The 54,584-nt window shown below is 68.9% G+C and carries 58 protein-coding genes and 1 pseudogene (2 of these 59 cut by a window edge); 30 read left to right on the top strand and 29 right to left on the bottom strand.

What is annotated here, in order from left to right:
• From helR to ACH4YL_RS13550, 3 genes are all read left to right on the top strand, one after another.
• Positions 1–239: the 3' end of an RNA polymerase recycling motor ATPase HelR gene (gene helR, locus ACH4YL_RS13560; RefSeq protein ID WP_398507459.1), read on the top strand. Its footprint begins 1,912 nt before the window's first position; 239 of the gene's 2,151 nt are visible here — the last part of the coding sequence; its start codon lies off the left edge, out of view; its stop codon occupies positions 237–239.
• 209 nt (positions 240–448) lie between these two features.
• Positions 449–1,513 (top strand): Dyp-type peroxidase, encoded by a 1,065-nt coding sequence (locus ACH4YL_RS13555; RefSeq protein ID WP_398507458.1) that lies wholly within the window; start codon positions 449–451, stop codon positions 1,511–1,513.
• Positions 1,494–2,303, top strand: a complete 810-nt coding sequence (locus ACH4YL_RS13550) for a family 1 encapsulin nanocompartment shell protein (RefSeq protein ID WP_398507457.1) — start codon at positions 1,494–1,496, stop codon at positions 2,301–2,303. Before ACH4YL_RS13555 ends, ACH4YL_RS13550 begins: the two co-directional genes overlap by 20 nt.
• 78 nt (positions 2,304–2,381) lie before the next feature.
• Here ACH4YL_RS13550 and ACH4YL_RS13545 read toward each other — a convergent pair whose 3' ends face one another.
• On the bottom strand, positions 2,382–2,579 hold the full coding sequence (locus ACH4YL_RS13545) for a hypothetical protein (protein ID WP_398507456.1): 198 nt from the start codon (positions 2,577–2,579) through the stop codon (positions 2,382–2,384).
• A gap of 184 nt (positions 2,580–2,763) precedes the next feature.
• Here ACH4YL_RS13545 and ACH4YL_RS13540 point away from each other — a divergent pair, with 184 nt between their 5' ends.
• Positions 2,764–3,306, top strand: coding sequence for a GNAT family N-acetyltransferase (locus ACH4YL_RS13540; RefSeq protein WP_398507455.1), 543 nt, complete (start codon positions 2,764–2,766; stop codon positions 3,304–3,306).
• A 21-nt stretch (positions 3,307–3,327) separates the two neighbouring features.
• Here ACH4YL_RS13540 and ACH4YL_RS13535 read toward each other — a convergent pair whose 3' ends face one another.
• Both ACH4YL_RS13535 and ACH4YL_RS13530 read right to left on the bottom strand, forming a co-directional pair.
• Positions 3,328–3,906 carry a hypothetical protein gene (locus ACH4YL_RS13535; protein ID WP_398507454.1) on the bottom strand — a complete coding sequence of 193 codons (579 nt, stop codon included), beginning with the start codon at positions 3,904–3,906 and terminating at the stop codon, positions 3,328–3,330.
• Positions 3,907–3,962: 56 nt separating this feature from the next.
• A complete protein-coding gene (locus ACH4YL_RS13530; RefSeq protein WP_398507453.1) occupies positions 3,963–4,979 on the bottom strand; it encodes a hypothetical protein in 1,017 nt (338 codons plus the stop codon).
• Positions 4,980–5,068: 89 nt separating this feature from the next.
• Here ACH4YL_RS13530 and ACH4YL_RS13525 point away from each other — a divergent pair, with 89 nt between their 5' ends.
• Positions 5,069–5,653, top strand: a complete 585-nt coding sequence (locus ACH4YL_RS13525) for a GNAT family N-acetyltransferase (RefSeq protein WP_398507452.1) — start codon at positions 5,069–5,071, stop codon at positions 5,651–5,653.
• A gap of 76 nt (positions 5,654–5,729) precedes the next feature.
• Here ACH4YL_RS13525 and ACH4YL_RS13520 read toward each other — a convergent pair whose 3' ends face one another.
• The 3 genes from ACH4YL_RS13520 to rpmG form a co-directional block, all read right to left on the bottom strand.
• On the bottom strand, positions 5,730–5,852 hold the full coding sequence (locus ACH4YL_RS13520; protein WP_398507451.1) for a ribosomal protein bL36: 123 nt from the start codon (positions 5,850–5,852) through the stop codon (positions 5,730–5,732).
• Between the two features lie 81 nt (positions 5,853–5,933).
• Positions 5,934–6,200, bottom strand: coding sequence for a type B 50S ribosomal protein L31 (locus tag ACH4YL_RS13515; protein ID WP_398507450.1), 267 nt, complete (start codon positions 6,198–6,200; stop codon positions 5,934–5,936).
• Positions 6,201–6,247: 47 nt separating this feature from the next.
• Positions 6,248–6,412 carry a 50S ribosomal protein L33 gene (gene rpmG, locus ACH4YL_RS13510; protein ID WP_398507449.1) on the bottom strand — a complete coding sequence of 55 codons (165 nt, stop codon included), beginning with the start codon at positions 6,410–6,412 and terminating at the stop codon, positions 6,248–6,250.
• Positions 6,413–6,606: 194 nt separating this feature from the next.
• Here rpmG and ACH4YL_RS13505 point away from each other — a divergent pair, with 194 nt between their 5' ends.
• Complete coding sequence (locus ACH4YL_RS13505; protein ID WP_398507448.1) at positions 6,607–7,404, top strand: aminotransferase class IV; 798 nt, start codon at positions 6,607–6,609, stop codon at positions 7,402–7,404.
• A gap of 199 nt (positions 7,405–7,603) precedes the next feature.
• A complete protein-coding gene (locus tag ACH4YL_RS13500; RefSeq protein WP_398507447.1) occupies positions 7,604–9,175 on the top strand; it encodes a serine/threonine-protein kinase in 1,572 nt (523 codons plus the stop codon).
• A gap of 172 nt (positions 9,176–9,347) precedes the next feature.
• Here ACH4YL_RS13500 and ACH4YL_RS13495 read toward each other — a convergent pair whose 3' ends face one another.
• Together ACH4YL_RS13495 and ACH4YL_RS13490 are read right to left on the bottom strand one after the other, a co-directional pair.
• Positions 9,348–9,941, bottom strand: a complete 594-nt coding sequence (locus ACH4YL_RS13495) for a uridine kinase (protein ID WP_398507446.1) — start codon at positions 9,939–9,941, stop codon at positions 9,348–9,350.
• A 133-nt stretch (positions 9,942–10,074) separates the two neighbouring features.
• A complete protein-coding gene (locus ACH4YL_RS13490; protein WP_398507445.1) occupies positions 10,075–11,121 on the bottom strand; it encodes an alpha/beta hydrolase family protein in 1,047 nt (348 codons plus the stop codon).
• A gap of 174 nt (positions 11,122–11,295) precedes the next feature.
• Between ACH4YL_RS13490 and ligA the strand changes: the two genes are divergently transcribed.
• Together ligA and ACH4YL_RS13480 are read left to right on the top strand one after the other, a co-directional pair.
• Positions 11,296–13,365 carry an NAD-dependent DNA ligase LigA gene (ligA, locus tag ACH4YL_RS13485; protein ID WP_398507444.1) on the top strand — a complete coding sequence of 690 codons (2,070 nt, stop codon included), beginning with the start codon at positions 11,296–11,298 and terminating at the stop codon, positions 13,363–13,365.
• A 352-nt stretch (positions 13,366–13,717) separates the two neighbouring features.
• The gene (locus tag ACH4YL_RS13480; RefSeq protein ID WP_398507443.1) at positions 13,718–14,071 is read left to right on the top strand and encodes an ankyrin repeat domain-containing protein; all 354 of its coding nucleotides are present in this window, start codon (positions 13,718–13,720) and stop codon (positions 14,069–14,071) included.
• 64 nt (positions 14,072–14,135) lie between these two features.
• Here the strand turns inward: ACH4YL_RS13480 and ACH4YL_RS13475 are convergent, their stop codons facing one another.
• Positions 14,136–14,327 carry a hypothetical protein gene (locus tag ACH4YL_RS13475; protein ID WP_398507442.1) on the bottom strand — a complete coding sequence of 64 codons (192 nt, stop codon included), beginning with the start codon at positions 14,325–14,327 and terminating at the stop codon, positions 14,136–14,138.
• A 272-nt stretch (positions 14,328–14,599) separates the two neighbouring features.
• On the opposite strand from ACH4YL_RS13475, the gene ACH4YL_RS13470 reads away from it, so the two are divergent.
• Complete coding sequence (locus ACH4YL_RS13470) at positions 14,600–15,127, top strand: GNAT family N-acetyltransferase (protein WP_398507441.1); 528 nt, start codon at positions 14,600–14,602, stop codon at positions 15,125–15,127.
• A gap of 78 nt (positions 15,128–15,205) precedes the next feature.
• Here ACH4YL_RS13470 and ACH4YL_RS13465 read toward each other — a convergent pair whose 3' ends face one another.
• From ACH4YL_RS13465 to ACH4YL_RS13455, 3 genes are all read right to left on the bottom strand, one after another.
• Positions 15,206–16,069, bottom strand: coding sequence for a DUF427 domain-containing protein (locus ACH4YL_RS13465; RefSeq protein ID WP_398507440.1), 864 nt, complete (start codon positions 16,067–16,069; stop codon positions 15,206–15,208).
• Positions 16,070–16,229: 160 nt separating this feature from the next.
• Positions 16,230–16,547: an ATP-binding protein gene (locus ACH4YL_RS13460; RefSeq protein WP_398507439.1), complete on the bottom strand. Its 318-nt coding sequence runs from the start codon at positions 16,545–16,547 to the stop codon at positions 16,230–16,232.
• A gap of 76 nt (positions 16,548–16,623) precedes the next feature.
• Positions 16,624–17,493 (bottom strand): alpha/beta fold hydrolase, encoded by an 870-nt coding sequence (locus tag ACH4YL_RS13455; protein WP_398507438.1) that lies wholly within the window; start codon positions 17,491–17,493, stop codon positions 16,624–16,626.
• Positions 17,494–17,714: 221 nt separating this feature from the next.
• On the opposite strand from ACH4YL_RS13455, the gene ACH4YL_RS13450 reads away from it, so the two are divergent.
• Together ACH4YL_RS13450 and ACH4YL_RS13445 are read left to right on the top strand one after the other, a co-directional pair.
• Positions 17,715–18,230: a CGNR zinc finger domain-containing protein gene (locus ACH4YL_RS13450; protein ID WP_398507437.1), complete on the top strand. Its 516-nt coding sequence runs from the start codon at positions 17,715–17,717 to the stop codon at positions 18,228–18,230.
• Between the two features lie 71 nt (positions 18,231–18,301).
• Positions 18,302–20,029, top strand: a complete 1,728-nt coding sequence (locus ACH4YL_RS13445; protein ID WP_398507436.1) for an MOSC domain-containing protein — start codon at positions 18,302–18,304, stop codon at positions 20,027–20,029.
• A 46-nt stretch (positions 20,030–20,075) separates the two neighbouring features.
• Here the strand turns inward: ACH4YL_RS13445 and ACH4YL_RS13440 are convergent, their stop codons facing one another.
• Complete coding sequence (locus ACH4YL_RS13440) at positions 20,076–20,624, bottom strand: dihydrofolate reductase family protein (protein ID WP_398507435.1); 549 nt, start codon at positions 20,622–20,624, stop codon at positions 20,076–20,078.
• Between ACH4YL_RS13440 and ACH4YL_RS13435 the strand changes: the two genes are divergently transcribed.
• Entirely contained in the window at positions 20,611–20,901 is a 291-nt protein-coding gene (locus ACH4YL_RS13435; RefSeq protein ID WP_398507434.1) for a hypothetical protein, read from the top strand. The genes ACH4YL_RS13440 and ACH4YL_RS13435 overlap by 14 nt on opposite strands.
• A 324-nt stretch (positions 20,902–21,225) precedes the next feature.
• Here ACH4YL_RS13435 and ACH4YL_RS13430 read toward each other — a convergent pair whose 3' ends face one another.
• From ACH4YL_RS13430 to ACH4YL_RS13420, 3 genes are all read right to left on the bottom strand, one after another.
• Positions 21,226–22,137: a MerR family transcriptional regulator gene (locus ACH4YL_RS13430; protein WP_398507433.1), complete on the bottom strand. Its 912-nt coding sequence runs from the start codon at positions 22,135–22,137 to the stop codon at positions 21,226–21,228.
• A gap of 551 nt (positions 22,138–22,688) precedes the next feature.
• The gene (locus ACH4YL_RS13425) at positions 22,689–23,561 is read right to left on the bottom strand and encodes a class I SAM-dependent methyltransferase (protein ID WP_398507432.1); all 873 of its coding nucleotides are present in this window, start codon (positions 23,559–23,561) and stop codon (positions 22,689–22,691) included.
• A 129-nt stretch (positions 23,562–23,690) separates the two neighbouring features.
• Complete coding sequence (locus ACH4YL_RS13420; RefSeq protein WP_398507431.1) at positions 23,691–24,296, bottom strand: helix-turn-helix domain-containing protein; 606 nt, start codon at positions 24,294–24,296, stop codon at positions 23,691–23,693.
• A gap of 132 nt (positions 24,297–24,428) precedes the next feature.
• On the opposite strand from ACH4YL_RS13420, the gene ACH4YL_RS13415 reads away from it, so the two are divergent.
• On the top strand, positions 24,429–25,406 hold the full coding sequence (locus ACH4YL_RS13415) for an NAD(P)/FAD-dependent oxidoreductase (protein WP_398507869.1): 978 nt from the start codon (positions 24,429–24,431) through the stop codon (positions 25,404–25,406).
• A 97-nt stretch (positions 25,407–25,503) separates the two neighbouring features.
• Positions 25,504–27,105, top strand: a complete 1,602-nt coding sequence (locus tag ACH4YL_RS13410) for an MFS transporter (protein WP_398507430.1) — start codon at positions 25,504–25,506, stop codon at positions 27,103–27,105.
• Positions 27,106–27,247: 142 nt separating this feature from the next.
• On the opposite strand, the gene ACH4YL_RS13405 is transcribed toward ACH4YL_RS13410, so the two are convergent.
• On the bottom strand, positions 27,248–27,403 hold the full coding sequence (locus ACH4YL_RS13405; protein WP_398507429.1) for a hypothetical protein: 156 nt from the start codon (positions 27,401–27,403) through the stop codon (positions 27,248–27,250).
• 65 nt (positions 27,404–27,468) lie between these two features.
• Here ACH4YL_RS13405 and ACH4YL_RS13400 point away from each other — a divergent pair, with 65 nt between their 5' ends.
• A complete protein-coding gene (locus tag ACH4YL_RS13400) occupies positions 27,469–27,942 on the top strand; it encodes a carboxymuconolactone decarboxylase family protein (RefSeq protein ID WP_398507428.1) in 474 nt (157 codons plus the stop codon).
• 85 nt (positions 27,943–28,027) lie between these two features.
• On the opposite strand, the gene ACH4YL_RS13395 is transcribed toward ACH4YL_RS13400, so the two are convergent.
• Positions 28,028–28,996, bottom strand: a complete 969-nt coding sequence (locus tag ACH4YL_RS13395) for a LysR family transcriptional regulator (RefSeq protein ID WP_398507427.1) — start codon at positions 28,994–28,996, stop codon at positions 28,028–28,030.
• A gap of 46 nt (positions 28,997–29,042) precedes the next feature.
• Between ACH4YL_RS13395 and ACH4YL_RS13390 the strand changes: the two genes are divergently transcribed.
• Together ACH4YL_RS13390 and ACH4YL_RS13385 are read left to right on the top strand one after the other, a co-directional pair.
• Positions 29,043–29,966, top strand: a complete 924-nt coding sequence (locus ACH4YL_RS13390) for a serine hydrolase (protein WP_398507426.1) — start codon at positions 29,043–29,045, stop codon at positions 29,964–29,966.
• Positions 29,967–30,049: 83 nt separating this feature from the next.
• Positions 30,050–31,093 (top strand): MBL fold metallo-hydrolase, encoded by a 1,044-nt coding sequence (locus ACH4YL_RS13385; RefSeq protein WP_398507425.1) that lies wholly within the window; start codon positions 30,050–30,052, stop codon positions 31,091–31,093.
• 132 nt (positions 31,094–31,225) lie between these two features.
• Here ACH4YL_RS13385 and ACH4YL_RS13380 read toward each other — a convergent pair whose 3' ends face one another.
• A complete protein-coding gene (locus tag ACH4YL_RS13380) occupies positions 31,226–31,822 on the bottom strand; it encodes a TetR/AcrR family transcriptional regulator (RefSeq protein ID WP_398507424.1) in 597 nt (198 codons plus the stop codon).
• A 169-nt stretch (positions 31,823–31,991) separates the two neighbouring features.
• Here ACH4YL_RS13380 and ACH4YL_RS13375 point away from each other — a divergent pair, with 169 nt between their 5' ends.
• Complete coding sequence (locus tag ACH4YL_RS13375) at positions 31,992–32,969, top strand: alpha/beta hydrolase family protein (protein WP_398507423.1); 978 nt, start codon at positions 31,992–31,994, stop codon at positions 32,967–32,969.
• Between the two features lie 187 nt (positions 32,970–33,156).
• Here ACH4YL_RS13375 and ACH4YL_RS13370 read toward each other — a convergent pair whose 3' ends face one another.
• Positions 33,157–34,026 carry a GNAT family N-acetyltransferase gene (locus ACH4YL_RS13370; RefSeq protein ID WP_398507422.1) on the bottom strand — a complete coding sequence of 290 codons (870 nt, stop codon included), beginning with the start codon at positions 34,024–34,026 and terminating at the stop codon, positions 33,157–33,159.
• 140 nt (positions 34,027–34,166) lie between these two features.
• Between ACH4YL_RS13370 and ACH4YL_RS13365 the strand changes: the two genes are divergently transcribed.
• Positions 34,167–34,508: a VOC family protein gene (locus ACH4YL_RS13365; protein WP_398507421.1), complete on the top strand. Its 342-nt coding sequence runs from the start codon at positions 34,167–34,169 to the stop codon at positions 34,506–34,508.
• Positions 34,509–34,918: 410 nt separating this feature from the next.
• Positions 34,919–35,215 (top strand): hypothetical protein, encoded by a 297-nt coding sequence (locus ACH4YL_RS13360; protein WP_398507420.1) that lies wholly within the window; start codon positions 34,919–34,921, stop codon positions 35,213–35,215.
• Positions 35,216–35,244: 29 nt separating this feature from the next.
• On the opposite strand, the pseudogene ACH4YL_RS13355 reads toward ACH4YL_RS13360, so the two are convergent.
• The 3 genes and pseudogenes from ACH4YL_RS13355 to ACH4YL_RS13345 form a co-directional block, all read right to left on the bottom strand.
• Positions 35,245–35,831, bottom strand: a pseudogene (locus tag ACH4YL_RS13355) (IS5 family transposase); the annotation flags it as partial.
• A gap of 52 nt (positions 35,832–35,883) precedes the next feature.
• A complete protein-coding gene (locus tag ACH4YL_RS13350; RefSeq protein ID WP_398507419.1) occupies positions 35,884–37,059 on the bottom strand; it encodes a serine hydrolase domain-containing protein in 1,176 nt (391 codons plus the stop codon).
• Positions 37,060–37,372: 313 nt separating this feature from the next.
• Positions 37,373–37,735, bottom strand: a complete 363-nt coding sequence (locus tag ACH4YL_RS13345; protein WP_398507418.1) for a hypothetical protein — start codon at positions 37,733–37,735, stop codon at positions 37,373–37,375.
• A gap of 120 nt (positions 37,736–37,855) precedes the next feature.
• Here ACH4YL_RS13345 and ACH4YL_RS13340 point away from each other — a divergent pair, with 120 nt between their 5' ends.
• From ACH4YL_RS13340 to ACH4YL_RS13305, 8 genes are all read left to right on the top strand, one after another.
• Positions 37,856–38,164 (top strand): trypco2 family protein, encoded by a 309-nt coding sequence (locus ACH4YL_RS13340; protein ID WP_398507417.1) that lies wholly within the window; start codon positions 37,856–37,858, stop codon positions 38,162–38,164.
• Positions 38,165–38,188: 24 nt separating this feature from the next.
• Positions 38,189–42,163, top strand: coding sequence for a tetratricopeptide repeat protein (locus ACH4YL_RS13335; RefSeq protein WP_398507416.1), 3,975 nt, complete (start codon positions 38,189–38,191; stop codon positions 42,161–42,163).
• Between the two features lie 4 nt (positions 42,164–42,167).
• Positions 42,168–42,629 (top strand): DUF4913 domain-containing protein, encoded by a 462-nt coding sequence (locus ACH4YL_RS13330; protein ID WP_398507415.1) that lies wholly within the window; start codon positions 42,168–42,170, stop codon positions 42,627–42,629.
• 115 nt (positions 42,630–42,744) lie between these two features.
• Positions 42,745–43,524 carry a phosphotransferase gene (locus ACH4YL_RS13325; protein WP_398507414.1) on the top strand — a complete coding sequence of 260 codons (780 nt, stop codon included), beginning with the start codon at positions 42,745–42,747 and terminating at the stop codon, positions 43,522–43,524.
• A 67-nt stretch (positions 43,525–43,591) separates the two neighbouring features.
• Positions 43,592–43,978 (top strand): VOC family protein, encoded by a 387-nt coding sequence (locus tag ACH4YL_RS13320; RefSeq protein WP_398507413.1) that lies wholly within the window; start codon positions 43,592–43,594, stop codon positions 43,976–43,978.
• A gap of 144 nt (positions 43,979–44,122) precedes the next feature.
• On the top strand, positions 44,123–44,578 hold the full coding sequence (locus ACH4YL_RS13315) for a GNAT family N-acetyltransferase (RefSeq protein ID WP_398507868.1): 456 nt from the start codon (positions 44,123–44,125) through the stop codon (positions 44,576–44,578).
• A 148-nt stretch (positions 44,579–44,726) separates the two neighbouring features.
• Positions 44,727–45,224: a pyridoxamine 5'-phosphate oxidase family protein gene (locus tag ACH4YL_RS13310; protein WP_398507412.1), complete on the top strand. Its 498-nt coding sequence runs from the start codon at positions 44,727–44,729 to the stop codon at positions 45,222–45,224.
• A 136-nt stretch (positions 45,225–45,360) separates the two neighbouring features.
• Positions 45,361–46,797: an amidase gene (locus ACH4YL_RS13305; protein ID WP_398507411.1), complete on the top strand. Its 1,437-nt coding sequence runs from the start codon at positions 45,361–45,363 to the stop codon at positions 46,795–46,797.
• A 95-nt stretch (positions 46,798–46,892) separates the two neighbouring features.
• Here the strand turns inward: ACH4YL_RS13305 and ACH4YL_RS13300 are convergent, their stop codons facing one another.
• From ACH4YL_RS13300 to ACH4YL_RS13275, 6 genes are all read right to left on the bottom strand, one after another.
• On the bottom strand, positions 46,893–47,168 hold the full coding sequence (locus tag ACH4YL_RS13300; protein ID WP_398507867.1) for an isoamylase early set domain-containing protein: 276 nt from the start codon (positions 47,166–47,168) through the stop codon (positions 46,893–46,895).
• A 348-nt stretch (positions 47,169–47,516) separates the two neighbouring features.
• Positions 47,517–47,717, bottom strand: coding sequence for a DUF6381 family protein (locus ACH4YL_RS13295; RefSeq protein ID WP_398507410.1), 201 nt, complete (start codon positions 47,715–47,717; stop codon positions 47,517–47,519).
• 373 nt (positions 47,718–48,090) lie between these two features.
• Complete coding sequence (locus ACH4YL_RS13290) at positions 48,091–50,730, bottom strand: glycoside hydrolase family 97 catalytic domain-containing protein (protein WP_398507409.1); 2,640 nt, start codon at positions 50,728–50,730, stop codon at positions 48,091–48,093.
• Positions 50,731–50,962: 232 nt separating this feature from the next.
• A complete protein-coding gene (locus ACH4YL_RS13285; RefSeq protein ID WP_398507408.1) occupies positions 50,963–52,192 on the bottom strand; it encodes a PP2C family protein-serine/threonine phosphatase in 1,230 nt (409 codons plus the stop codon).
• A gap of 343 nt (positions 52,193–52,535) precedes the next feature.
• Complete coding sequence (locus ACH4YL_RS13280) at positions 52,536–53,435, bottom strand: aminoglycoside phosphotransferase family protein (RefSeq protein WP_398507407.1); 900 nt, start codon at positions 53,433–53,435, stop codon at positions 52,536–52,538.
• A gap of 204 nt (positions 53,436–53,639) precedes the next feature.
• Positions 53,640–54,065 (bottom strand): DUF6188 family protein, encoded by a 426-nt coding sequence (locus tag ACH4YL_RS13275; RefSeq protein WP_398507406.1) that lies wholly within the window; start codon positions 54,063–54,065, stop codon positions 53,640–53,642.
• Positions 54,066–54,323: 258 nt separating this feature from the next.
• Between ACH4YL_RS13275 and ACH4YL_RS13270 the strand changes: the two genes are divergently transcribed.
• A protein-coding gene (locus ACH4YL_RS13270) for a PPOX class F420-dependent oxidoreductase (RefSeq protein WP_398507405.1) crosses the window boundary here: on the top strand, positions 54,324–54,584 show its 5' portion. 150 nt of this gene lie beyond the right edge of the window; the window shows 261 of its 411 coding nt (coding positions 1–261); it begins with the start codon at positions 54,324–54,326; its stop codon lies beyond the right edge, outside the window.

The following is a 54,584-nucleotide window of genomic DNA, read 5'->3' as shown; positions in this document are numbered from 1 at the left end:
TCCTCGACGCCTGGCTCGCCGCACATGCCGACGGGATCGCCTGCGTCATCGGCGATCCCGCGTTCCGGCCCACGTCGCGCGTCCGGTCGCTGACCCCGGAGCTGTCGAAGGGGCTCGAGTTCGATCTGGTCGTACTCATCGACCCAGAGGCGTTCGGCACGGGCATCGAGGGAGCGGTCGACCGCTATGTCGCGATGACCCGAGCGACCCAGCAACTCGTCATCCTCACGAGCTCCTGACGTCGGCCGTACGAACGCCTCGGAAGGCCTGCCCTCATGGCGCGGGGGATCCGACGTGGCACGCGAGGGTTGGCCCGCGGTGGCAGGTGCCGTAGTGCCCGCCTAGAGTGAAAGTGCGCTTCCCGTCAGGTCCTCCACGCCGGTCGGCCGACGCAATCTGCACCCAGGCCGGTGCGGAACGCCCGGGGGAACTGCGAAGGGGTGTGGCCATGGCCGGACTCTCCCAGCAGCCGGTTTCCCAGCCGGTGCTGTCCCCGCTGACGGCCGCGGCGATCTTCCTGGTGGTGACGGTCGATCCCGGCGGGGAACCGACCGCACGGAAGCTGCTGTCCGACGTGAGCGGACTGCAGCGGGCGGTCGGTTTCCAGGCCCCGAACGGGGTCCTGAGCTGTGTCACGGGGATCGGATCACAGGTCTGGGGGCGCCTGTTCGCCGGGCCGCGCCCGGCCGAGTTGCACCCGTTCCGTGAGCTGGCCGGAGCCCGGCACCGCGCTGTATCGACACCCGGTGACCTGCTCTTTCACATCCGGGCCGCCCACCTGGACCTGTGCTTCGGGCTGGCCGCCGAGATCATGGAACGCCTGGGCGGTGCCGTCACGGTGTGCGACGAGGTGCACGGGTTCAAGTACTTCGACGTGCGTGACCTGCTCGGTTTCGTCGACGGTACGGAGAACCCGGTGGGACAGGCGGCGAGTTCGGCGGTCCTGATCGGCGACGAGGACCCGCAGTTCGCGGGAGGAAGCTATGTGATGGTGCAGAAGTACCTCCACGATCTGAAGGCGTGGAACGCCCTTCCGGTGGAGGCGCAGGAGATGGTGGTCGGCCGGAGAAAGCTGTCCGACATCGAACTGGACGACGAGACCAAGCCGGCCGACTCTCATGTCGCCCTGACCACGGTCGTCGACCCCGATGGGACGAAACGCGAGATCCTGCGCGACAACATGCCGTTCGGCAGAGTCGGGCAGGGCGAGTTCGGCACGTACTTCATCGGATACGCCCGGACCCCGGCGGTGACGGAGACGATGCTGGAGCGCATGTTCCTGGGCGACCCGCCGGCGTCTCATGACCGGATCCTGGACTTCTCCACCGCGGTCACCGGATCGCTGTTCTACGTGCCGACCACTGATTTCCTCGACAACCTTCCCGATCCGCCCGGTGCGGACACGGAGTCCGAAACTGACACGGCACCCGATGTCCACGCTCGGACTCCGGACGATTCGCTGGGGATCGGCGACATGAAGGCGAGCACCGCCGATGAACAACCTGCACCGTGATCTGGCGCCCATCTCCTCTGTTGCCTGGGACGACTTGGAGGAAGAGGCGCGACGCACATTCAAGCGCCATGTGGCAGCCCGTCGTATCGTCGACGTTCCCGAGCCCGGCGGCTTCGAACTGTCCGCGGTGGGCACCGGGCATCTGGAATCCGTGGATGCTCCGGCCGAGGGAGTCATCGCCCGCACGCGCCGTTCGCAGCCGGTCGTGGAGCTGCGCGTTCCGTTCACCGTCGACCGTCAGGCGGTCGACGACGTCGCACGCGGAGCCAAGGACGCCGACTGGCAGCCGGTGAAGGACGCTGCCCGCCGGTTCGCGTTCGCCGAGGACCGCACGGTGTTCGAAGGCTATGCCGCCGCGGGCATCGCGGGCCTTCGCGAGACCTCGTCGAACCAGCCCCTGACCCTGCCTGCTGAGGTACGCGACTATCCGGATGCCATCAGCCAGGCGGTAACAGCACTGCGGCTGGCGGGTGTCGGCGGCGCGTACACGCTGGCGCTCAGCGCCGAGGCGTACACCGCCGTCAGCGAGACCTCCGACCACGGCTACCCGATTATCAAGCACCTGGCCCGGCTCCTGGACGGCGACATCGTCTGGGCTCCTGCCATCGACGGCGCCTTTCTGCTGTCCACGCGGGGCGGCGACTTCGAACTGCGCATCGGCCAGGACGTATCCATCGGCTACCTGTCGCACGACGACAGCAACATACGGCTGTACTTCCAGGAGACGCTGACGTTCCTCGTGTACACGAGTGAGGCCGTGGTGACCCTGACCGCGCCGTCCGCAGCGTGATGACCGGACGTCACCGCTGACTGTGGTGGCGGCGGGCTCCACGATCGTGCGCGCTCGCGGGGAGTGCGCACCAGCGGCTCATGACCCGTCTGCCGCGACGATGCTCCACTGGCCGACCTCGCGATACTCGGAGTCGTAGATGGCAGAACCAGCACCGGGCTTGAGTTCGACATGCTGGAGGTTCCCGCCCCAGTACCGCAGAATCCGGCCCAATTCGCGGACGGCTTCCCCGTCAAATGCCGTGTCACCCATGTCGACTTCCAGAACGAACTTCACTGCACGCCTCCACTGTCACCGGTTCGTGGCCGCCATCCTTTCATCGAGCCGCCGACTGTGACTCGGCACAGCAGCAAGATCACCGAACGCCTCCGGAACCAGGAGCGGCGGTCTACCGTGTCCTGGTGCGGATGGGCCCGCCGCGCCCGCCCGTTGCAGATCGACGCTGGGAGGAACCGCCGACATGTACCCGCTGATGGACATCACCTTCGACGGCCTCCGCATGCGCACACTGACCGCACCGGACGCAGAACTCGTGGTGGAAGCCACGCGCAACGAGACGGGCCCGGCCTTCTGGGGTCCCCGCCCCGTAGGCCCCTACTCGCTGCGCGACGCGCAGACTGCACTTCAGGAGTGGGACCACACGTCGGCGTCGCAGGTCTCCTACGGGGTGCTGGACGGTCCACGGCTCATCGCCGTGCTGGGCCTCATGTCGAGTGGTCCGGCGGTCGCGGAACTCGCCTACTGGGTCCGCCCCGAATCCCGCCGCCGCGGCGTCGCACTGCGCAGCGCTCGCGCGATCACGCAATGGGCGCACCAGGAAGCCGGCCTTCAACGGGTCTGGCTGGAGATCAATCCGGACAACGGAGCGTCCCTGCGACTGGCGGAACGAGCCGACTACCGCTTCGACGAACGCCTGCCAAACCACTGCCGCTCCTGGGCAGTTGACGATCCTGACCTGGACGAGTGGCACGACTGCCTGATCTGGGTGCACGACGCCGACTGACCCGTGACCGACCGGAAGGCCCTAGAGCTGCTGGGGCGGTGCGGGCTCGGGGAATTCGTCCTCCGGGTAGTCCTCGGCGATCTCCCGTACGTCCTCGTCGGCGGATACGAGGACGGTTCTGCGCCACCGCCCCAGCAGCGCCGGGTCGTTGACATCCTCAAGAAGGAACGCCAGGCCGCGCATCGCGAAGACGTCGGTCGTCCGCTCGGTGTCGCGCAGCGTCGCGGTCACCAGCGGGACCAGCTCCGCGTGGAGACTGCCGGATCTGCTCAGCGTGCGGAGGACTCCTCTGGCGAGGATGTCCGGTTTGCCGATGCCCAGTGAGCAGGCGTACAGCTCCGGGATCAGCGCTCGCACCAGCTCCGGTTGCTCCTCGCCGATCTCCCCGAGCAGGCCCAAGGCAGAGAGCGAGTACTTTCTCAGAGCCTTCCGCAACACCGGCAGCAGGTCGATTCCGAACAGCTCTCTCTCCGCATCCGCGTATCGCTGCTCCGCTTCGGCCAGCTCACACTTGGCCTGGTAGAGATCGTCCCCGGCCTGTACGTAGCTGTTCCAGATCGTGTCCGAGTCGCGTTCGTCGCTCTTCCCGAACCAGCCCATTGCGCCGCCCCCCGGAGACCCTGACCGCCTGAAGCTCCCCACCGGTTACTGCGACTTCACCGGTCTCGTACGCCAGACGAGCGGGCAGCCACGGAAGTTGTGCCGTCCGGCGCGGGCAAGGCGCGCCTGATCGCTCGTACGGTGCGAGCCGGGCGTGCGGGATGCCATACGTCGCGATCGGCGAAGGGCCAGGCATACGTCGGACTGCCATCGCGAATGCACTGAAGGAGCGCCGGCTTGTCCAGCTCCTGGGCCGACCATTCGTAAAGCTGCTGCAGCCGGGGCGCGATGATGCCGTAGTCCAGCATCTGGCCGAGGTTGTGCTCGGCGGCGACGTAGGCAGCGACCTCGTCGCCGAGCGGATAGCGGTCGGGAAGGACCCTCGAAAGGGACAGGAAGATCCCGGTCATCCCGAGTCGGGGATCACCGAGAAGCGGTCCCAGAGGGGCGAGACGCCCGAGCGCCAGGCGCGGCGCAGTGACCATGGCATGGGCGTAGAGAACGCGGAGCAGCACCACATTCAGGAAGAAGCGCTCTGGACGACTCTCCTCGCCCGCCAAGTCGCGATGGTCGAGGTAGGCAGAGACGATGCTCGCGTTGTGCGCCCGGTACCAGGTGCGGGCCGTCGGATCAGAGACGAACGACATCCACAGCTCGACCGCGTGCGACGACGGCGGCCCTCCCAGACCGCCGCTCAGGGCGACGACCTCACAACCGTCGCGCAGCAGCCGCTCGTTGACGGCACGCCACCACGGGCTGCCCGGCGGCGTCGCGTTCTGCGGCGCCAGCACACCGCGGCTGAGCTGCCAGCGCATGAACGACAGAGCCGCCCGGCGAAAAGGCAGGTGCCGAGGCGCCTGTCCGACCGGGCCGTTGTACGTCCGGCTGATCAACTCGAGCCGGGCCGCCGGATCGTCCCGCACGGCCTCGACCTGACTGATCGCCCTCGCAGCGGCGGAGAACCCGGAACCCACACCCCTATCGTCAGACAACGCGTCCAAGCTGTCCAGCACGAGCAGTTCTTGAGCTTGTCGCCCGACATCCGGTACCGAACGCGGCTCGAGCCCCGGCATGTTTGGCAGCCTTGAAAGGCCAGGTCACAGGCCGTCTCAGGAGTGGAGACGGCCTGGACCTCGTGCGCCGCCGGATGATCAAATAGGGGATGGCATCGTTCTGGACCGGCAAACGGATACGCCTGCGCGGCATCGAGCCCGACGACTGGAGCGCGTTCATGCGCCTCGCCGTTGACGAGGAGCGGTTGGGAGACCTGCTGCACCCGCCCCGTTCCGCCGAGGGCTACCGTGCCTGGGCGAAGGAACAGGCCGCCGTCAGGTCCGACGACGACTGCTTCCAGCTGGCAGTCGAAGCCACCGACACGGGAGAAATAGTCGGTGCGGTCGGCTCGCACCACACTGACCCACGCTCGGGCTGGTTCGAGTACGGCGTCACGATCGGCGCTGATCACCGGCGCAAAGGCTACGCGGCGGAAGCCGCGGTAATGCTGCTGCGCTTCATGTTCGCCGAACGGCGCTATCACAAGTGCGAAGCGAGGATCTTCGCGCACAACGAGGCATCACTTGCACTTCAACACCGGCTCGGCTTCACCGAGGAGGGGCGCCTCCGCGATCATGTGTTCCTCGCCGGTCGGCACCACGATCTCGTCATGATGGGCATGCTGGCCGACGAATTCGCGCAACTGCACTCGTTGAACGAACCGTGTGCTGGACATCCAGCGGTTGCTCCGTGACTACATGCTGAGTCGAGCCGCGGCCCGTCCTCCACTGAGCGCGGACGACGGGCCGGTGACTTCCCCAGGGGCGCGGTCAGCCCTGGCGGGCCTTGAAGCGCGGGTCCTTCTTGTTGATGACGAAGGTTGTGCCCCGCAGGCGGACCACCTGGGCGCCAGGCTTGGACTTCAGAGAGCGCAGAGACTTGCGCACCTTCATGGTTGTTCCCTCCTGTTCATGGCCGGTCCCTCCTGCTGGGTCGGACGCTGCTCGGCGGCTGCTCGGCGACTCAGCGGCGGTTCAGCGGCGTGTCGAGGCCGAGGCCGCCCGGCCGTAGCGGCGCTCGAAGCGCTCCACGCGGCCCGCGGTGTCCTGTATGCGCGAGCTCCCGGTGTAGAGCGGGTGGCTCGCCGAGGAGATCTCGACGTCGATCAGCGGGTAGGTGTTGCCGTCCTCCCACTCGACCGTCGTGGTCGAGTCGGCGGTCGAACGCGTCAGGAACGCGACGTCAGCGGCGCGGTCGCGGAAGACGACCTGGCGGGAGACGGGGTGGATACGAGGCTTCATGCAGTGTCCTTCCTTGCGGCCACCCGCCTGGTGGTGGATGGCCAGGGTCAGCGTTCCTCCCGGAACGGGACGTGCTCCCCGGCTACCGGGTCGTACTTGCGCAGTACGAGCCTGTCGGGGTTGTTCATCCGGTTCTTGCGCGTCACATAGCTGTGGCCGGTGCCGGCCGATGACCTGAGCGTGACGACCGGGCGCGCAGTGTTACGTGCCATGAGTCCTCCTTCCACCCGGCATCCGTGGGCTTGACCCGCGCATGCCAGCATCGTGGGGTTCAACAGCAGACCGGACCGTCGCATTCCCGGCCGAAACGGAGAGGCAGGCGCCGACCGCGAGCACCACCACGCAGGCGGTGCCGCGCCGCAGGTTCGTGGAACTCACGATCTTGTCCGGACACCGCTGTGGCAGCATGACGCGGGTGCTGCACATAGAGATCAACGGCCGGCCCGCAGGTGTTGAGGATGTGCACCGTGCGGCGACGTGGAACTACGGTCACTTCACCTCGCTGCAAGTGCGCGACGGGGCGGTTCGCGGTCTGGAACTGCACCTGAGGCGGCTGGAGGGAGCTTCCCGCGCGCTCTTCGGCGAAGGGGTCGAGAGCGACGGGGCCAGGATCCGGGAGCTCATTCGGCATGCGCTCGGCGACGTACACGCCGCATCGGTCCGGGTGACGGTCGTCCCGCGGGTCGGGGCGCCGTCGGCGACGGACGTCATGGTGTCGGTCTCCGACCCGGTCCCCGAAGCGCCGCGGCCGGCTCTACGGGTCCGCACGGTGACGTACGAGCGCGAGCTGCCGCACCTCAAGCACGTCGCGACGATGGGGCTCACGTACCACCGGCTCCAGGCGCAGGAGGCGGGATTCGACGACGTCCTGTTCGTGGGGCGGGACGGGTTCCTGCGCGAGGGCTCGGTGTGGAACGTCGCGTTCTGGGACGGGGAACAGGTGGTGTGGCCCGAGGCCGACGTGCTGCCCGGCATCACCATGCAAGTGCTGCGAACGGCACTGACGGGAATCGGTGTGCCGTGGTCGGCCCGCCGTCTGACAGCGGACGACCTCCCGATGCTGCGGGCTGCGGCGGCGACCAACTCCCACTGTCCCAGCCAGCCGCTGGCGAGTATCGACACGGTGGACTTTCCCGCGGACGGCGGTGCGCTGGCCGACGTTCTCAACTCTGCCTGGGCCGAGGTTTCCTGGGACCCTGTCTGATCCGGCCGGGTGCAAGCCCGTCGCGGCCGTCGTCGTCGGCGATGCGGTCCTTGGACGCTCGAGGTCTCGCCGGGCGAAAGTGGCGTGTGGTGGAGGCGGCGGGTGATGCTGGGGCCGATGTCGCGGATGCGGCGCTTGTTTGGCTCACCCGGGAGATGAGTCCGGGCGGCAGTGTGCAGGGGGAGAGGGCGGCGGGGGCGTGGAGTTGCTGGGCGGGTCGGATCCCGGGGCTGTTGGCGGCTATCCGTTGTTGGCGCGGCTCGGTGAAGGCGGCATGGGGCTCGTCTATCTGTCCCGAACGGTGTCGGGGCGTCCGCTGGCGTTGAAGACGGTGCGTTCCGAGCTCGGGCGGGAGCCGGGTTTCGAGGAGCGGTTCGCTCGTGAGATCCGTAACAGCGACCGGGTGCGCTCCCCTTGGACTGTCGCGGTGGTGGACTACAGCCCTGTGGGGCAGTGGCCGCAGTGGCTTGCCACGGAGTACGTGGCCGCGCCTTCGCTGGCGGAATGGGTGCAACAACACGGCAGGCTGCCGGAGCCGGCTGTGATGGCTCTGGCCGCCGAGCTGTGCGGGGCCCTGAACGCGGTGCATGGGGCGAGGCTCGCGCACCGGGATGTCAAGCCGTCGAACGTGCTGTTGGGCCGTCGTAGTCCGCTGCTCATCGACTTCGGGATCGCGCGCGCCGTCGAGGACTCGCGCCACACACGGACCGGCGGCGTGATCGGTTCTCCCGGTTACCTGTCGCCGGAGCAGGCGAGCGCCGGGGGATCGGGTGAGCCGGGCGATGTCTTCTCCTTGGCTGCGGTGCTGGTGTACGCGGCGACCGGGCTCAACCCCTTCTCCCGACCGGGAGAGGAGGTCTCGGCTCCGGTGTTGCTGTACCGCATCGTGCACGAGGAGCCGGTGCTCGACGGTGTTCCGGCGGCGCTCGTCCCGCTGCTACGGAATTGCCTGGCCAAGAACCCGCAGCAACGACCCTCGGCCCATGCCTTCGGCGCGCTGCTGGAGCGCCTGGGAGGCCGGACGGGTAAGTGGCCGCAACTGCTGCCGGAGGCGTTGGAGAGCGATCTCGCCGTTCGGGAGGCGCAGGCGCACGCGCTGGTCTCCGCTCCGCCGCAGCGGCAGCCGCCGCCGGTGGCGCCTGTGTCGCGTGACACTCAGTACGGCCCGGCTTCTGACGGCACGCCAGCCGCAGGCACGCCGGCCGCAGACACGCTCGCCTCAGGCTTCCTTCGGCGGCGATTGTCGGGCCGTACCGCCTGGGCAGTCACGGTGGTCGCCGCGGCACTGATCGCGACGGCGGCCACACTGCTCCTGCGGCATCTGCCGGGCGATGACGCCGCCGGCGCGAAGCCTTCACCGTCACCCACCGTGGCTTCGCTGCCGGCGTCCTGGACGGGCACATGGGTCGGCACCGGCCCGGGCACCCCGTCCGCCGACGGCATCACCCAGGCCCGGACCGGCCGTTTCGCCGTCACTTTGACCCTTCACTCGGCACTGCGGGGCGAGTTGGCGGGCAAACAGGTCAGCAAGGTGACCGAGGTGGGAACCGGTCGTGAGCTGGGCTGCACCGAGGCCCTGCAGCTGCGGGAGGTACGAGCGACATCCATGGTCTTCGAGGCGGTCACCAGCCACCCCACAGACCAGTCGACCGCGGTCTCCTGCCCCAAGGGCAATGTCTACGTCGTCACGATGACAGGCCCCGACACCCTGGGCCTGGGCGACGAAGGTGCTCAGTCGGCCGGCGCGCCATCCACGCTCACCCGGCGCTGACGGACCCGGCCGCCGACCGGCCCGTCACTGGTGGTCAGCGCTTGACGCCGGGGACCGTTCTGACGGCTGGCCGACGTTGCGCTCGACGAACGGACGGTCGGTTCTGTCGAGTTCGACGACCATGACCGCCCAGTCCCACGAGCGGACCATGGTTGCCGACCCGGCGGGCAGGTCAGTGCCCCGGGACCACCAGGTGAGCCCGTTTCTGTGGGTGGCTCGTGGCCAGATAGTGCTCCTCGGCCAGCCGCCAGCGCGACTCCCAGTCGAGCGGTCCGTGGTCGTGGCCGCGCTCGCGGAGCCGGCGCAGGGATTCCTCGCGCGGGGTGTCAACGTAGACCACCAGGTCGTAGTAGTCGGCGAGTTCGGGGCGAGCGGTGTACACGCCCTCGACAACGACGATCCCGGAGCGGGCGAGGGCGTGTGTCTCGTTCGGTGCCAGGTCGCCGGTCTCCCAGTCGTAGCGCCGGTAGGCGGTGTTGTGGCCGGCGGCAAGCGGGGCCAGCACCTCGTCGCGCAGGCGCTGCCAGTCGAAGTAGCGCTGGTAGCCCTCCGCGGGGCTCAGGAGGGCACGCTCCTCGGCGGCCATCGGGCGATAGAAGTCGTCGCCATGCACGACCGCGGCTCCGCGCAGCTCGGCAAGTGCCGCGGCCAGCGTCGACTTGCCGGAACCGCCCATGCCGTCGACGGCGACCAGCGCGAACCCCTCGTGGCTACGGCCGTCGACCGCAGCCACGACCTGTCCGGCACCGGTGGAGATCATCGTCATGGCGGCATTCTGTCCGGGGCGACCCCTGCGAGAGAAGTGCGCCGGTGGCTGGGAGGCGTACGGGGGACTGGCTGTACGTTCCGACCTGATGGTTCGAACAACTCGCCGTTGCCTGGAACCCGGTGGCCATGGATCAGCGGAGGTGCCGGTCGAAGAAGGCCATCGTCCTGTCCATCGAGGCCGGCCATTGTGGCCCGAATGCGTGCCCTTCGCCGGCGTACTTCAGGAGCTCGACGTCCTTGCCCGCGACCTTGAACGCGGCGGTCGTCTGCTCCGACCAGGAGATGGGACACGTGTCGTCGGCAGTCCCGTGGTGGATCAGCAGGGGTTCGGTCACCCGGTCGACGTAGGTGATGGGTGCGGCTTCCTTCCAGAAGGCCGGGTTCGCCTCGGGTGTTCCGTGCTTCGCCTTGATCTTGGCGACGACAGGGTCGTCGTCGCTGCGCTGGAAGTGGTCGAAGTTCTCGGCCGGACGTGAGCTCACTGGTGCGAATACCACGGCAGCGTCGACCAGGCCGGGTGCCACGACCAGGGTGTTGTACACGACGCCGCCGCCCATCGACCGTCCGAGCAGGCCGATTCGGTCGCCGTCGATTTCCGGACGACCGGACGCGCGCAGGGCCAGAACCGCGCCGATGGTGTCCTCGGTGTACCCGAGGCGGAGATTGACGTCGTTGTCGGGGTCGTCGTCGGAGCGGGCGTGGTTGCGGTAGTCGGTGTGCAGGACCACGTAGCCGTTGCGGGCCAGGAGGTCCTGTTCCCGCATCAGGCCGCGGCCGGTGGTGTAGACGGCCGGGTCGATGTATCCGTGCGCCAGAACCAGCGCCGGGAACGGACCCTCTCCTTCGGGGACGTTCATGATTCCCGAGATCGTCAATCCGTTGGCCTCGTACGTGATCGCGTAGCGGGTGTAGGCACTGTTCCGATCGAGCACGGCGCCGAGCCGGAGGTCGGAGCCCTGATGCGCACGCTTGATCAGGCCCGGGATCGACACCGGGTTGGCCGACGTCGGGGTCAGGGCGGGCGTCGCGCTGGGGTCCTTGCTCTGCGTCGGGGTCGGGGCCGGAGTCGGCGCGTGGGTGCGCGCAGCTTCGCCGTCGTCGCCTCCTGTGCAGCCGCCCGTGGCCACCAGCACTAGCACCAGGCCGGCGGCGGCACAGGCCATGCCCCGCAACTGCATACGGCCCAGTATCCCCTGATCCGCAGCGGTTGATGGCACCCTCTACCGCTCCGAACATCCACTCCATCGGCCGTTTGGGACTCGCCGACACACCTTCCGTACTGTGCTCGGGCCCGGGCGCGGCACGGAGGTCGTACGGCTCGAATGTCAGTGCCAGGAGGCACGATGACCTGTATGACGACACCAGTTGCAGTGATAGGGGATGCCGCCGCCTACGTCCAGGCTGTTGAGGACGCGGTGGCGGCCGCGGCCGCCTACTACGCGGGCGGGACTTCCGCGCTCGACGACGACGCGTACGACCGGCTCGTGCGCGGGATCGCGGTCTACGAGGCACAGCATCCGGACGAGGTGCTGCCGCAGTCGCCCACCGGGAAGGTCGCCGGCGGTGCCGCGGAGGGCGATGTGCCGCACACGGTGCCGATGCTGAGCCTGGACAACGTCTTCAGTCCCGATCAGTTCGAGACGTGGGCTGCCGCACTCGCCCGCCGTATCGGACGAGAGGTGACCGCGTGGAACGTACAGCCGAAGCTGGACGGACTGGCGATCGCGGCCCGCTACTCCGACGGCCGCCTGACCCGGCTCATCACCCGTGGCGACGGCACGGCGGGGGAGGACGTGTCCCATGCGATCGGCACCATCGAGGGCCTGCCCGAGAAGCTGACCGAACCGGTCACGCTCGAGGTACGCGGCGAAGTGCTCATGACGACGGTCCAGTTCGAGCACGCCAACGAGGTCCGCACGGCCCACGGCGGTGCTCCGTTCGCGAACGCGCGCAGCGCATCGGCCGGTACGTTGCGCGCCAGGGAACGCGCCTACACCGTGCCGATGACGTTCTTCGCGTACGGCCTGATGCCGCTGCCCGGCACCGGCCCCGACCTCACCACGCGACTGGGTGAGCTGCCGCACAGCGAGCTGATCCGCTACGCCACCGCGCTCGGAATCCACAGCCCTGACGCGACCGAGGTCCCCGGCGTCACGCTCACCGACACCGCGCAGGTCATAGAGCGGGTCGAGGAGGTCGGCCGGGCCAGGGCCGGGCTGCCGTTCGGCATCGACGGCGTCGTGATCAAGGCCGACGAGGCCGCCGACCAGCAGGCTGCCGGATTCGGTTCCCGCGCACCGCGCTGGGCAATCGCCTACAAATTGCCCGCCGTTGAGAAGATCACCCGTCTCATCGAGGTCGAATGGGCCGTCGGCCGCACGGGTGTCATCGCCCCGCGCGCGGTCCTTGAGCCTGTGGAAATCGACGGCTCCACCGTCACATACGCGACCCTGCACAACCCGGCCGACATCACCCGCCGCGACTTGCGCCTGGGCGACCACGTCGTGGTTTACAAGGCGGGCGACATCATTCCCCGCGTCGAAGCCCCGGTCGCCCACCTGCGTACCGGGGACGAGCAGCCCATTGTCTTTCCCGATGTCTGTCCGAGGTGCGGCTCGGGCATCGACACCAGCGACCAGCGGTGGCGCTGCGAGCAGGGCCGAGGCTGCCATCTGGTCGCCTCCCTCGCCTACGCGGCAGGGCGCGACCAGCTCGACGTCGAAGGCCTCGGACACAGCCGCATCGTCCAGCTGGTCGACGCGGGCCTTGTCACCGACATCGCCGACCTGTTCACCCTCACCCGCGACCAGCTCCTCACCCTGGAACGTATGGGGGACACCAGCGCCGACAACCTGATCGCCGCGCTGGCCGTCGCGAAGACACGGCCGCTGTCGCGGGTGCTGTGCGCGCTCGGCGTCCGCGGCACCGGCCGGTCCATGTCACGACGCATCGCCCGCCACTTCGCCACCATGGACGCCATCCGCACCGCCACAGCCGAGGCCATACAGCAGGTCGAAGGGATCGGGGTGGAGAAGGCGCCCGTCATCGTGGCCGAGCTGGCCGAACTGGCGCCCGTCATCGACAAGCTCGTGGCCGCCGGCGTCACCATGACCGAACCCGGCGCCAGCCCTCAAATGGCTGACGACCAGACGGAGACTGATGCGACCGCGGGACCGCTGGACGGGATGACAGTGGTGGTCACCGGTGCGATGACAGGCCCGCTCGAGCAGCTCAGCCGCACCCAGATGAACGAGTTGATCGAGCGGGGCGGCGGCAAGAGTTCCAGCAGCGTGTCCAAGCGCACCACCCTGGTCGTCGCCGGAGACGGGGCGGGCTCCAAGCGTGCCAAGGCCGAGGCCCTCGGTATCCGGCTGGCCACTCCTGCCGAGTTCGCCGACATGGTGGCGGACCTGCTGCCCTGACGGCGACGGGCTGACCGTCCGGCTGAGGTATGAGTGATGCGACAGCGCCGTGAAGGGGCGGCGTAACGGTTGGGCTCGGGCGGTAACGGGGCGGATCTTCGCGGGTACGGGTACGGGGCCAGGTACCGGTACGGCGTTCGGCGAGGCGGGCGGGTCCTTCGCTTGCCGGATCTTCTCGAAGGACCGCTGCACCAGGCGCTGATGGTCCGCCTGGTAGGCGATCAGCCGTATCCGGCCTGTCGGTCACACGGCAAAGGCAGTCGCTGAGCCAGTCGATGCACGTCATCGCGGTGAAGGTGCGCGGGCCAAAAGTGCGGCTCCCACGGTCGTGGGTCCTGCTTGGATCGACACCATGACCGAACGTGTAGACCGATCCGAAATGTCACCCGTCCATCTCGCAGTGGAGACTGACGATCTCGCGGAACTGACTCGCCTCCTGGACGCCGGCCATGATCCCAATGAGCTCGACAGCTACAGCGGGTGGACTCCCCTGCTCCGGGCCATCGGCGGCGAGGCGGATGGTTCAATACAGACCGGTCAACCGTTGGGATGTGCGGGTACTGCTGTTCTGCTGGCATACGGGGCGGATCCGCAGCATCCCTCATGGGATGGACTCACCCCGTACCACCTCGCGTTCCAGTCCCGGCATGAGATGGCGGTTCGGCTGATCGAAGCGCATGTTGCCCGCCGCGGCACTGCAGGTTGAACACATGAGGTGCCTTGTGCGCTCTCGGAGCTTCCCCGCCATTCCCTTTTGCCCCGCTGATCGCCTACCGATCGGTCACCGGGAAGCCCCGGTCGCGCTCGTCCCGCTCGGCCTCCTCCAGGGCCGCGATGGCCCGGCCCTGCGCCGCCGATCTGCGGCAGCTTGTGACCGCTATGACGGTGACCACCACGACCAGAGCGGTGACAAGGGAAACACCACACGAGACAACTACGAACAGCAACCCAAGCGTTGACACGGACCCTCCATTCTCTCCAGGGAGAGTACTGGTGGGGGCTTTCATGCATGAGGCCGGCGCGGAGGCGCTGGCAGTTGATAACGGCGGTACTCGGGCCCAACTCCGGGGCTCCGCGGCGGGGCCCGTCACAGTGAAACGTAACAGGGGTACGGGAGTTCCGGTCACCTGCCGCAGATGCGCATTTCCCTGTTCGCTCTTGCTGGACCCATGGGGTGGCGCTCAACTTCTCGAACCCGATGGTGTGACAAGGATCTGGCGTCGAGAATCGTCGGGTGCATGAAGTGAAGCTGTCCGACGGGATTGTCACTCTGTCCCCATTGCGCCTGGACGACGTGGAGACGCATCTCATGGGCGAGGATGAGCTGCTCGTTCGCTGGCTCAACGGCGGCCCCGGCACGCGCGAGGGCGTCGAAGCGTATTTCCAGCGCTGCCGGGAGCAGTGGGAGGCTGCCGGGCCATTCCGCGCCTTCGGTATTCGGGTGGGCGCCGACGAGGTGCTCGCGGGAACGATCGACTTGCGGTTTGCAGGAGACGGTCTGGCTCCCGGCCAGGTAAATGTGGCGTACGGCCTCTATCCGTCCTGGAGGGGGCGTGGTCTGGCTACCCGCGCGGTCCTGTTGGCGTCCCAGTACGCGGCGGGTGAGGGCGGGGTGGAAGCGGTGATCCGGGTCGAGCCGGAGAATCCTGCATCAGCCTCAGTCGCCCTGCGGGCAGGGTTCACTCCCGGCAAGCAGACGCACAGGAAGGACGGCACACGGTTCGACTGGTACACCCGGGACCTAGGTGCCGCCACTCAGTGACGACCAGCAGATACGCCTGAAGCGCCCTGGTCGGAACACGACCCGCGCGCCGTTGCTAACCACGCGGCGCCCACAGGGTCAGCGGGACCTGGCCTCGTCGGCGTCCAGGCCGCGGTCGACGCCGTGGGGGGCGACGACCTGCTGGCCGGGTTCAAGTTTTAGGCGCTTGCCGTCGAGATAGACCTCCACCTGGTTCGGCTCGAACGACACCATGTCGCCGATCCTTTCGACCTCCTGGTATGCGTTGCGATAAGACCAGGCTGCGCGGCGCGCATCGCCGATGTCGTAGTAGTCGCACAGGCCCTTGTAGGGGCAGAAGGTCTGCCCTTCGACGGCGCGCAGCTGGGTCTCGTCGATGTCGGCGCGCGGGACGTACCAGCGCGGGGCGAAGCCGGACTCGTAGAGCACGACGGGGTGCTCGGAGCGGGCCACCACAGTGTCGCCCAGGCGGACTTCGAAGGTGCGGGACGTACCTCGGATGTCGATGCGGTGGTAGGGATCCGCGGCGTGGCCGAGGATGCGCTCGTCCTCCTCGTAGAAGGCGTCCATCGCGCGCCACGCGAACGCGACGCGGCCCTGGAGGTCGGCGGCGTGCTCGGGCAGCGAGGTGAACTCCCAGGCGGCGCGCTCGGTTGTGCGATCGCCGGCGTGCACGGCATACCAGCTGGTGTCTCCGAGGTCCTTGTGGTGAGTGACCTTGTCGCTTGAGACCAGAACCTGCGGGTCCACGTCCGTGCGGGGGAAGTAGGCGACCGGGTAGCGGCCCGGTTCGTACAGCAGGATCACGTCTTCGCTGTCGGCGATCCACGTTCCGTTGAACTTCACACGCATGCGGCGGCGCAGCCGTTCGGCCAACAGCAGCCGCTCGGGCAGGGGTTCGGCGGTGAGGAAGCGTCCGAGCGGGCCTGCGGAGAGGGGGCCCTGCTGCCAGGACAGTCCCATGGCGGGTTCCTTCCGGGTGCGGGAGGCCGCGCCCCGGGGTGGGGCGGTTGTTGCTGGGGTCAGGGTGTGCAGGAGCAGCGGGAGACGGAGGCTTCGGGCCGGCGGAAGCAGGTCCACACGGCCTTGCCGTCGATGGTGGTCAGCACTCCCCAGTCGTCGCTCAGCTGCTGCACGATGTGCATGCCTCGCCCGGTCTCTCCGCCCGGTGTGGGGGCGGGATACGGACGCCGGACCGGCGCGCGCTGTCGTGGACTTCGACGTGGAGGCAGTGACGGTGACTGATGAGGCGTACCAGGTAGTCGCGGCCGTCCGGGCTTCCGTGCCGGACGGCGTTGCCGGCCAGTTCCGAGACGCATGCCCGGATGTCGTCGTGGCGTCGGCACCCGCCCCAGCCCTCAAGGGCCTGCATCGCGAAGTCGCGGGCGGTGCGCACGGTTTGGGGCATGGGGCTGAAGGCGTGCTGGGCGAGGTGTCGCATGGCGGTCCTTTGCCGGCTGCGGCGGTGCACGGTGTCTGGGTCCGTGGTCGCCGCAGCCGCCTCGACGCCTCGCGCGTCAGGCGAGGACGCGGCCGAGGAAGTCGCGGATGTGCTCGGTGATGGGCTCGAGGTGACTCTCCAGGGCGAAGTGCCCGGACTCGAGCAGGTGGATCTCGGCGTTGGGCAGATCCTTGCTGAATGCCTTCGCGCCCTCGGGGCCGAAGATCTCGTCACCGGCGCCCCAAACCGCCAGCAGCGGTACCTGCGAGTCCCGGAAGTACTGGTGGACCTGCGGGTAGAGGTCCACGTTGGTGGGGTACTCGCGGAAGAGCTTGAGCTGGATCTCGTCGTTGCCGGGACGGTCCAGCAGGGCCTGGTCGTGGACCCAGTTGTCGGGGCTGACCAGGCTCGGGTCGGCAACTCCGTTCAGGTACTGCCAGCGGGTGATCTCGGGGGTCAGGGCGCCGCGCATGGGGGCCTCGGTGTCCGGGCCTGGCGTCTGGGCGTAGGCGAAGACGCCGTCCCAGAAGGGCTGGACGAAGCCCTCTTCGTAGGCGTTGCCGTTCTGGGTGACGATCGCGGTGATGCGGTCCGGGGACCGGAGCGCGAGCCGCCAGCCGATGGGGGCTCCGTAGTCCTGCACGTACATCGCGAAACGGTCGACGCCCAGGTGCTGGAGGAGTCCGGAGGTGACTTCGGTGAGGGCGTCGAAGGTGTACGGGAAGTCCTGCGGGGCGGGCATCGCCGACTGGCCGAACCCGATGTGGTCCGGGGCGATGACGTGGTAGCGGTCGGCGAGCGCCGGGATCAGGTGGCGGAACATGTGCGAACTGGTCGGGAAGCCGTGCAGGAGCACGACGGCGGGTGCCTGGGGGTCGCCGGCCTCCCGGTAGAAGACCTCGAGGCCATTGACGGTGGCGGTGCGGTGCTGGACTGCGGGACTCATCCTTCTAACCCTTCTATTGAGCTTGGGCGGTTACACGACCAGTCGAGCACACTCAGACTAACCTGTCAACATGCTTTTGCTGGTTAGATTGAGAAGGCATCCCCCGTTCGGTCGGCACAACCGCGACCCAGAGTGAAGCTAACTGATAAAATGCGTTTCACTAGTTAGACTGAGCAGGCTGACGCAACCGATCAAGCGAACCAACGCGGTGAGGAGGTGTGATGGTGGCCGATCGAGAACAGCAGGACGCACTGCTGGAACTCCTCAACACCACGCCGGTGGTCAATGGCGTCGTCCAGGACCAGCTGGCAGATCCACAGGCAGCCACGTCCTGGCAGCAGGCGCACCGCGGCCGCGGCACCACCGAGGAGCACCGTCACCTCCTGCAGGCGCGTGATGCCCTGCAGGACGTGGTACGCGGCAGCCGGTCGGCCGCGTCGCTGGCCCCGCTCCTCGAAGGCGTCACCTCGCACCCGCACCTCTCCCCGGCAGGGGTGTCCTGGGAAGTCGACGCCCCTGAGGAGCGCCGGATGGCGGTGGAGGCCGTTCTGACCTGGAGCGCGCTGCAGGAGACGATGCCTGGCCGGCTGCGCCCGTGTGCCAACACGGAGTGCCGGCGGTTCCTCATCGACCGCAGCAAGACGAACAAGGGCCGTTGGTGTTCGATGGCCATCTGCGGCAACCGCATGAAGGCAAGGCGTCACTACCAGCGCACGCGCGACGGCGCAGCCGGGTAACACCTCCGGTGGTCACGTCCGATTCCCGCGGCCACGTTGTCCCCGGCAGCCACCCACGCAGGAGAACCGCTATGGCACCGCTGTTGTCCGTCAACGTAGGGATGCCGAAAGACGTGTCCTGGCAGGAAAGGACTGTCCACACCGGCGCGTGGAAGGCCCCCGTGCACGGCCCCCGGATGGTGCGGAGGCTGAACATCGACGGCGACGGCCAAGGCGACCGCGCTGGGCACGGAGGCGAGATGCGCGCCGTCCTCGTCTACCAGCTGCAGTCCTACCAGTACTGGCAAAAGCAGCTCGGCCGCGACGACCTGACCTTCGGGATCTTCGGGGAGAACCTCACCGTCGACGGCATGCCCGACGACGAAGTGTGCATCGGCGACCGGTACCGCATCGGCGAAGCCGAATTCGAAGTCACCCAGCCTCGCGTCACGTGCTACCGCGTCGGCATACGTCTGCGAGAGCCTGCCATGGCGTCTCTCCTGGTCGCCCACCACCGCCCCGGCTTCTACCTGCGAGTCCTCACCGAGGGATACGTCGAAGCCGGCGACGAGATCACCCTCACCCGCAAGGGCCCGGAGGAACTCAGCGTCGCCGACATCGACGCTCTGCTCTACCTCCCTCACCGCGACCCCGCCCAACTGCGGAAGGCACTGAACATCCCAGCCCTCAGCCCGGGTTGGCAGCAGTCCTTCCGCGAACTCGCCGGCGCCCCGCAGCCGACACAGGAGCCTGGGTGGCCGGGCTTCAAGGCGATGCGCGTTGCCCGCATCGTCGCCGAGACTCCCGCTGTGTCCTCGATCTACCTCGACAGCACCGACGACACGCGACTCCCCGCGGCCCGGCCAGGCCAGTACCTCTCGCTCCGCGTCACCACGGGCGAGACCGCGCCCACGGTGCGGAGCTACTCCCTGTCCTCGTCCTCCACGTCCGAAGCCAGCTCCTACCGCATCAGCGTGAAACGTGAGCCCCATGGGCAGGTCAGCAGCTACCTCCACGCCGACCTCCACCGAGGGGATCTCGTGGACGTCGCAAACCCTCGCGGGACATTCGTCCTTGAGGAAGGCACCGGCCCCGTCGTCCTCATCTCCGCAGGCATCGGCGCCACCCCCGTGCTGGCCATGCTCCACCAGCTCGCCGCCGTACGAGACCCACGCCCCGTGTGGTGGATCCATACAGCCCGTGACCGCACCCACCACGCCTTCGCGGACGAGGCTCACGCCCTGGTGGCACAACTCCCCCACGCCCACGAGCACATCTACTACACGGCGGCCGACGAAGCCGACCCCCAAAACGACGGGCCCCGCATCCGCCAGGGCCGCATGACCGCCCGTTCACCGGCCGACATGGGCATTCCCTCCAACGCCGACGCCTACCTCTGCGGACCACCGGCATTCATGGAGAACCTCGGCCGCTACCTGCGCGATCACGGCCTCGCCCCCGAGCGAATCCACACCGAAGCGTTCAGCGCCCTCCCCGCCATCAACCCCGGCATCACACCGACTGCCGCGGTCCGGCCGCACCAGCCACCCGGCCCTCCGGGCACCGGCCCCCTTGTCACCTTCGCCCGCAGCGGCATCACCACCCCCTGGTCACTCGCCCTCGCCTCGCTCCTCGACCTCGCCGAGGCCTGCGACATCCCTACGCGCTGGTCCTGCCGCACGGGCGTCTGCCACACCTGCATCACCCCCCTCGTCTCGGGCGACATCAGCTACACCCCCCAACCCCTCGAACCCCCCGAGGCGGGCACCGTCCTGGCCTGTTGCAGCCAACCGACCACGGAAGTCGTCCTCGACCTCTGACCGTCGTGCCGCGCGCCCGTTTGGAGACGATGGTGGCCCGGTGGTGTCAGCGGGTGTTCGGAATGTAGGTGAGGCCGAGGATGCCGCTGTCGAGCCGCTTGACGTCGATCAGGTCGAATTCCGTGGTGTCGATCCCCTCATAGAGCCGCTCGCCGCTGCCCGCGACGACCGGGAACAACCAGAACAGGTATTCGTCGACCAGCCGGTGCTCGAGCAGCGTCCGGCTGAAAGAGCCGCCAGTGCCGATCTTGAGGATGTCGCCACCCGGCTGTTCCCTCAGCTTCCGCACGGAGTCGACGACATCGTCCCCGAGCAGCGTGGCGTTCCACTTCACCTCGGTGAGGGTGCGCGACGCGACGTGCTTGGGGACGGTGTTCATCCGGACCGCGTAGTCCCCGAACGCCTCCTCCAGGGTCGGCCACACCTCGGCGTGGTTCTCGTAACTCACCCGCCCGTAGAGGAGCGCGTCGACGGAATAGAGCAAGTCCTTGGAGAGCTGCTCGAACTCGCCGACCCACCTGGTGGGAAGCCAGTCCTGCGGTGTGCTGATCTGGCCGTCCAGGGTGACTACCGCCTGCTCGATGATCTTCCGCATCGCTGCTGCTCCTCGCCGTCGATGTCATGTGGTCAACATGTCGAAAGTGCAGACCGGCCTGGCCGGCAGAACTCATCGACGAGCGACGAGCGCCGGAATGCCGACCATCATGATCCGCCAGCTCGACGCCCTCTCGAAGATCCTGGAGCGCACCACGGACGAATCCCGGCGCGAGGTGCTGCTGGCCGAGGCCTTCCCTGTCAAGTTCTGCTTGTTGAACCGAGAGGGAGGACGCCGGGCAGGGCGACACCTACTTTGCACCGTGGGTCAGAGGTAGGACTCCGGGGCCAAGATTCCCGCGAGTTCGCTGAAACTGAGGGTCTTTCAGCGCGAACCTGAGGGTGCGGTGCCATGCTTCTGGGGAATAGACCCGCGGGTTCGAGGCCAACTCGCGGGGCCGGTCTTTTGCGCAGGTCCGGTACAGCACGTAGTGGCCCATCGGGCACACTCGGATCCTCGCAGTCGTCAGCCGGATCCCGGGTCATGCCGATGCGGCGCATCACTGTCTGGGAACGAGGAGTGTCGACGATTGTCGACGCAACGACTTCCGGCAGTCCGAGGGCCTCTCGAAGCCGAAGGCCAGGCAGGTCGACACGGCCGGTCAGGCCTGATCCGCAGCACGCAGGGCTCGTGCCAGCCACTCCAGCTCCTCGGTCGCGTCGGGAGACGAATACTGTCCGCGCACGCGGGCGACGAGCCTGCGGTAGCGTTCCGCCCCCGCCTCGATCCCGGCCTCCAGGCTGCGCAGCACGGCGGCCCGATCGGCGTCACCGAACAGCTCGGACAGCACCTCGGCCGCTGCCGGCCCCTCGGGGGCGACTTCGCGTTTTCTGACCTCCGCGACGGTCTGCGCGACCTGCCTGGCCCACCAGATGGACGCCCCGGGGGGACGGCCATGCCCCGGTACGGGCGTGTTGAGCTCCATCCATGTGCGCAACCGGGCGCGACAACCGGGGTCCCGAACCAGCTCGGCCAGTTCGATCCAGGCGTCGACCTGCTCAGGTGTGGGATCGTCTGGCAATTCGATGCTGTAGGTGCGTATGCGGTCACGCAGGCGCGGGTCGGCGGCGAGACCGCCGAACACCTCCTCTTTGAACTCGTCGATGATCTGCTTGCGTTCGGCAGCGGAAAGCCGCGCCAACCGGTTCATCAGTGCTGTCTCCTCAGCGGTCGAACCACGTTTCGATACGGTGGACAGGACGGCACGGCTCACCTTGAGGGAGCGGATCTGCGCGTCGAGCGCGGCCACGTGCGCGTCGGCGACCTCTGCGACCGTGGTGCGGCCGCTCAGGACGCGGCAGACGTCGTCGAGCCTGAGGCCCAGCTCCCGCAGGGTGCGGACCAGCTCGACGCGGGCCACGGACTCGGCGTCGTACAACCGGTAGCCGCTTGCCGAGCGGGCCACGGGCGGCACCGCTCCCTCGTCCGACCAGAAGCGCAGGGTGCGCACCGAAAGTCCGGTGCAGTGCGCGAGCTGGCCGATGGTGAGCACGTCGGGGCGTTCGTCTTCCATGGGCGAGATCTTGGACCCTCCAGCCGCTGGAGACTCAAGCGCCCGGGCACGCGAGCCGGTGGATCTTGACGTCGAGGGGCTTTCCGCCGCTTGCCGTGGCGGTCAGGCAGGTCGACAGGACCTCGTGCGGACCCGGCACACGACGGGTCTCAGCGAAAGCGCATCAGTCCTGGCGACGCCATCTGCCGTGGAGGCGCACTCCCGAAGAGAATCGCCTCCACGACTGCGCAGCGCAGGAAAAGCAGGAGACATGCCGGGAGCCTCGGCGACATCCGGTGAGTTCTCCCGAGCTCTGCTGAGTTCCCTCACCACCACCAGCACCGACGGCATGCGCCTCCTCGCCTTCGACCAGGCCGCAGATTGGTCGGATGGGATGAGAATGCTTCAGGAATTCCGAAGTGACGTCACTGGCTGGCCGACCACGCGAATGAGGGAGAAGCTTCAGGTCAGCGACTCGGGACCTCAGCAGGGGTCACGGGAACTCATGGGATGTGCGCAGACATTGGGTGCTGGGGCTGCCGCAAGGGCAAACCCCGTCCCCGGATGGCGCGTCAGTTGCGGTGCGCGGCCCAGACGGTGCGCTCGGTGCGTACCGCGAGGTCGTCACGGCGCAGGATGCTGTGCGGGCTACTGGTGTCGAGCAGCCGGTCGAGCGCGGTGAGGTCTTCCGCCGCAAGCTCCGCGGCGGCGGCGCCGCGGATGCGCTGCAGCGCGCCAAGGGCGTAGCGGCCGATCGCCGCGTCGCGGGACCCGTCGATGTCGACGGCGATGGCGAGTTCGCCTGCGACAGCGAATCCGGCGGCGTTCAGCAAGGGTCCCCAGTCGGCGCCGCGGTGAGGCACGTGCTCGGCGTGGAAGCGGTCGGTCGCGGCGTGGACGCGGTCCTCCAGGCCGGGCCGGTCAGCGGGGGCGTTCTCGGGCAGGAAGCGGGGGAAGCCGGCCAGCTCGACGACGGCGAACAGGCCGTCGGGCGCGAGCAGGTCGCGGACGGTGCGCAGGGCGTGGTCGGGGTCGGCCATGTGGTGCATGGAGGCCGACGCCCATACGAGGTCGGGCGTTCCGAGGTCGGGCCAGGTGGCGTCGTCGAGGTCGGCCTGCACGGTGCGCACGTGCTCGCCCACACCGCGGGCGCACGCCTTCTCCCGCAGCCGTTGCAGGTGTCCGTGCGAGGCGTCGACGGCTATGACGTGCGCCTCGGGGAAGCGCTCGAGGAGCGCGAAGGTGCCCGCTCCCGTACCGGAAGCCAGGTCCACGATCTGGCGCGGGCCGCTCTTCAGGGGCAGCCACTTGGTGATGGCGGCGATGTGCTCGGCGAGGACTTCCGCGTCCAGGTCGAGGATCTCCGCCTGCCCGCTGTCGGCGCCGCGTTGCTGGTGGTGGCCGTGCTCGTGGTCGCCTTCGCGGGGCGCGTGTGCTTGCGTCATGCCGCTACATTAGGCGCGCCATGCGCTTTCGGCACACCTTCTTGCGGATTACGCAAGGCGATGGCCCTGTGTGCTGCCTGGCGCGCAAGGTGCACCCTTGCTGGGCCGGGGACGGCGGCGCCGGTGTGGCTACGGCCCGGCGCCTTGCGCGGCGCTGTCGCCGTTCTTGCGCTGATCGTCGGTCTCGCGATGTCCGCGGCGGGCGTCGCGGTCAAAGATGCCCATGATCTCGCAAGGGCCGCCCTCGGCGCCGATGGCGTGCGGCATCATGGTCGGGAACTCGGCGGCCTGGTTGGTCTCGATGCGGAAGCGGCGGTGGCCCAGCATCAGGATCGCGGTGCCGGACAGCACGACGAGCCATTCCCGGCCCGGGTGGGCGCGCATCTTGGAGGGATTGTCGGGCGGCGGCTCGGTCATCCGCTGACGCATGACGCTCATGGCCGGGTCGCCCTTCATCGGCCAGCTCAGACCGTGGGTACCGTGGATCATGGGGCTGATGACGACGTCGTCGGCGGCGTTCTCGACGAGCTGGTCGAGGGTGGTATCCAGGGCGCGGGCCAGGGTGACGAGCTGGTCCAGCGCAAGGCGGCGCCGGCCGTTCTCGATGCGGCTCAGCGAGGACTGGCTGAGGTTGGCGCGGGTGGCCAGTTCCTCCAGGGACCAGCCCTGTGCGACCCGCAGGGCGCGGATGCGTTTGCGTACGAGGCTGTCCAGCGCGCCATCTTCTTGCGTCATAGGCAACATGGTATGCCCCCAATGCAATCCGGGCTTAACGTCCAAGGCAGCTGACCCGGATCGGCTGGGCCACGGACGAAAGAAGGGCGCGAGGAGATGTCCGTGCAGAGTTCCGTGTGCGCGAGCGACGCAATGCCTTGTGAGACCGTGGACGCCGTGGTGATCGGCGGCGGCGCCGCGGGCCTGAACAGCGCGCTGATGCTCGCCCGCTCCCGCCGCTCCGTTGTCGTGATCGACAGTGGCACGCCCCGCAACGCGTCGGCCGATGCCATGCACGGCTTCATCGTGCTGGACGGTACGCCGCCCGCCGAGATCCTGAAGCTCGGCCGGGAGCAGGTGCGCCAGTACGGTGGCCGGGTCGTCTTCGGCGAGGTGGCCTCGGCCGAGCCTGCCGCCCCGTCGGCCGACGGGGATCTGCGTTTCACCATCACCCTGGCCGACGGCCGGACCATCACGGCACGCCGTTTGCTGGTGGCCACCGGCCTGCGGGACGTGCTGCCCGACGTTCCCGGGCTCGCGGAACACTGGGGACACAGCGTCGTGCACTGCCCGTACTGCCACGGCTGGGAGGTACGCGACGAGCCCATCGGTGTCCTCGCCACCGGCCGTGCATCCATCCACCACGCCCTGCTGTTCCGCCAGTTGACCGACGACCTCGTCTACTTCACCCGCAACACCGCACTCGACGACGACACCCGCGCGCGCTTCGCCGCCCGGGGCATCCGTATCGTCGACACCCCCGTGGAAGAGGTCGTGAAAGCCGACGACGGCGGTGTCGCGGGCGTGCGTCTGGCCCATGGCGCCTTCATTGCCCGCCGCGTTCTCGCGGTCGCCACCCGGATGCAGGCCCGCGCCGAGGGCCTGGACGGGCTGAAGCTGCCGATGGAGGACCTGCCCGATGACATGGGCCGCCGCTTCGCCTCCGGCATGGCCGGAACCACCGAGGTGCCCGGGGTGTGGGTGGCCGGCAACGCCACCGACCTGACCGCCCAGGTAGGCGCCTCCGCCGCGGCCGGCGCGCTGGCCGCATCCCACATCAACGCCCTGCTGGCCACGGCCGAGACCGACGCGGCACTCGCCGCAGCCCAGAGCGGCACCGCCACCGCCTGACATCCGCGGCGCGCACTGACGCTCCTTCCATCCGCATCCCGGCGTCCGGGCAGGCTCCGACGCCGAGCTCCCCCATGCCCTTTTTCGAGAGGAATCCATGAGTACGAACCAGCCCGCACAGGGGGCCGCCGCCGTAGCCAGCGCCGAGGGCGGCGCACCGGACGCGCGTCAGTTGCGCACCATCCTGATCGCCGTCTCCATCGCGCTGATGGCCGTCATCGCGTCGGTGTCCGGGCTGAACGTCGCCCAGACCCACATAGCCGTCGAGTTCGGGGCCTCACAGAACACGGTCCTGTGGATCATCAACATCTACACCCTGGCCCTGGCCGCGCTGCTGCTGCCGCTCGGCGCGATCGGTGACCGCCTGGGCCGCAAGCCCATGCTGATCGCCGGACTTGGCATCTTCGGTGTCGCAAACGTCGTGGCGGGCCTGGCCGCGACCGCCGAGGTCATGATCGCGGCCCGTGTCGCCAGCGGTGTGGGCGCGGCGATGATCATGCCGATCACCCTTGCCGTCATCACCTCCACCTTCCCAGAGGAGCAGCGCGGCAAGGCGATCGGTGTGTGGACCGGCGTCGCCGGAGGCGGCGGCATCCTGGGGATGTTCCTCTCCGCGCTCCTGGCCGATGTCGCGGACTGGCGCTGGCTGTTCGTACTGCCGGTGGTCCTGGTCATCGTGGCCCTGGGCATGACGCTGAAGTCGGTGCCCAACTCCCGTGAACGCTCGGCCCATTCCTTCGACAGCGTCGGCGCGCTGGTGTCCACCGTCGCCGTCATCGGCCTCATCTTCGTCCTGCAGGAAGGGCCCGAGCGCGGCTGGACCGCCCCCGCGACGCTGATCAGCGTCGCCGTCGGCCTCACCGCCGGCATCGGCTTCGTGGCCTGGGAGCTGCACCGCCGGGACGCATCACTGCTGGACGTACGCCTGTTCCGGGAGCGCGGCCTGGCCGGCGGCTCGATCACGCTGCTGGTGGTCTTCGGTGTCCAAGCGGGCATCGCCGTGGTCCTGTTCCCGTTCTTCCAGGCCGTGCTCGGCTGGTCGGGACTGCTGTCCACGGCGGCGATGATGCCGATGGCCGTCATGATGATGACGACCTCCGGCGTGGCCCCCAAAATGGCCGCCCGCATCGGCTCCCGCTCGACCATGGCCGTGGGCGTCGCTCTGGCCGGTGTGGGCCTGGTGCTGATGGCGCTTTTCGTTTCCGTGGATGGCGGCTACCTGACCATCCTGCCGGGGATGCTCGCCATGGGCATCGGCATGGGCCTGTCCATGACGCCTTCCACCGAGGCCATCACCAGCTCGCTGCCGCGTGAGAAGCAGGGCGTCGCCTCCGCACTCAACGACATCACCCGCGAGTTCGGCACCGCGCTGGGCGTCGCCATGCTGGGTGCGCTTTTGTCCGCCGGCTACCGCAGCGCGATTGACGACCGGCTGCACGGCGTCCCCCAGGGGGCCGCGGACACCGCCCGCGAAGGCATCGCCAACGCCGTCGAGGTCTCGGGCAGCACCGGCTCGCACGCGCAGCAGATCGTCCATGCCGCCCAGCAGTCCTTCGTCGACGGCTGGCAGCAGGCCATGTGGGCAGGCGTCGCCGTCATGGGCGCGCTGTTCGTCTACATCGCCCTGCGCGGCCCGAGGAACCCTTCCCCCGTGGCAGTGGACGAGGCCGAGGCCGCCGAGACGATCGCCGCCGGATGACCGCGTAGGAACTTAAGGCGGTCCCGGAGCGCTGGGCCCTGGCGATCAATCGGCCAACGCCGACAGTCGTAGTACTGCACTCATCGCGCGCTCCCGCCGTGGAACGGTCCGCGAGGAACGGGGCCGCTTCTTCGAAGGGTGCTCAGGATCCGTGGCACTCGCTGTTGTCGGCGCCGGTGTCGAAGAACCCGTACCCGGCCGCGTCCATGCCGATGTAGTACGCGATGAGTGACGCGACGGCGTCCACGGCAAGCAGCGCGACGGCGAGGGCGACGCACGTCACATTCGGTCGTGTCACATCTTGCCGCGTTGCTCCGTCATGGATGTGTCACCACAAACAAAGGCAGAGCAGAGGAGCGCACCATGAATGCCCGCTTGAACCTCTTCGGCAACCCGGTCGCAGGCAAGTTCCTGAAGTACATCAACGCGGCGGGCAAGGAGGTCTCGGACTCGACGCTGCCGGCCACGACGCAGGAGCTGGTCAAGCTCCGCGCCAGCCAGATCAACGGCTGCGGTTTCTGCACCGACATGCACACCAAGGACGCCGCCCACGCCGGGGAGACCTCGCTGCGCCTCAACCTGGTCGCGGCCTGGCGGGAGGCCAAGGTCTTCACCGACGCCGAACGCGCCGCGCTGGAGCTCACCGAGCAGGGAACCCGCATCGCCGACGCGGCCGGCGGGGTAACGGACGAGGCCTGGGCGAACGCCGCCAGCCACTACGACGAGGACCAGCTTGCCGCCCTGGTGTCCCTCATCGCCCTCATCAACGCGTACAACCGTGTGAACGTCATCGTCCAGCAGCCCGCCGGCGACTACCAGCCCGGCCAGTTCGGATAGCCAGGAGTATCGGACAGCAAGGAGTGGCTGACAGAGGGGTGGCCGTTCCGGTCGGGTCATCAGGCCGACCAGAGAACGAAACGGCCTAGCCGTAGACCACCGACCATGGGCGCCGGGAGTCGTCCGGTGGGCGGTGGTCGCGGTCACCGCGTGGGATGGCGGTGTGGCTGCGGGTGAGTACGTCGGCTGCGAGCTGCGCGAAGTGTCCGGCGGCCGGGTGGGCCGTGCGGTCGGCGGGCCAGGCGCCGCTGAGGCGTTGGGTGAGAGGGCGGTCCGCCAGTGGCCGCCAGGCGACGCGGGGTTCCTTGCGGGCCACCGGCCCCTGGTCGAAGGCGACGCCGTGGCCCGCTGTCACCAACGCCAGCAGGAACTCGGGGTTGGAAGCATGCCGCAGGCGGCCGGGCACGAAGCCCGCGGTGCGGCAGGCGTCCAGGATCCGGTCGTACCAGCCGGGGGCGTGCGCCCGCGGAAAGAGCACGAGGTCATGGCCGGAGAGCTCGCCCAGCGCCACCTCGGGCAGCCGGGCCAGCGGCGAGGTACGGGGCAGGACGACGCCCAGGTCCAGCGAGACAACCGGGCCGAGCCGGAGTTCGGTGGCGTCCACCGGGTGGTGGACGAGGCCGACGTCGAGTCCGCCAGAGTCGAGCAGGCGCAGCTGCTCCTCCGTGGTGACTTCCTGGAGGTCGACGGACAGGCCTGGTGAGCGCTCCGCGCAGGCGGCGAGCAGCGCGGACAGCACGGCTGCCGTGGTGTCGGGTGGTACGCCCGCGCGCAGCGTGCCGAGGGCGCCGTCGCCGGCACGCCGTGCCAGCGTACGCAGGCGGTTCTCGCGAGCGAGGAGTTCACGGGCCTCCTCCAGCAGTACCACTCCGGCGGCGGTCAGCCGGACACTGCGCTGTGACCGGTCGAACAGCTCGGCACCGAGGTCCTTCTCCAGCCGCCGAATCGCCTGGCTGAGTGGCGGCTGGGCCATTCGCAGGCGTTCGGCGGCCCGGCTGAAGTGCAGCTCCTCGGCTACGGTGACGAAAAGACGCAGGTGGCGCAAGAGATCCACATTCAAGGACCTTACGCGACGGCCGTCAACGAGGGGGGAGGAACCGATGATCGAGGAACGGATCCGCGAAGTCTTCGCGCGGGCGGGTGCCGTGGGGCTGCTGCATGCCGTCCCCGTCGACGTGCGTTCGGCGGTCGCCGTGGAGGCCGACGCGACGCCGGACGACCGGGAGGTCGCCGTCAGCGCCGACGAACCGGTCGTGATCGCTTCGGTCTTCAAGGTGCTGCTGGTCCTCGAGTTCGCCAGACAGGTCGCCGCCGGTCAACTCGACCCACGGGAGCGGGCCCTGGTGACGGCGGCCGACCGGCTCGGTGGCTGGGGAACGGCCGGCTGCCTGGACGACGTCGAGCTGTCGCTGCGTGACCTCGCCTACTTCGCGATGTCGGTCAGCGACAACTCGGCGGCCGATCTGCTGCTGGCCCGGGTCGGCCTGGACACCGTGCGACTGCTGGCGAAGGAACTCGGACTCGACCGGACCCGGATCGTGGGCGGCCCGCGGGACGTGCTTCAGTCGATGTTCGCGGAGGTCGGAGCGCGCAGCGAGGCGGAGTTCGCCGCCCGCTACCCGGAGCTGCCCGACGACCACAAGAGACGGCTGGCCGTTCTGGATCCGCAGCGCACCAACGCCAGTACCCCTCGCGAGATCACCAGACTGCTCCGGCTCATCTGGCGCGATGCGGCGGGAACACCTGAAGCCTGCGCTTTCGTACGCGACTTGATGACCCGCCAGGTCTTCCGGCACCGGCTGGCGTCAGGGTTCCCCGACGAGGCAGTGATCGCGGCCAAGACCGGAACCCTGCCGGGGCTGCACATTGAGACGGGGGTCGTCCACTATCCCGACGGCGGGTGCTACTCGGTTGCCGTCTTCGCCCGTACCCGCGAACTGACCGCCTCCCGCCAGGCGGTGGACGCCGCCATCGGCACCGCCGCCAGAATCGCCGTCGACTTCCTCCGCACGCGGGACCGGTGAGCAGGTCTCATATGCGTTCGGGTATCGCGGTGGTGGACATCTGGTCTTGGACGCGTCGGCCGGGCCTTGATCTTCTGATGCCCATGACCCGCGAAACACATGGCTCAGACGATGCACACGCGCAGACTGACCGCAGATTCGGCCGCCGTACGGTGCTGCGCGGTGCGGCCCTCGGGGCGGCTGCCCCGTTCCTTGCCTCCACGACCGCCTCCGCCTCTGCCTCCGCGACCGCCTCCGCGTCCGAGACCGCAGGCCGTAAAGGCGGTGGCCGGGCCACCGGTTCGGCGTCCTTCCGCTGGTTGGGCACCTCGGGCTGGCGTATCGACGTCGACGGGCGGACCGTGCTCTTCGACCCGTACCTCACCCGGTTCAAAACCGGCCTGTTCGACGGCGCCTTCGACCCGGCTACGAAGCTCACGGTCAATCCTGAGACGGTGCGCGAGCACATCGGCAGCCCCGAACTCGTCCTGGTCAGCCACTCCCACTGGGACCACATCGCCGACGTGCCGTACATCGCCAAGTCCACCGGCGCCCGCGTGGTCGGCACCGAGACCACGTACCACCTGCTCATCGCCCTCGGGGTCGACCCGCTGCAGATCTCCGTGGTCAAGGGCGGTGAGGTACTGGACTTCGGCGGACTCACCGTCGAGGTCGTGGCAAGCCTGCACAGCCGCAACAAGAAGTACTCCTACTTCATTCCAGGCACCCGGAACGCACCGCCCGCGACGCCCCCGCAGACCATCTCCGACCTGCCGGAAGGTGACACGCTTGCCTTCCAGGTGAGCGTCGGCAGCGACGGCCCGACGGCGTTCCTGATGGGCGCCAGCGACTTCTCCGAGCAGGCGGTACGCGGTCTGCGGCCCGATCTCGCCATGGTCGCCGTGCCGTCCAGTGCGTCCACGCACCGTTACGTGCCCCGCCTGTTGCGGGCACTGAGCGAACCCGACGTCGTCGTCCCCGTCCACTGGGACAACTTCGAAGAGCCGCTGAGCGGGCCCCCGTTGCGTGACCCGTCGATGGACCTGGACGTGTTCATTGCCCGGGTGCACAGGGAGTCTCCGGCGACGCGGATCGTCGTCCCGGACTACCGCACCGTGTACGACGGCGACATGCGCCCCAGGAAGTGACTCAGCGAGGCCGACCGACGTCGACCGGCCACCGCCCGGCGCGCTCAGTGCCGCGACCGTGACCCGCATGGGTTCGCCGGGTCTGCTCAGGCCGCAGCGCTACGCCGTGTCCGTCGCCGGTGAATGTCGTCGTCAGGCCGGTCGAGGTTGCTGTAGCCCCTTGAGGAGCAGTGCGATCAACCGGCGGGGGTCATAGCGGGGGTCGCTGTCGCGTCCGATGCAGAGGTTGCCGATGCCGCGCATCAGCTCGTAGGGCTGCATGCCGGGCCTGATGTCGCCGGCGTCGACCGCGGCGTCGAGCAGTTGGGCGCAGACGGGCATCAGGCGGTCGAGGAAGTAGGTGTGCAGCGCGGCGAAACGGTCGCTGTCGGACTGCAGGGCGTCGGCGAGCCCGTGCTTGGTGACCAGGAAGTCGACGAAGAGGTCGATCCACTGGCGCAGTGCGTCGAGCGGGGAGTCGGCACTGGCCAGCAGCTTCGGGCCGGCTTCGGCGCAGGCCTCGATCTGGTGGCGGTAGACCGCGGTGACGAGATCCGCCCGGGTCGGGAAGTGGCGGTAGATCGTGGCCATCCCGACGCCCGCCCTGGCCGCGATCTGTCGGATCGGCGCGTCGACGCCGGAGGTGACGAACACCTCGGCGGCGGCGGTGAGCACCGTCTGCCGGTTGCGCTGGGCGTCGGCCCGCTTGCTTCGGGCCGGCGGCTCCCCGGCGGGGCTCTCGGTGGGCATCACGTTCTCCTTCGGCACCGCTTGACAAAACGGAGCGCTGTTCCGGATATTAAGTGGAGCAGCGTTCCGTTTCAGCTTAGCCGACACGGGCCGCTCCTGACCGCCTTGCCTGTCCGCCGGTCGCACGAGACCGGCGGACGGCAGGTGTCACCGAAAGGGAACCCACATCGTGAGCACATCCACCGCCACCACCACCGCTACCTCCGCCGACGCCTCGGGCGCGCCCATCCCGGTCCTGTCCTTCGGCCCGGTGGTGCTGTCCGTACCCGGACGTCCCGTGGACCTCGAGATACGTGTCTCCGTACCCGCGACCGGAACCAGCCTTCCCGTCATCCTTCTCTCGCACGGCCACGGCCCCTCGAACAACCTCTCCTCGCTGAACGGCTACGCGCCGCTCGCCAACTTCTGGGCGGCACACGGATTCGTTGTCGTCCAGCCCACCCACCTCACCTCCAGGACACTCAGCCACCTGGTTGCCGACGCCCCCGGCGCACCCGACTTCTGGCGCTCCCGCGCCGAGGACATGACACACATCCTCGACCGGCTCGACGTGATCGAGAACGCCGTGCCGCAGCTCGCCGGGCGGATCGACCACACCAAGGTCGCCATTGCCGGACACTCGCTCGGCGGCTTCACAGCCGGCCTCCTGCTCGGCGCCGGGCTCACCGACCCCGACACCGGGAACGTGGTGCACCTCGTCGAGCCGCGGATCAAGGCGGGCGCGCTGCTCGCCGCGCCCGGCAGGGGCGGCGACGTATTCAACGGGCCCATGGCCGAGCAGTGGCCGATCATCGGGGCCGTCGACTTCTCCACCATGACCGCACCCGCGCTGGTCGTCGCCGGCGACAAGGACGACTCCCGGCACTTCACGGACATGGGACCGGACTGGCACGCCGACCCCTACACCCTCGCCCCCGGCCCCAAAACCCTGCTCACCCTGTTCGACGCGGAGCACGGACTCGGCGGGATCTCCGGATACGACGCCGCCGAGACCACGGACGAGAACCCCGAGCGGGTCGCCGCCCTGGCGCGGCTCACCGCGGCCTACCTTCACACCCAGCTCCACCCCGGCGCCCCCACATGGCGGTCCGTGTGCGAGGCACTGACGACCGGCCCCAGCCCGGTCGGACGAGTCGAATCCAAGTAAGCCGTCCGCAGCACGTGTACGCCGAAGGGCGGTCCCGGTTCTCGGGGCCGCCCTTCGCGCTGCTGCGATGTCATTGCGTGGGGGCCGGCTGGTCCCGGCTGGTCGTCCTGCTGGCCGTCCTCGGCGCGAGCGTCTGTTCTTGAAGCGACCGGCTCTGTCCGCAGGTGCGCCGGATGATGTCCTCGGTTCACGGCTTCGCGATGTAGGTGTGCGTGCGGGTGTAGGGGGTGAAGCCCATGGACTCGTAGAGCTGTTTGGGGACGGGGTAGGCGGCGTCTCCACGGCAGCAGACGGTGGCGCGGTGCCCGCCGGCGTCGGCGAAGGCATGCAGCACAGCGGTGCAGACGGCGCGGGCGAGGCCCAGACGGCGATGCTCCGGATGGGTGCCCACCGGTTCGAATACGCCGACGTCGTTGGCCTCGTCGTACCAGCCCTGGCAGTAGGCGACGGCGTCACCAGTGGGAGAGACCACGATGAGATCGAAATCGGGGCGGTAGGGCCACGCTTTCCTCATGCGGGCATGGCGTTCGGTGGTGACCCGAGTCGAGCCGAATGCGGCGCGGTGCGCCGCCGCGCGTCCAGCGACATCGATGTGGTCCTGCTGGGCCCGGATCATGTAACCGGCGGGCAGGGATGGCACGTCTGGCAGGCCGGTGAGCGGTCGGCTCATCAGGGTCATGAAGGGATCGTCGACAGCGCGTGTGTAGCCGCGGCGCTCCAACGTGGTGGCCAGGTGTGGTTCCGTCTCGGCGACCTCGACTCTTAATGCTCCGGGGGCTGCCTGCTCGGCCCAGTCGAGTACGTCGTCGACCAGTTCATGGTGGCTCGGATCGACCTGGAGCATGAGGGTGTCGGGCAGTTCGAGCCAGCCCCAGGCCAGAGTCCGGCCCTTGTGGGTCCAAGTTGCCGTTGGATGCTCGTCGGCCCGGTCAAGAGACAGACACCAGTTCCAGGCGAGGTCGCCGACGTGGCGGTAGCCGGTCGCCGGAAAGACCCGGGCAGTCAGGTCCTGCATGGCGCGCAGCGCCATGGGACCGGCGTAGTCATGGCGTTGCATGGGCGCCATGCTGCCGAACCGTTTCTCGATCAAGCAACGGAGTTATCCAGGAGCCTGAGGACCAGCAGCACCCCTTTACCCCTTTACCGCCGGGAAAGGCGGCGGGGTGCGGCAGGCAGGACGCGGCCTAGCATGGTCAGATGCCGATCGACCTGTTCGCCGGGATGTACGTCCGTGACTACCAGGCTGCCAAGGCGTGGTACGTGCGCGTACTGGGCTGCGAGCCAGCCTTCCTCCCGTCCGACACGGAAGCGGTGTGGGAGCTTGCCGAGCACCGGTATCTGTACATCCAGCAGAACGCTGAGCACGCCGGTCACGCCGTCCAGACGGTTCTCGTCGACGATCTCGACGCCTGCGTCGATCGGATCGCCGATCGCGGGATCGAACCCGTGAAGCGGGAGACCTATCCCGACGGCATGCGCAAGGTGCTGTACCGCGATCCCGACGGCAACGAGATCGGCTACGGAGGGGCGCCTCTCTAGGGCGTTTCTTTCCGATCATCTGATCGTTGGTCTGGGTGTGTCGTTGACGCTCGACGCGGGCCCGTTCAGCCCTACCGCTACGTGGACGCCAGGGAGGAGCTCCTCGGCCTCATGGTCGACGCGGTGTAGCGGAGGTTCGGTCCCTCGGCCGGCATCAGGAGCGCCGCCCTCAGTCACGAGGGGTCGACCTCCTCGGGGCGGTCCGCCACGAGGTCGTGGAGAGGCGCGGGGAACGCGCTAGCGGCCTCGCGGTCCTACTGGCAGGCCTGGCGGTCGGCCTCTCACGCAGATTTAGCCAGGCGAGACGATCCAGTCCAAAATGGAATTGGTGACTACGTGCGACGCGGCGCCCACCTCTGAACGCCTGCGTCGAATCGTCGAACGGCACGACACCGAGCGAGGAGGACCTCATGTACGTAGTGGTCCAGCACAAGATCTTGAACCCGGAGACGGCGTTTCCCCGTGGCCAGGCCCTTATCGACGGCACCGGAGCGCCCGACGGTACCCGGGTGCTGCAGTTCTACCCGCACGTCGACGGATCTGTCGTGACGTGCCTCTGGGAGACGAAATCCGTGGGAGACGTCCAGGGCTTCGCCGACACAACTCTCGGTGACTCGAGCGTCAACGTGTGCTACGAGGTCGACGCGGAGAAGGCATTCGCCGACCGCCCAGGTGGCCTGAGGCAGAAGTCGGCGCCTGTCACCTAGGTCTTCCGGATCACCTCGCGGACCAGATGAAAAGCCTTGTCCGCCAGGACCACGTCCGGTGTCGTCCTGGGCCTGCCGAGTGCCCGGGGAACACGTAAGCGCGCCATGACCTGCGGGAACGCAGGTGCGTCACCTGCCTGGCCGGGTGTAACGACGAAGGCCATGGGCCGACAGTGGCTGTCCGCGGCCAGATGGATCTTCGTGGTCAGCCCGCCGCGGGAACGTCCAAGGGCATGATGGTCCGGCTCGCCGGCCAGAGCCCCTTTTCAGGGGCCCCGGCCGCGTGCTGATGAGCACGGACGATTGACGAGTCGACCGCGACGACCCAGTCCAGATCGCCTTCGGCGTCGGCGTGGGCCAGCAGGGCGGTGAACACCCTCTCCCCGGTCGGTGCCGTCGACGGCCCACTTCCGCAGCCGGTTGTGAACGCCCTTCCACGAGCCGAAACGCTCGGGCAGGTCCGTCCACGGCGTCCCGGTCCGGTACTTGAACGCGATCGCGTCGATCACCTTACGGTGGTCCCGCCACCGGCCACCCGCCGAGGCGTCCGGTTCGGCAACAACGGCTCAATCCGCGCCCATTGGGTATCAGCCAACGACACGCTCAGACCAACGATCAGATGATCGGAACGAATCGCCCTAGTGCTGTGACCGCGAAAGTTGCGTGGGTCAGCGAGTGAAGGTGGCGGTGATGATGCGTCCGACGACCTTGTTCATGGTCTGGTCTCTGGCGTTGGTGGAGTTGACCGAGTAGACGAGGGTGCGGGTCAGGTCGCGGGCGGCGAGGATGGCGGTGTTGTAGCCGTAGAGGCCGCCGGTTTTGCCCCAGCCGACGGTGCCGTCCCGCAGGGTGAAGCGGGTGAGACCGGCACTGTGTTCGGCGGGCCTGTCGCTGCCGTACAGGGGAATGCCCTCGGGCACGGTGAACATCTCCTCCAGTTGGGCTTTGGGGACCACGTGACCGCGGAAGAGCGCGGTCAGGAAGCGCTCCAGATCCGCTGCCGTGGAGATCAGATTGCCGGTGGCCCAGACGTCCGTGACATTCCACTCCGTGACGTCGCGCAGCTCGGTCCTGCCGTCGGAGCGCTTGACGCCTTGGTAGCCATGGTTGTGCGGGCCGTTGATGCGCGGGTCGGCGCCGGGGAACGAGGAGTGGTGCAGGCCGAGCGGCCGCAGGATGCGTTGGGAGACCTGCTGTTCGTAGGAGCAGCCGGTTGTTTTCTCGATCAGCAGGCCCAGCAGTGTGTAGTTGACGCCGACGTAGTGCTGCTGTGTGCCGGGGGCGAATTCGAGGGGCTTGGCGGCTGAGGCCCCGACGAGCTGGCGTGGGGTGACGGTGTCGAAGCGGTGCTGGTATGCCTCGTCGAAGGTTCTGTCGTCGTGCGCCTCGGGAAGTCCGCTGGTGTGGTTGAGGAGTTGGCGGACGGTGATGGGCGGACGGCCGGGAAGCAGGCCGGGCAGATACCTCTGGACGGGTGCACCGAGGTCGATCCGGTGCTCGGCGGCTAGCTGCAGGATCACTGCCGCGGTGAACACTTTGGTCGTGGAGCCGGTCCGGAATCGGGCGTGGTCGAGCGCCTTTCGGCCGCTGCCGATGTCGGCGACGCCGCTGGAACCGCGCCAGCTGCCGTCCGTGCCGGCGACTCGGACGAGCGCTGCGGTGGCGTCGGCGTCCGGCAGACCGGCGATCGCCGCGCGCAGCGCCTCGGCGTCGGGGGGTGAAGCCGAGGTCGTGGCGGAGGTGGCCGGGGCCTGAGTTGCGAAGGCTGGGGCGGCGGCGATGGGGCCGGCCGTGACTGCGAGCACGAGGGAGGCGGCCAGCGCGGTGCGCGTACGGACCTTCAAGGTGAGGCTCCAGGGGTAGCGGTCGGACTCGCGATGTGTGAGCGGCTTCCATCCTGGCGATCGCGCGGTACGGCCGGATCGTCGCTACGGGTCGACCACACCCGGGCGCTTGTGAGGGTCAACGTCGGTGATGGGTAGGGGTAGTTGTCGGGGTCTTCTCCTACGGGACGCGCTTGAAGTGCGGCGGCGTGGTGCTGCAGCGTTGAGCCCAGGGCAGTCACGGGAGCAGGGCGCGGGATCAGGTGACATTCGCGTGAATGACCTCGTGGATGAGGTTGCGGCTCAGGTGTCCCCGGTGCGCCGCTGGCTCAGATCAGGCGGGCTTCTGTGGATCTGCGCGTCCCAGCATGTCGGCGAGGGAAGTGCCGGTTCGTGCCGCCGCGATGCGACGTGCGCGCAGCTGGGCTCGGGTGCGGGGGCGGTACTTGGGTTCCTTGCCGCAACCGCACGGTTCGCGGCTCTCGTAGCGCAGTCCGGCGTTCAGCACGGCAGCTACTACGGTCCACGCCTTGGTGTCGCGGCGCCGTGGTGCCGCGAAGTCGTGGCCCGCACAGACCATCGGCTGGGAGCATCGAGGGCATGGGTGCTCGCCGAGCCCGGGATGCCGCTTGAACGCGACGCGGCAGGGCACGCACGCGTAGTGCAGCTTGTAGGGCTTCTCGGCGTAGTAGCACACGTGGTGAACGTACCCGACAGTTCGAACACCTTTCGCTGCGCCTCGGTCACCAACGACGAATCTCTGACTGAGGATCACTAGGATGTGTCCGCATGACGACGCGGTGACGGAGGGTGTGGCATGGGGCGCGCTGAGCACGACGAGGACTGGCTGGACCTGGCTGACGCCATTGAGGTGCTGAGAGACCAGCTGTCGGAGGCACAGCGTCGCGGCCAGGACTCCCAACTGCGCTTTGTGCTGGGCGAGATCACCGCGGAGTTCGAGATCGAGCTCGTCCGGACGAGGAATGGCGGCGGCGCGCTGCGGTTCGGCGTCGTGGAGGCCGACGCCCGCCGGGAGCGCTCGGCGCGGTCCACTCAGCGCCTGACCCTGCGTCTCAATCCGGAGCAGCGCGGTGGCGGGGACGTCGCAGTGGGCGATGTCGAGTAGGCCGAGTGGTCCGGGGGCGGGCTGATGCAGGAGAAGCAGGTCGTCCAGGTCCGCAGCGCGAGCTTCGGCAGCGGTTATCTGATCGCGCCGCGGCTCGTCCTGACCGCCGCTCATCTGCTGCGGCCGCAGGACGTGGAAGGCGGGATCACCGTGTCCCTCCCGGAGTCGGCCGTACGGTCCCCTGCGAAGGTGCGGTGGCGACGGCACGACGACACCGTGGACGCCGCCCTGTTGGAGATCCCGGCCGATGACCTGGACTGGTCGCCGCCCGACACGCTGCGCGGCGCCTTCGGCCGCCGCCCGCAGCGCTGGGGCAGGTGCGTGACGGGCGGGTCCGAGATCCCGGTCGCCGCCATGGGATTCCCACGGCAGCAGCGGACCGTGACCGGCCGGGACCAGGAGTTGCGGATCGAGCGGGACCGGGAGTCGCTGACCGGCCGGGTCAGGCCGCACGGTGGCAGGACCTCCGAGATCCTCGACGTCGTCGGCCCACTGGAGGCCGACACCGCGGGACTCGACTACGAAACCGCCGCGGCAACCACCCCATGGTCCGGGATGTCTGGCGCGGCCGTCTTTCTCCGCGGCGAGACGCTCCTGCTCGGTGTGGTGCGTGAGGACCGCCGGCCGAGGCAGGGCACGCGGCTGAAGTACACCCGTAGCGAGGACCTGCTGGCCTGCGACGACTTCCGCGCGGTGGTCCGCGAGGCGACCTCGGTCGACCCGCAGCCCGAACCGGCCGAGCTCGCCCGCCTGTTGGAGCAGGCGCCGCCCAAACGGGAAGTGGCCTCGCCCACGATGTTGCTGCGGGCCGACGCCGAGGTGGTGTCGTTCCACGGCAGGGAGGACACGCTCGACGACCTGGAGCGGTGGTGTCTGACGGATTCGGGCGGCCTGCCCGCCGTCCGTGTGCTTACCGCCCCGGGCGGGCAGGGCAAGACGCGCCTGGCGCGGCAGTTGATGGCGCGGCTGCGCAACCGCGGCTGGGTGGCCGGTCAGGTGGTACGCGAGCCGGGCGACATGAGTGTGCTGCACACCGTGCAGCACCCGCTGCTGCTGGTCGTCGACTACGCCGAGACCCGGCCCGAGTTGGTCAGGAAGCTGCGGGAGCAGTCCGAGCGGGCCGGCCATTCGGTACGCCTGCTGCTGCTCGCCCGCTCGCTCGGCTCCTGGCAGGACAGGACGACCACCTCCCTCCGCGAGATCAGGCTGCACACGCTCAGCCCCGGCCTCTCGGACCGGGAGCACGCGTTCCGGGCGGCGGCCCGGGACCTCTCCCGCCGCCTGGCGGAGGTGACCGGAGAGACGGAGGTCGACTGGCCGGGGCTCGCGGACGCCATCCCGGCCGACCGCTCGGGAGCGGTCCCGGGGGCCGAGACGGCGCTGACCGTGCAGATGGCGGCCCTGGCCACGCTGCTGCGCCGCGTACGGGTCCCCCACCAGGACGAGGGCACACTGGAGGCCGAACTCCTCGGGCACGAGAACAAGTACTGGCAGGACACCGCCGACGAGTGGGGCATGGGTCGGCGGGCAAAGAACCTGCTCGCAAAGGCGGTTGCGGCGGCCGTGCTGTGTCCCGCGCAGGACGAGGGGGAGGCTCGGAGGACCATCGCCCGGCTGCTGCCTGATGAACCGCAATCGCAGGTCTCGGACATCGCCGACTGGCTGCGCGACCTGTATCCGCCGTCCGAGGACCGCTACTGGGGCCAGCTGGAGCCGGACCGGCTGGCGGAGTACCACGCCTCCGAGCAGATCATCCGTGACGCGGGGCTGCTCAAGAGACTGTTCGCCCAGGCCCCGGACCACCAGCGGGTGCAGACCCTCACCGTGCTGGCCCGGTCCGCCGTGGCCCACGCCAACGAGGGCCGCACGAACGAGGCGCAGCGCGTCATCGACCGGCTGCGCGAGGTACTGAACTCGGTGCCCACCGACGCGCCGCTGACCGTCAGCATGCTGCGCGCACACTCCGACACCCTGCCCGAACAGTCCCATGTGCTGCGCTCGTACGCGCTCGACGTCGCCCGCGAACTGAGCCGGCTGTGCCGCGCCAATGGCGACGGCCCGCAGGCACTCCGCGACCGCGCGTGGGCGCTGCACAACCTGGCCGAGCGTCACCTGGCGGTCGGCAACTGGGAGGACGCCCGGGAGGCGGTCGGCGACGCGGCGGCGATTCGCGAGCGGCTGGCGGCCGACGGGGCGACGACGCACCGCACGGAGTGGGCCGACTCGCTGCTGGTGCTGTCGTCTGCCTGGCGCGTGACCGGGCGCCTGATGGAGGCACACCGCGTAGGCGATCAGGCGCTGAGCCTTTTCCGCGTGCTGGCGGCGGAGGGCGGCGAGGATAGGGAGAAGCGCGAGAGCGGTCTGGTGCGGGCACTCATCAACCAGTCACGGGTGGTCTGGCAGCTCGACCCGAGCGCGATTGCCTTCGACCAGATCGCCAGGTCCGACGACTACACGGACGAGGCCGTCCGGCGCGCCCGAGAGCTGGTGACTCGACACCCCGATCTGGACCCGCTCCTGCTTCCCACGGCGCTGGAGGAGCGAGGCACGAACCTCTGGCGCCTCCAGCGGCATCCAGAGGCGTTGTCGCTCAGCGACGAGGCGGTTGCGTCCTCACGCCGGCTGGCGAGCGAGAACCCCGACGCCTATGCCGCCGACCTCGCGCACGCTCTGATGGTCCTGGCGGTCGACTACAACTCCGCCTCACGACCGTCCCGCGAGTCCTCCGCGCTGGTACAAGAGGCGATCGGACTGCTGCGCCCGCTGGCCGAGGATCTTCCTGAAGTCCACCGCTCCACCCTGTCGTTGCTGCTGCACAACCTTGCCTGTGAGCATTTCGACGAGGGGGATCACGCCGCGGCGCGGGAGTCCATGGGGCAGGCCATCGAGCATCGCCGGGCCCTGGCGCGTGATTCGTACGGGAGAACCGACCCCGGCCTGGCCCATTCGATCAGCATGCTCGCCACCTTCCACGCGGGTGCGGGCGACCACCAGGCGGCGGTGGAGCGATTCCAGGAGGCCCTCGAAATCTACGCGCGCGCCGAACTGCCGCTCAGCGCAAGCCACCAGCAAGCTCAGTCCGGCACCGCTCTCAAACTCGCCCGCTCCTGCGACGTCCTGGGCCGCCCGACGGACATGCTCGCCGCCCTGAACCAGGCCATTGCCATCCGGCGCCGCCTCAGCGAGTACGCCCCGAGCCTCTACACGGAGGGGTACGCCACCACCCTCCACGATGGCTCCGACCTCTACTGGAAGCACGACCGGCACGTCGCGGTGCGCATCCTGCTGCGCCAGGCGCTGCCGCTCTACCGCCGGCTGGCCGACGTCGACGAGGACGGGCGCCAGGGGCTGGCCTTCTGCCTGCACGACCTCGGCGCCAGCTACGCGACGTCCTGGGCGACGGCCGAACGCGCGATTCCAGCCCTGGAGGAGGCGTATGCACTGCGCGTGGAGCTGTCGGCCGGCGACGCGAGACATGAGGTGTACCTGGCCGACACCTGCACGGAGCTGAGCCTTGCGCTGCTGAAGACGAGCCGCTTCCGCGACGCCGTCCGTTTCTCGGAGCACGAGGTGCTCCTTCGGCGCCGACTGATCACCGCGGACGGGCCCGGCCAGGAGCAGCCTCTCTGCTTCGCTCTGCTGCGGCTGGCCGACGGGCGGGCGATGGTGGCGGACACCGCAGCGTGGCGCACCGCCCTTCAGGCGGAGGAGACTTGCCTGGCGCTGGCCGGTCGCCCCGAACTGCCGCCGGCCGAGCTCGCGTCGCTCCTGTCCCGGCTGGCCGGGACGCTGAGCCTGTGCGGCCGGCACGACGGGCGCCGGGCCGTCCGTGCGGTGGAACCGGCGCGGCGGGCCGTCCGGCTCTTCCGGGACTTGGTGGACCAGGACCCGAGCACACAGGCCGACCTGAGATGGGCCGTCGACAGGCTCGCGACGGTTCTGGAACGCATCGGCCGCCACGCCGAGGCAACTGACGTACAGCTGCGAAGAGGAGCATGACGCCATGACATCACCACTCCCCGACGCGGAGCGGGACGAGCCGGCCGAGGACATCCGGCGGGACGAGGAGAGCGCCGCCCGCCCGGCAGAACTCTGGTACCCGAGCGTTGCCGAATTCGTCACCGACCGGTTGGCCTATTTCGTCCCCAGTCCCGCCTCCGCCTCCGACTCCGGGCGAGTGTGGTGCCCGCAGTGGTTTCGTCACCCGGTGGCGCTCTCCCGGCTGGACTCCCTGTGGCGTGCCTGGGAGGCGTTGCGCTGGGATGCGGGTCTCGGAATGTCGAGCTGGTGGATCCACCACTTCGACCCGCACATGCGCGCCCTGCTGGACCCCGTCACCGGGCCGTTCGCCCGCTGCGCCGACGGCCACCGGAACGACGAGCCGCTGCCGCTCGAGCCGGTGCCGGAAGGGCTGTTCGAGCGGCACACGTGGCCGCCGTCCAGGGACCCGTTCGCCCTCGACTGAGGCTTGTCCCGTAACTGGCGCCATGACCGCCTGTGTTGTCAGCCGGACGCGGGACGCGGGTCCGGCGCGCTGATATTCAAGGCGTCGACTGAGGCGGCCGGACTACGCTGGCCGAGTGATTGAGGACGGCGCCACTGACCGCGGCAGTGTCACGACAGTGCGACGGATCGGCGCGACGATCCGTAGGCCGACCGGCGCGTGGACACTTGGCGTACACGCCTTGCTGAGCCACCTGGAGACGGTGGGATTCAGCAGGGCTCCCCGCGCGTTGGGCACTGACGGCACCGACGAAGTGCTCTCGTTGCTCTACGGCGAGCCCGCATTCTCACCCTGGCCAGAAGCTCTGCGCTCCTCGCACGGAGTCGGTGAGCTGGGCCGCTGGCTGCGGGGCTACCACGATGCCGTCCGGACCTTCCGGCCGCCGGCCGATGCCCACTGGCAGGGCCAGGAAGAAGAGTGGCGGCCAGGCATGGTGATCCGACACGGAGACCTCGGGCCATGGAACTCGATCTGGGACGACGTCCGGCTCATCGGCTTCATCGATTGGGACTTCGCGGCACCCGGCCATGCCATCGACGACTTGGCCCAACTCGCCTGGTACGCCGTTCCACTGCGGCCCCTGGAGCACCAGCGACGAGCGTCGGTCACTGGCTCCAGCACTCTGCAGGCTCGCCTTCATGCGCTCTGTGCTGCCTACGGGGAACGGCCCGTGGCTGTGATCGAGGCGCTGGACAACCTTCAGTCCCGCGAGGCCGCGCGCATCGAACGTCTTGGCAGGCAGGGCACCGAGCCATGGGCGGCCTTCCTCGCCCGCGGTGACGCGGCTGAGATGTTGGCCGAGCAGTACTGGCTCCGCTCGGAGAGTGACGCACTCTTGGGCACCGGGCCCAAGTGACACCCATCTCCCGCCCGTAGACCGTGTGGCCTTTGGCGGACCCGCAACTCGACCGGGAGGTCCTGACATGACCAGTAAGTTCACCGAGCTCGCGATCGACTGTGCCGATCCCAACGCTCTCGCCCGGTTCTGGTGCTCGGTCCTTGACTACGAGGTGCAGGACGAAGGCGACGGGATTGTCACCATTGGCTCGCGTACGGTGCCTGAAGGCAGGAACCGCCTTGGCCCAGTGCCACCGACGTTGACATTCGCGCGCGTGCCCGAGGGCAAGACCGTCAAGAACAGGCTCCACCTCGACGTAAACCCAACCGACAGGGAGCAGGACGAAGAGGTCCGTCGCCTGCTCGACCTAGGTGCTCGACGCGCCGACGTCGGCCAAGGCGATGAGAGCTGGGTCGTACTTGCCGACCCAGAGGGGAACGAGTTCTGCGTCCTTGCCGACCGCTGCCCCTGATCGGAGGCCGCGCACCGCGCCAGACTTACTGCCGGTCGCCTGCCCGCGCTCAGGCACTGCGATACTCCGGCGATGGGTACGAGTGCGAGGGCGGACGGGACACGGCCGGGCCCGGTGGCGCCGGAATTCGAGTCGGGCCGTGCCATGGAATGGGCGCTGCGTTCCGCAGTACCGGCGGATGTCGAGGCGATCGCGGAGCTGCGGGCGACGGTAATGCGCCCGGACCTGGAGCGGTTGGGACGGTTCGACGAGCATCGGGTCCGGCAGCGGCTGCGGGACTCCTTTTCCCCGAGGCACACGTCGGTCGTCGTCGCCGGTGGCGCGTTCGCCGGCTGCGTCACGCTACGGCCGGCCGAGGACGGGTGGTGGCTGGAGCACTTCTATCTCGCTCCGGGCCTGCAGGGCCGCGGGCTCGGTTCGGAGGTGCTGCGAACACTGCTGAAGCGGACCGATGCCGACGGCGCGCTCGTCCGCCTGAATGTCCTTCAGGGCAGCGCCGCCCGGCGGCTGTACGAGCGCCACGGGTTCGCTGTGGAGGTTCAGGACCCGATCGACGTCTACATGGTGCGCCTGCCAGGCGTGGGCTCCCTCGGAGCATGAAGAATGATGGCATTCATGCGGTAATGTCCGCAATATGGGCCCGTGTTGTCGGAGTCGATGAGCTTCCGACTCGCGAGCAGTCACGACTATCGAACCCGCCAGCCCCGAGTCGGGGCGGTGCTGAAGAACGACAATGGGGAGGCTGACCGTGCAGCCGAACGAGATCGCCGAGGTCCTGAACCGTCCGACCAGCCAGGAGCTCCTGGCCCGCGACCTGACCCGGCTCGCCTACATCGCCAAGGACGGCACACCCCGGAATGTCCCGATCGGGTTCACCTGGAACGGCTCCGAGATCGTGATGTGCACGCCGAAGAACGCCCCGAAGCTCCCGGCGCTGCGCCACAACCCGACGGTCGCCCTGACAATCGACACCGAGGTGTACCCGCCCAAGATCCTGCTTGTCCGCGGTCGGGCCGAGCTGGACGTAGTCGACGGAATCCCGGACGAGTTCCTCAAGACGAACAGCACATACGAGATGACGCCCGAGCAACGGGTCGAGTGGGAGGCCGAGGTCCACTCGCTCTACGACGGCATGGTCCGGATCGTGGTGACCCCTACCTGGGCGAAGCTGATCGACTTTGAGACGACCCTCCCGAGCGCGGTCGAGGAGCTGGCCCGGCAGCGGGAGGAACGCCGGCGCGCCTGACCTGGCCGGGCCCCCGGCGGACGTCCGTGACGGTGTCTCACGACAAGCCGCGCATGCTGACCGCCGGGCCTCGTTGTGGCCGACGCCTGCGCGGCATAGCGTTGATTGCGTCCCGACAATCGCGGCGGAGGCCTGTGTGAGCGATCCCCTGAGCACGACCGTTGTCCATGCCTTTGGTGACGACGTGCTGGGAGAGCACGACGCTACAAGCCTGGCCCGGCTGATACGAGACGGAGAAGCCGATCCGGTCGAGGTGGCGCGGGCCGCCGTGGAGCGGGTGCGCAAGGTCGGCGGGGATCTGCACGCCGTACAAGTCCCGGCGTACGACCGGGCAGTGGCCTCCGCCGCGGGCGGGCCGGGGACCTTCGCGGGCGTGCCGAGCTTCATCAAGGACAACGTCAACTACCGCGGTCTGCCCACGGGCTTCGGCAGCGCCGCGTACGTGGCGCGGCCCGCGAGGAGGCACGCGCCGTTCGCCCGGCAGTTCCTGAGCACCGGCGTGACGGTGCTCGGCAAGACCCGGCTTCCGGAGTTCGGTTTCAACGCCACCACCGAGTTCGAGAACGCGGAACCGGTGTGCAACCCCTGGCACACGGGGCACTCCTCGGGCGGCTCATCGGGCGGCAGCGCCGCGCTGGTGGCTGCGGGCGCCGTGCCGATCGCGCACGCCAACGACGGCGGCGGCTCCATCCGTATCCCCGCCGCCTGCTGCGGCTTGGTCGGCCTGAAAGCCACGCGCGGCAGACTGGTCGCCAACGAAGAAGGCCGCACGCTGCCCATCAACCTGGTCAGCGACGGGATACTGAGCCGATCCGTACGGGACACCGCCGCGTTCTTCGCCGCCGCGGAACAGTACTGGCAAAACCCGAAACTGCCACCGCTCGGCCTGGTCGAAGGCCCGTCGCAACGCCGCCTGCACATCGGGCTGTTGCTCGATTCCCCGAGCGGCGTCACCACGGACGCCGCCACCCGCGCCGCCGTGACAGACACCGCGACCGCGCTGGAGAAGCTGGGCCACATCGTGGAGCCGGTGCGGATCGTGCTGGACGGGCGCTTCGCCGACGACTTCGTCACCTACTGGGGCCTGCTGTCCTTCCTCATCGGCGCCACCGGCAAGCGGCTGGACCGGCACTTCGACCGGCGCCGCATGGACGGTCTCAGCCGAGGCCTGCGCGACCACTATCGGCGCCGGATGGGCAGCACCCCGGCGGTGCTGCGCCGTCTGAGCCGCTCCCGCGAGGCGTACGCGGCGGCCTTCCGCGGCCACGACCTCGTCCTCTCGCCGGTGCTCGCGCACACCACCCCGCGACTGGGTCACCTCAGCCCCGACGTGCCGTACGAGACGCTGATCGAGCGGCTGACCTCCTACGTCGCCTTCACCCCGCTGAACAACGTGGTCGGCAGCCCCGCGATCTCCCTGCCCGCGCGCAGGACGACCGAGGACGGCCTGCCGATCGGCGTGATGTTCTCCGCCCGCAACGGCGACGAGCGCACGTTGCTGGAGATCGCGTTCGAGTTGGAGGCCGACCAGCCCTGGCGTCGCATCCAGGACGGCCAGGCGACCACGCCCTGACGAGGACCGCCCAGCGGCGCCGGGCAGGGCGGCCCTGAGCGCCGCCGCTCAGCGGGGAGTCGTCCCGCCTCGGGTTCGCGGCGGGCGCGCCTCCTTCAGGTGTGCAGAATGCTGTTGTTGCCGTCGTGGGCGTCGGCGTGCTCGTCGTCGAACCAGTAGTCGCCGGCTGCCAGATAGCGGAATCCGTAGCGATGCTCGGGCGGCAGGTTGACGGTCACGGCGCGGGTGCCGTCCTTCCGGGACACCAGCGGATGGGCGCCTGGCTGCCAGTCGTTGAAGTCGCCGACGACACTGACCTGGCCGCGAGGCTGGTCCGCGGGAATGACGAATGTGATCTCGGTGTCGTTCTTGCGGCGGGAACGCTCCAGCATGGAGAAACCTTCCTCTTCGGAGAGCAGATGGGCCAGCATGGCCATGCTCGTGGTCTTCCGTCGCGCCCGGCTGCGCCAGCGGCGCTTCTTGTCGCCCGTATGGCCCCGGGAGCGCCCGTCCTCAGGGCGCACGCCGCCGCGGGCACAGCCGCACGGAGGTGATGGAGCCGACCAGAAGACGGCCCCTGAGAGAGCCGCCGGCCGGAGGACGGCCTGCGCGTCCGGCCCGCCCGTTTGTGACGCGGGAACCCGCCCGGTTGTGACGCGGGAAAGGTGACCGGCCGGTGGCCTCGCGCGCGCCTGTGAGGGTCGCGGGGGCAGCCACCGGCCGGCGCATGCGCAGGGCCGTCACATCATGGGGTCGATGTCCCTGCTGCCCCCGCCGCCCATGCTGCTCTCCTGCTCGCTCTGCTGCCTGAGCCGTTGGGCCTTGTCCTTCAGCCGCTGACGCTCCTGCGGGTCGTTGACGCGCTCCGCGGCCTGCTCCATCTCCTGGGCCTTCTGGCGCATCTGCTGGGCACGGCCACCGGTCTCGCCTGCAACGCTCATGATCACTCCTTGGTGAAATCGGGGGAGTTCGGGCCTCACCAGCGAAACAGCACGACTGCGCCCGCGCATGTCGAACGCTCACCCACCGTTATGTGCCCAGCCCCCGGCCCTGCGCGCCTTCATGTCTACCGCCGAAAACGGGCCGGATTGGCCAATGCCAGCAGCAGTACGGCAGCCGCCGCGGTCGGTACCCGTGCCGCCGAGAGAACCGGGCCACCTGCGTGTGCTCGGCAGTTCGAGTGCGACGAGCGGTACGCGACCTGTGTGAGGGTCGGCGGCCGGACCATCTGTCGGACCTGACGCGTCATGGGCCCATCGGCAGCGCGCTGAACCCGCGCGCTGTCCGATGGCCACCGAGTGGACTCAGTACGGCCTAGGAGCGGGCCGTCAGCCGCAGTTGGGCGTCACCCCAGTCCGCGTGGTCGAAGTTGATGCCGTCGCCTCCGTCCGTCGCCCGCAGCGTCAGCCGCTGCACACCCGCGATGTCGACATCGATCGGCTGTGCCGCGTCCGCGCGCGTCAGCACCCCGGTCGTGGCCAGTACCCGCCCGTCGCCGATCACTTCGAAGACGACGCTGCCTTCGCCGGTCACCTCGTCGTCGATGCCCACCTTGGCGGTGAACCGGTCGTAGGCCCCGCCGATGTCGACGGAGACCTCGCCCGCGGCGTGCATGCCCAGACCCTTGTCGTACGCCGTGCCGCGGATGCGCAGCGGACCGCCGTCACCGGCGCTGTTCTCGCCGTTGGACATGTCGCGCTCCACCGGTCCCCAGCCGTTGCGTTCGGCGGCGAACGGCAGGTCGCTCACAAAGTCGACCCCGGGCGGCGAGACGAAGACCCGCACCGTCCTGTGTGAACGCAGAAGAGTGCTCCGGCCCGGCACGCGGTAGCCGACGGCGACCACCACATCGCTGTTGCCGTACGCGGCATCCGCCGGGACACGAACCGTCCAGCGGGCGTCGAGGGGCTTGCCCGTGGGCAGTTGACCGGCCTCGGCGCCAGGGCCCTCGACGGTCCAGCCCGTCGGGCCCGTTGCGGTGAGGGCGACGTCGGTGGCGGGGCCGAACTCCTCGACGAGGAACCGGCCTTCGACCTGCACGCTCTCTCCCGGCTCGGCCTGGATTCTCTGCGGCCCGGCTGTCAGCGTGGTCAACGGCATCCGGTCCACGGGCCGGTCGCACGTGGTGCGGCCGGGCTCGTACCGGCAGACCAGCGCGGCGAAGCCGCCGTTCTGCACGGTCGGCACCGACAGCGTGTCGCGGCGGTCGACCACCTGCGATTCGCGGACCAGCCCGCCCTGTCCGTCGCGTACGACGTCCACCCGCCAGCGTCCGCCGCCGAGGAAGTCCAGGGGCACCCGCTGTGTCTCCGCCGCACCCGCCGTGACGCTGCCGAGGAACCAGCGGTCTCCGTGCCGCCGCGCGAAGGTCGCCCCGTCGCCCGGGTGGCCGGACAGCAGCCGTGACTCGTCCCAGACGGTCGGCACCTGCTCGAGGAAGCGCTCCAGCTGCGGGCGGTCGCGATAGGCCTGCACCGAACCGGCGAAGTTCTGGAAGCCGGACTCGTAGACGACGGAGAGCGCGAGCTCGGCGGCCTCCGACGTGTTGCGCGTGCCGAACTGGAAGCCCATCGGCGTGAAGTCCATGGACCCCACGACGTTCCGGGTGAACGGCAGGGTGGCCACGTCACGGATGGAGACATTGCCCTGCTCGGCGCCGTACACCGCCTCCATCGTCATCACATGCGGCCAGGTGCGCTGGATGCCGTGCGGGATGGTCGAGCCGTGGAAGTTGACGAGCAGTTTCTGCTGCGCCGTGGCCTCGAGGATGTCGTCGTACCAGCGGAAACGCGCCTGAGAGTCGGAGTCCATGAAGTCGATCTTCAGCCCAGTCGCGCCCCATCCCTTCACCTTCGGCAAAATCGCCTCGCGCTCGGCCGCGGTGTCCAGATCGCTCCAGTGCATCCACAACAGCACTTTCACACCGCGCTGTTGGGCGTATGTGATCAGCTGGGGCATCCAGTCGGTGGTCTTCCAGCCGTCGTCGACGAGCGTGTACTCCCAGCCGTGCGCGGCGCTGTAGTCGACGAACCGCTGCTGCGTCTCCAGACTGCGCTGCGCCGCTCCGAACCCCGCGAGCCAGGACCACGCGACCCTGCCGGGCCGTATCCAGGAGGTGTCCTTGATACGGGACGGGGAGGCCAGGTCGTCCACGAGAGTGGACCCTGTGACGGCGGCGAGGTCGCCGATGACGGCCGTACGCCAAGGCGTGGCCAGCGGTCCGGCCGAGGTGATCCGCTCGTCGGCAAGCGCCACTTCGTACCGGCCGGTTCCTGCCTGGTGCACCAGGTGGCTGCCGGCGTACCTTCCGTCGACGTCCGACTCGGTCAGCAGCACGTACTTGGCGCCGACCTGGAAGAGCGAGGGGTAGCCGAAGTTCCCGGCGGGCGCTGCCGCGGCGGTCGTCTCGGTGTGCGGACGTTCGTAGTTGGGCGTGTACGGCATCAGCCAGGCGGGCGAGGCTGCCGGCAGCTGGAACGCGGACGCCTCCCGGAGCACCGTCACTTCGCCCTGCTCCGGCAGCACATAGCGGTAGGCGACGCCGTCGTCGGAGACTCGGACGAGCAGATCGAGGCGTGCGTCGTTCTGACCCGTGAAGGAGAAGCGCGTCTGTGTCATCCGTGTGCTGCGCCGGCGCTCCTTGCCGGTCATGGTGTCGTACCGTTCGGTGATCTCCTGGGTCTGGCGACCCCGCAGGCGCAGGCCGGAGGTCAGATCCGCGGCGGTGGTGACGATGCCCAGCGGAGCGCTCTCCAAGACGGTCGTCCCGCCGCTGCGCACGCTCAACGACAGCGTCCCCCGGGAACCGTCGAGCCGTACGTCCGCCGTCAGACGGTCCTGCTTGGCTGCGGCTTGCTGGGTGACGGTCCAGGCTCCGTCCTTCCGTTCGGTGGCGCCGGCGGGCACCGTGAGAGCGCCGACGCCGAGCACGGCGCTCAGCACGGCGGCGAGCAAAGTCAGAAGTCTGCTGCGTGATCCGGGTGATCTTATGAGCACCGAAAGCCTCCGCTTGACCAGCCTGGCAACGTTGTCAATCTCGCTCCGCCCGCCCGGTTCGATGGTGACGAACCCTCAACTACGAACAAGCTCAAACGAAATCGGACGGCGCATCCCCAGTGATTACAGGCTTCTCCTGAGGCTGTAAACCCCCTGCGCTACGCCGGGTTGCCCAAGGGAGTGGAGGTGGTCAGTCAAGAATCGCGAGGTGGTCGGCCGCGCCCCCGCGCCACTCGATCATGAAAAGGGTGGCGTCGTCGCTGGTGCGCCCACTCCGTTCGCCCTTGAGCATGTGGGAGAGCCGGCGCAGATCCGCTCGCACCCCTTCCGACGGCTGCTCTCCCAGGCGGTTGACACATCGGATGAGGCGCTCCTCGCCGAACGGCTCCCCGCCGGCTACGTGCTCCTCGATGATGCCGTCGGTGTAGCAGAGCACCCGGTCGCCTCTCTGGAGACTGTGCTCTCTTGCTCGGGGAGCCTCACCGCCGAAGCCGACGGGCAGCGTCGTCGCGCTCTCCAACTGCCTGACGACCCGGCCGTCGCGGATGAGCAGCGGCGCGGGGTGGCCCGCGTTGACCAGCGCCATCTCGCCGGTGGTGATGTTCATGTGCATCAGCTGCGCCGTGACGAAGTGGTCGGGGCCGAACTGCCGGGAGATGGCATCGTCCATGAACGCGTACTTCTCGGCCAGGCCGATGAACACGCGCCGGGCATGCCGATAGGCGCCGATGGCCACGGTCGCCATCGTGGCCGCGTCCAGACCGTGGCCCATCGCGTCAATCAGGGCCGCGTGCAGGATGTTGTCGTTGAGTGCGTAGTCGAAGCTGTCGCCGGCGACGCGGTAGGCCGGCTCCAGGATGCCGGCCACCTCGACCTGCGGCACCGACATCGACAGCGGCGGCAGCAGGGTCCACTGGATCTCCGCGGACACGCTCATCGGCTCCCGGCGCCGGGCCTGGAAGAACTGGTCGGTGTAGGCGTTCTTGGTGACCAGCAGGTCGGCCACCAGACCGGAGAGCCGACTCAGCAGCCGTCGATCGTCCTCGCTGACGGCGTCCAGGGTGAGGGTCATCACGCCCACCGTGTCGCTGCCGTCCAGCAGCGGCAGGTACATCCGGATGCCGCCGCGGGCCTGCGGTACCTCGACGATCTCCCCGCGCAGAAAGGCCCGGCCGGCGGGGGAGTCCATCACCGGCTCGGGTTGGCCGACGTGCAGCTTCCTGCCCGGAAGCGGCACCAGCAGTTCCTGCGCGTAGTCCTGTAGCAGGATGGAGACGTCACGGCCTCCGACCCTGCTCACCTCCTCCGCGATCAGTGGAGCGATCAGCTGCGGCGGCAGATGCCGAGCCCTGTCCAGCAACAGGCCGAGCAGCCGCTCACCAAAACCCTCCGACCGATCCTCCGCGATCTCTTCGCCCATGGCCGGTTCGCCACCTTTCCTGCCCCGCCCTGGTCGCCGCCTGCGCACAACGTGACCTGGCAAGCCCGACCGAGCGGCTCATTACGCCGTACGCGGCATGTCGGCCAAGGCTGTGCGCAGTTCGAACCGCGGCGTGAGCGTGCTGGGTGTGCCCGTCCGAGCGGCGGGATGTGACGAAGGATGGGATGACCGACGAGGTGTACGGCCGGACCGGTCTCCCTACGCCACTGTCGTCGCCGCCCCGACCGCCACACCTGATTCGCGCGGCCCTTGCCCACTGAGGCGCGCGAGCCCCCGCCGGGCTGGACCGCCCGTTGCGGTGGCCATCACTTCAGGGCTGTTGTTATGCAGCGTGTTCGTGATCGGCGAGGACTTCGTGGATGACCTGTCGTGCGATACCTGTCATGACGGGGTTCGTGTCTTGGTAGTACGACAGCTCGAGGAGCGCGATCGACAATGCCCAGCCGCGGCCTCGCGCCCAGGCCGCGTCGTCAACTCCCAGCGCGGCCCGGAAGATGCCCCGCGCTTCGGTCGGCAGCACGTACCACGCCGCGATCAGGTCGACCGCGGGATCGCCAAGGCCCAGGCAGCCGAAGTCGATGACGGCGCTGAGCCGCCCATGGAGCATCAGCAGATTTCCCGGTTGCAGGTCCGCGTGGATCCAGACTGCCGGACCTCGCCGAGCGGGGGTCAGCAGGGCTGCGTCCCATGCGTCGGTGGCCGCGTCGGTGTCGACGATTCCACGCAGCTGCGCTATCGCGGCGCGGGTCGCCGGGTCCCGCTCCGCCAGGTGCTCGCTGCGGTAGGAGGCAGGCCCGTCCGCCGGGTCCATCCGGTGCAACGCGGTGACAAAGTGGGCCAAGTCCCTTGCGAGCAGGCCCGGTTCGGCGATTCGCCCGATGGCCGGGCGCTCGCCGTCGAGCCAGCGGTAGACGGACCAGTGCCAGGGATAGCCCTGGGCAGGTGTTCCTTTGCCCAGCGGCACGGGAATGGCAATCGGCAGCGACGGGGCGAGCCGGGGCAGCCACGCGTGCTCCTTCTCGACATCGTCGGCGGCACCCGCGGTGCGGGGTAGCCGTACGACCATGTCTTCGCCGAGCCGGTACATGGCATTCGATGTGCCGAGGGAGCCGACCGGTTCGACGGGAAGCCCAGCCCACTGCGGAAACTGCGCGGCAATCAGCCGATGCACCAGTGCGGTGTCGACGTCCGGCTCGTCGGCATGCATCTTGCCGGTGTGCATGAGCGCCTTCCTGAGGAGCGAGGCGGTTCCACCGCGCGTCAGGGGACGACGACTGCGTGGAGGGACCGGACCGACGGTCGTCGGCCGACGGCCATACGAACGTTCCGGGACATGACCCGTCAACTCATTTCCGGAGCAAAGCAACGTCAGGCCGCAGGCCCGAGCAGAGACCTGAGTCAGCCGGCACCGGTGACCGCCTTCGCGTCATCCGGTCGGCTCGCTGCCGGACCACACCGCAAGGTCCCCGCCCGGCAGCGACACAAACCGCCAGCCTCGAGGTCCCGTCACCTGCCACGCCTCGAACGACGGGTCCGCCCGGCAATTGAGTTGCAGTCCGTTGTCGAAGGCCAGCCGAAGTGTGCCCGTCTTGAAGGCCACGGCCGACACGACCTTGGCGCCAAACAGCGCCAGAGCTGCTGCTACATCCTGTCGCGCGGGATCCAACATCTCCTGCGGACCACCCTTGGCAGCCGACTCCTGCGACAGTTGGCACGGGCACTCCAGAACAACGCAGGCATCCGACCCCAGCAGCAGCGACAACTGGTGGTCGACGCTGATTTTGGTGACAGTCAGATCCCGAAGACCCAAGATCCAACGGTCTTCATGCTCGGCAAAGCCGGATTCACTCACCAGTGCACGATGCACTGCCGCTTGCCGAAGACGCCAGTCAGATCCACCCACCGGAAGCCGCACAGTTGCCGCCAGGTGGGGCCAGAACCCGCTCCGGAGCGGAGGCGTGCTCTTCGGGTACCTGAAAACAGGCGGCCCGGGCGTGGCGGACTGCGGGATGTGATCAGCAAGCGCTCCTCGAGTACAAGGCAGCGTTCGCGGTGCGAAGCCAGGTGTGTCACCGACCCACGCCTTGACGGTGTGGCTAGGCTCGCAAGGGTGGCTGAACTTTCCCCAGAGGTACGCAAGCTGCTCATCGGCCGGAACATGGCCCACGTCGCGACGTTGATGCCCGACGGCTCCCCTCACGTCTCGCCGGTCTGGATCGCCGTCGAGGGCGATCGCCTGGCCATCTTCTCTGCGCAGGAGAACATCAAGCTCAGAAACCTGCGCCGGGACGGCCGGGTGGCAATCTCTGTGTGCGACGAGCACAACCCGTACCGCAGCGCGGTGATCCGCGGCCGGGTTGCCGCAGAGATC

Source organism: Streptomyces sp. NPDC020681, assembly GCF_044334895.1.
Classification (GTDB): Bacteria; Actinomycetota; Actinomycetes; order Streptomycetales; family Streptomycetaceae; genus Streptomyces.
The sequence above is the reverse complement of the archived record's forward strand: the minus strand, read 5'-3'. Positions and strand labels throughout refer to the sequence as shown.

Coding starts and splice junctions, on each gene's coding strand:
- ACH4YL_RS13415 (WP_398507869.1), top strand. CDS start 24,429: ATGCCTTGTGAGACCGTGGACGCCGTGGTGATCGGCGGCGGCGCCGCG.
- ACH4YL_RS13445 (WP_398507436.1), top strand. CDS start 18,302: ATGGCACCGCTGTTGTCCGTCAACGTAGGGATGCCGAAAGACGTGTCC.
- ACH4YL_RS13320 (WP_398507413.1), top strand. CDS start 43,592: ATGACCAGTAAGTTCACCGAGCTCGCGATCGACTGTGCCGATCCCAAC.
- ACH4YL_RS13340 (WP_398507417.1), top strand. CDS start 37,856: ATGGGGCGCGCTGAGCACGACGAGGACTGGCTGGACCTGGCTGACGCC.
- ACH4YL_RS13315 (WP_398507868.1), top strand. CDS start 44,123: ATGGAATGGGCGCTGCGTTCCGCAGTACCGGCGGATGTCGAGGCGATC.
- ACH4YL_RS13295 (WP_398507410.1), bottom strand. CDS start 47,717: ATGAGCGTTGCAGGCGAGACCGGTGGCCGTGCCCAGCAGATGCGCCAG.
- ACH4YL_RS13335 (WP_398507416.1), top strand. CDS start 38,189: ATGCAGGAGAAGCAGGTCGTCCAGGTCCGCAGCGCGAGCTTCGGCAGC.
- ACH4YL_RS13520 (WP_398507451.1), bottom strand. CDS start 5,852: ATGAAGGTGCGCAAGTCTCTGCGCTCTCTGAAGTCCAAGCCTGGCGCC.
- ACH4YL_RS13490 (WP_398507445.1), bottom strand. CDS start 11,121: ATGCAGTTGCGGGGCATGGCCTGTGCCGCCGCCGGCCTGGTGCTAGTG.
- ACH4YL_RS13330 (WP_398507415.1), top strand. CDS start 42,168: ATGACATCACCACTCCCCGACGCGGAGCGGGACGAGCCGGCCGAGGAC.
- ACH4YL_RS13505 (WP_398507448.1), top strand. CDS start 6,607: ATGACGCGGGTGCTGCACATAGAGATCAACGGCCGGCCCGCAGGTGTT.
- ACH4YL_RS13285 (WP_398507408.1), bottom strand. CDS start 52,192: ATGGGCGAAGAGATCGCGGAGGATCGGTCGGAGGGTTTTGGTGAGCGG.
- ACH4YL_RS13435 (WP_398507434.1), top strand. CDS start 20,611: ATGATCTTCCGCATCGCTGCTGCTCCTCGCCGTCGATGTCATGTGGTC.
- ACH4YL_RS13530 (WP_398507453.1), bottom strand. CDS start 4,979: ATGCCGGGGCTCGAGCCGCGTTCGGTACCGGATGTCGGGCGACAAGCT.
- ACH4YL_RS13280 (WP_398507407.1), bottom strand. CDS start 53,435: ATGCACACCGGCAAGATGCATGCCGACGAGCCGGACGTCGACACCGCA.
- ACH4YL_RS13380 (WP_398507424.1), bottom strand. CDS start 31,822: ATGCCCACCGAGAGCCCCGCCGGGGAGCCGCCGGCCCGAAGCAAGCGG.
- ACH4YL_RS13370 (WP_398507422.1), bottom strand. CDS start 34,026: ATGCAACGCCATGACTACGCCGGTCCCATGGCGCTGCGCGCCATGCAG.
- ACH4YL_RS13535 (WP_398507454.1), bottom strand. CDS start 3,906: ATGGGCTGGTTCGGGAAGAGCGACGAACGCGACTCGGACACGATCTGG.
- rpmG (WP_398507449.1), bottom strand. CDS start 6,412: ATGGCACGTAACACTGCGCGCCCGGTCGTCACGCTCAGGTCATCGGCC.
- ACH4YL_RS13400 (WP_398507428.1), top strand. CDS start 27,469: ATGAATGCCCGCTTGAACCTCTTCGGCAACCCGGTCGCAGGCAAGTTC.
- ACH4YL_RS13515 (WP_398507450.1), bottom strand. CDS start 6,200: ATGAAGCCTCGTATCCACCCCGTCTCCCGCCAGGTCGTCTTCCGCGAC.
- ligA (WP_398507444.1), top strand. CDS start 11,296: ATGACGACACCAGTTGCAGTGATAGGGGATGCCGCCGCCTACGTCCAG.
- ACH4YL_RS13390 (WP_398507426.1), top strand. CDS start 29,043: ATGATCGAGGAACGGATCCGCGAAGTCTTCGCGCGGGCGGGTGCCGTG.
- ACH4YL_RS13540 (WP_398507455.1), top strand. CDS start 2,764: ATGTACCCGCTGATGGACATCACCTTCGACGGCCTCCGCATGCGCACA.
- ACH4YL_RS13480 (WP_398507443.1), top strand. CDS start 13,718: ATGACCGAACGTGTAGACCGATCCGAAATGTCACCCGTCCATCTCGCA.
- ACH4YL_RS13430 (WP_398507433.1), bottom strand. CDS start 22,137: ATGGAAGACGAACGCCCCGACGTGCTCACCATCGGCCAGCTCGCGCAC.
- ACH4YL_RS13555 (WP_398507458.1), top strand. CDS start 449: ATGGCCGGACTCTCCCAGCAGCCGGTTTCCCAGCCGGTGCTGTCCCCG.
- ACH4YL_RS13550 (WP_398507457.1), top strand. CDS start 1,494: ATGAACAACCTGCACCGTGATCTGGCGCCCATCTCCTCTGTTGCCTGG.
- ACH4YL_RS13300 (WP_398507867.1), bottom strand. CDS start 47,168: ATGCTGGAGCGTTCCCGCCGCAAGAACGACACCGAGATCACATTCGTC.
- ACH4YL_RS13450 (WP_398507437.1), top strand. CDS start 17,715: ATGGTGGCCGATCGAGAACAGCAGGACGCACTGCTGGAACTCCTCAAC.
- ACH4YL_RS13460 (WP_398507439.1), bottom strand. CDS start 16,547: ATGCGACACCTCGCCCAGCACGCCTTCAGCCCCATGCCCCAAACCGTG.
- ACH4YL_RS13365 (WP_398507421.1), top strand. CDS start 34,167: ATGCCGATCGACCTGTTCGCCGGGATGTACGTCCGTGACTACCAGGCT.
- ACH4YL_RS13425 (WP_398507432.1), bottom strand. CDS start 23,561: ATGACGCAAGCACACGCGCCCCGCGAAGGCGACCACGAGCACGGCCAC.
- ACH4YL_RS13495 (WP_398507446.1), bottom strand. CDS start 9,941: ATGACGATGATCTCCACCGGTGCCGGACAGGTCGTGGCTGCGGTCGAC.
- ACH4YL_RS13525 (WP_398507452.1), top strand. CDS start 5,069: ATGGCATCGTTCTGGACCGGCAAACGGATACGCCTGCGCGGCATCGAG.
- ACH4YL_RS13360 (WP_398507420.1), top strand. CDS start 34,919: ATGTACGTAGTGGTCCAGCACAAGATCTTGAACCCGGAGACGGCGTTT.
- ACH4YL_RS13465 (WP_398507440.1), bottom strand. CDS start 16,069: ATGGGACTGTCCTGGCAGCAGGGCCCCCTCTCCGCAGGCCCGCTCGGA.
- ACH4YL_RS13385 (WP_398507425.1), top strand. CDS start 30,050: ATGACCCGCGAAACACATGGCTCAGACGATGCACACGCGCAGACTGAC.
- ACH4YL_RS13440 (WP_398507435.1), bottom strand. CDS start 20,624: ATGCGGAAGATCATCGAGCAGGCGGTAGTCACCCTGGACGGCCAGATC.
- ACH4YL_RS13410 (WP_398507430.1), top strand. CDS start 25,504: ATGAGTACGAACCAGCCCGCACAGGGGGCCGCCGCCGTAGCCAGCGCC.
- ACH4YL_RS13455 (WP_398507438.1), bottom strand. CDS start 17,493: ATGAGTCCCGCAGTCCAGCACCGCACCGCCACCGTCAATGGCCTCGAG.
- ACH4YL_RS13420 (WP_398507431.1), bottom strand. CDS start 24,296: ATGACGCAAGAAGATGGCGCGCTGGACAGCCTCGTACGCAAACGCATC.